General features: G+C 71.3%; 52 protein-coding genes and 1 pseudogene. 24 read left to right on the top strand and 29 right to left on the bottom strand.

Annotation, left to right across the window (positions count from 1 at the left end):
* Both H0H10_RS08635 and H0H10_RS08640 read left to right on the top strand, forming a co-directional pair.
* Positions 1–287, top strand: a pseudogene (locus H0H10_RS08635) (DEAD/DEAH box helicase); the annotation flags it as partial.
* A gap of 151 nt (positions 288–438) precedes the next feature.
* Positions 439–1326: an alpha/beta fold hydrolase gene (locus H0H10_RS08640; RefSeq protein ID WP_188180272.1), complete on the top strand. Its 888-nt coding sequence runs from the start codon at positions 439–441 to the stop codon at positions 1324–1326.
* Here the strand turns inward: H0H10_RS08640 and H0H10_RS08645 are convergent.
* Entirely contained in the window at positions 1323–2219 is an 897-nt protein-coding gene (locus H0H10_RS08645) for an NYN domain-containing protein (RefSeq protein WP_188180273.1), read from the bottom strand. The two genes, H0H10_RS08640 and H0H10_RS08645, sit on opposite strands and share 4 nt — an antisense overlap.
* A 237-nt stretch (positions 2220–2456) precedes the next feature.
* Between H0H10_RS08645 and H0H10_RS08650 the strand changes: the two genes are divergently transcribed.
* Positions 2457–2609: a DUF8834 family protein gene (locus tag H0H10_RS08650; RefSeq protein ID WP_129801357.1), complete on the top strand. Its 153-nt coding sequence runs from the start codon at positions 2457–2459 to the stop codon at positions 2607–2609.
* Positions 2610–2683: 74 nt separating this feature from the next.
* On the opposite strand, the gene H0H10_RS08655 is transcribed toward H0H10_RS08650, so the two are convergent.
* From H0H10_RS08655 to H0H10_RS08665, 3 genes are all read right to left on the bottom strand, one after another.
* Entirely contained in the window at positions 2684–3289 is a 606-nt protein-coding gene (locus H0H10_RS08655; RefSeq protein ID WP_188180274.1) for a MarC family protein, read from the bottom strand.
* Positions 3290–3388: 99 nt separating this feature from the next.
* Positions 3389–4246, bottom strand: coding sequence for a PHP domain-containing protein (locus H0H10_RS08660; RefSeq protein ID WP_188180314.1), 858 nt, complete (start codon positions 4244–4246; stop codon positions 3389–3391).
* Between the two features lie 197 nt (positions 4247–4443).
* Entirely contained in the window at positions 4444–5085 is a 642-nt protein-coding gene (locus H0H10_RS08665; RefSeq protein ID WP_188180275.1) for a DUF6758 family protein, read from the bottom strand.
* A 170-nt stretch (positions 5086–5255) separates the two neighbouring features.
* On the opposite strand from H0H10_RS08665, the gene H0H10_RS08670 reads away from it, so the two are divergent.
* Positions 5256–6479 (top strand): MFS transporter, encoded by a 1224-nt coding sequence (locus tag H0H10_RS08670; RefSeq protein WP_188180276.1) that lies wholly within the window; start codon positions 5256–5258, stop codon positions 6477–6479.
* A gap of 43 nt (positions 6480–6522) precedes the next feature.
* Here H0H10_RS08670 and H0H10_RS08675 read toward each other — a convergent pair whose 3' ends face one another.
* Entirely contained in the window at positions 6523–7119 is a 597-nt protein-coding gene (locus tag H0H10_RS08675; protein ID WP_188180277.1) for a suppressor of fused domain protein, read from the bottom strand.
* Positions 7120–7636: 517 nt separating this feature from the next.
* Between H0H10_RS08675 and H0H10_RS08680 the strand changes: the two genes are divergently transcribed.
* Both H0H10_RS08680 and H0H10_RS08685 read left to right on the top strand, forming a co-directional pair.
* Complete coding sequence (locus tag H0H10_RS08680; RefSeq protein WP_188180278.1) at positions 7637–8752, top strand: magnesium and cobalt transport protein CorA; 1116 nt, start codon at positions 7637–7639, stop codon at positions 8750–8752.
* A gap of 23 nt (positions 8753–8775) precedes the next feature.
* Positions 8776–9288 (top strand): hypothetical protein, encoded by a 513-nt coding sequence (locus tag H0H10_RS08685; protein WP_188180279.1) that lies wholly within the window; start codon positions 8776–8778, stop codon positions 9286–9288.
* A 10-nt stretch (positions 9289–9298) separates the two neighbouring features.
* Here H0H10_RS08685 and H0H10_RS08690 read toward each other — a convergent pair whose 3' ends face one another.
* Positions 9299–10036, bottom strand: coding sequence for a hypothetical protein (locus H0H10_RS08690; protein ID WP_188180280.1), 738 nt, complete (start codon positions 10034–10036; stop codon positions 9299–9301).
* Positions 10037–10247: 211 nt separating this feature from the next.
* On the opposite strand from H0H10_RS08690, the gene H0H10_RS08695 reads away from it, so the two are divergent.
* From H0H10_RS08695 to H0H10_RS08705, 3 genes are read left to right on the top strand one after another with little or no spacing between them, the layout of a single operon-like run.
* Positions 10248–11549, top strand: a complete 1302-nt coding sequence (locus H0H10_RS08695) for a magnesium transporter MgtE N-terminal domain-containing protein (RefSeq protein ID WP_188180281.1) — start codon at positions 10248–10250, stop codon at positions 11547–11549.
* Positions 11539–12141, top strand: a complete 603-nt coding sequence (locus H0H10_RS08700; RefSeq protein ID WP_188180282.1) for a DUF1003 domain-containing protein — start codon at positions 11539–11541, stop codon at positions 12139–12141. Before H0H10_RS08695 ends, H0H10_RS08700 begins: the two co-directional genes overlap by 11 nt.
* 44 nt (positions 12142–12185) lie before the next feature.
* Entirely contained in the window at positions 12186–13319 is a 1134-nt protein-coding gene (locus H0H10_RS08705) for an Mrp/NBP35 family ATP-binding protein (RefSeq protein WP_188180283.1), read from the top strand.
* A gap of 81 nt (positions 13320–13400) precedes the next feature.
* Here H0H10_RS08705 and H0H10_RS08710 read toward each other — a convergent pair whose 3' ends face one another.
* The 5 genes from H0H10_RS08710 to sigE all read right to left on the bottom strand — a co-directional run bounded on the left by H0H10_RS08710 (position 13401) and on the right by sigE (position 18711).
* Positions 13401–14072: a hypothetical protein gene (locus H0H10_RS08710; RefSeq protein WP_188180284.1), complete on the bottom strand. Its 672-nt coding sequence runs from the start codon at positions 14070–14072 to the stop codon at positions 13401–13403.
* Positions 14073–14314: 242 nt separating this feature from the next.
* Entirely contained in the window at positions 14315–14788 is a 474-nt protein-coding gene (locus H0H10_RS08715) for a sec-independent translocase (protein WP_188180285.1), read from the bottom strand.
* Positions 14789–14936: 148 nt separating this feature from the next.
* Positions 14937–16904 (bottom strand): S1C family serine protease, encoded by a 1968-nt coding sequence (locus H0H10_RS08720; protein WP_188180286.1) that lies wholly within the window; start codon positions 16902–16904, stop codon positions 14937–14939.
* Between the two features lie 134 nt (positions 16905–17038).
* Positions 17039–18043 carry an anti-sigma factor family protein gene (locus H0H10_RS08725; RefSeq protein WP_188180287.1) on the bottom strand — a complete coding sequence of 335 codons (1005 nt, stop codon included), beginning with the start codon at positions 18041–18043 and terminating at the stop codon, positions 17039–17041.
* Entirely contained in the window at positions 18040–18711 is a 672-nt protein-coding gene (sigE, locus tag H0H10_RS08730) for an RNA polymerase sigma factor SigE (protein ID WP_188180288.1), read from the bottom strand. Before sigE ends, H0H10_RS08725 begins: the two co-directional genes overlap by 4 nt.
* A gap of 266 nt (positions 18712–18977) precedes the next feature.
* Here sigE and H0H10_RS08735 point away from each other — a divergent pair, with 266 nt between their 5' ends.
* Positions 18978–19676 (top strand): O-methyltransferase, encoded by a 699-nt coding sequence (locus H0H10_RS08735; RefSeq protein ID WP_309141752.1) that lies wholly within the window; start codon positions 18978–18980, stop codon positions 19674–19676.
* Positions 19677–19748: 72 nt separating this feature from the next.
* Here the strand turns inward: H0H10_RS08735 and H0H10_RS08740 are convergent, their stop codons facing one another.
* Positions 19749–19916 (bottom strand): DUF3117 domain-containing protein, encoded by a 168-nt coding sequence (locus tag H0H10_RS08740; RefSeq protein ID WP_003966491.1) that lies wholly within the window; start codon positions 19914–19916, stop codon positions 19749–19751.
* Between the two features lie 369 nt (positions 19917–20285).
* Here H0H10_RS08740 and chcB point away from each other — a divergent pair, with 369 nt between their 5' ends.
* Positions 20286–21095, top strand: a complete 810-nt coding sequence (gene chcB, locus H0H10_RS08745; protein WP_507227368.1) for a 2-cyclohexenylcarbonyl CoA isomerase — start codon at positions 20286–20288, stop codon at positions 21093–21095.
* A 485-nt stretch (positions 21096–21580) separates the two neighbouring features.
* On the opposite strand, the gene H0H10_RS08750 is transcribed toward chcB, so the two are convergent.
* Both H0H10_RS08750 and H0H10_RS08755 read right to left on the bottom strand, forming a co-directional pair.
* A complete protein-coding gene (locus tag H0H10_RS08750) occupies positions 21581–22171 on the bottom strand; it encodes a DNA-3-methyladenine glycosylase I (RefSeq protein ID WP_188180290.1) in 591 nt (196 codons plus the stop codon).
* On the bottom strand, positions 22168–22524 hold the full coding sequence (locus H0H10_RS08755; RefSeq protein ID WP_188180316.1) for a DivIVA domain-containing protein: 357 nt from the start codon (positions 22522–22524) through the stop codon (positions 22168–22170). Before H0H10_RS08755 ends, H0H10_RS08750 begins: the two co-directional genes overlap by 4 nt.
* Before the next feature lie 126 nt (positions 22525–22650).
* On the opposite strand from H0H10_RS08755, the gene folP reads away from it, so the two are divergent.
* Positions 22651–23511, top strand: a complete 861-nt coding sequence (gene folP, locus H0H10_RS08760; RefSeq protein ID WP_188180317.1) for a dihydropteroate synthase — start codon at positions 22651–22653, stop codon at positions 23509–23511.
* Between the two features lie 612 nt (positions 23512–24123).
* Here folP and H0H10_RS08765 read toward each other — a convergent pair.
* Positions 24124–24882, bottom strand: a complete 759-nt coding sequence (locus H0H10_RS08765; protein WP_188180291.1) for an LOG family protein — start codon at positions 24880–24882, stop codon at positions 24124–24126.
* 130 nt (positions 24883–25012) lie between these two features.
* Positions 25013–26092, bottom strand: coding sequence for a succinyl-diaminopimelate desuccinylase (gene dapE, locus H0H10_RS08770; RefSeq protein WP_188180292.1), 1080 nt, complete (start codon positions 26090–26092; stop codon positions 25013–25015).
* 83 nt (positions 26093–26175) lie between these two features.
* On the opposite strand from dapE, the gene H0H10_RS08775 reads away from it, so the two are divergent.
* Positions 26176–27171, top strand: a complete 996-nt coding sequence (locus H0H10_RS08775) for a VldE C-terminal domain-containing protein (protein ID WP_188180293.1) — start codon at positions 26176–26178, stop codon at positions 27169–27171.
* A gap of 337 nt (positions 27172–27508) precedes the next feature.
* Positions 27509–27928, top strand: coding sequence for an ATP-binding protein (locus tag H0H10_RS08780; protein WP_188180294.1), 420 nt, complete (start codon positions 27509–27511; stop codon positions 27926–27928).
* 183 nt (positions 27929–28111) lie between these two features.
* Here the strand turns inward: H0H10_RS08780 and H0H10_RS08785 are convergent, their stop codons facing one another.
* Complete coding sequence (locus H0H10_RS08785) at positions 28112–29206, bottom strand: bifunctional succinyldiaminopimelate transaminase/glutamate-prephenate aminotransferase (protein WP_188180295.1); 1095 nt, start codon at positions 29204–29206, stop codon at positions 28112–28114.
* 152 nt (positions 29207–29358) lie between these two features.
* Entirely contained in the window at positions 29359–29676 is a 318-nt protein-coding gene (gene fdxA / locus H0H10_RS08790) for a ferredoxin (RefSeq protein WP_004926152.1), read from the bottom strand.
* A 140-nt stretch (positions 29677–29816) separates the two neighbouring features.
* Between fdxA and H0H10_RS08795 the strand changes: the two genes are divergently transcribed.
* Complete coding sequence (locus H0H10_RS08795) at positions 29817–30824, top strand: GNAT family N-acetyltransferase (protein ID WP_188180296.1); 1008 nt, start codon at positions 29817–29819, stop codon at positions 30822–30824.
* Positions 30825–30853: 29 nt separating this feature from the next.
* Positions 30854–31705, top strand: a complete 852-nt coding sequence (locus H0H10_RS08800) for a transglutaminase family protein (protein WP_188180297.1) — start codon at positions 30854–30856, stop codon at positions 31703–31705.
* A gap of 367 nt (positions 31706–32072) precedes the next feature.
* On the opposite strand, the gene H0H10_RS08805 is transcribed toward H0H10_RS08800, so the two are convergent.
* The 5 genes from H0H10_RS08805 to mshB form a co-directional block, all read right to left on the bottom strand.
* Positions 32073–33017, bottom strand: a complete 945-nt coding sequence (locus tag H0H10_RS08805) for a hypothetical protein (RefSeq protein ID WP_188180298.1) — start codon at positions 33015–33017, stop codon at positions 32073–32075.
* 54 nt (positions 33018–33071) lie between these two features.
* A complete protein-coding gene (locus H0H10_RS08810; protein WP_188180299.1) occupies positions 33072–33476 on the bottom strand; it encodes a peptidase inhibitor family I36 protein in 405 nt (134 codons plus the stop codon).
* Between the two features lie 239 nt (positions 33477–33715).
* Entirely contained in the window at positions 33716–36052 is a 2337-nt protein-coding gene (locus tag H0H10_RS08815; protein ID WP_188180300.1) for a hypothetical protein, read from the bottom strand.
* A 162-nt stretch (positions 36053–36214) separates the two neighbouring features.
* Positions 36215–36607: a DUF6113 family protein gene (locus H0H10_RS08820; protein WP_188180318.1), complete on the bottom strand. Its 393-nt coding sequence runs from the start codon at positions 36605–36607 to the stop codon at positions 36215–36217.
* Positions 36608–36639: 32 nt separating this feature from the next.
* Complete coding sequence (mshB, locus tag H0H10_RS08825) at positions 36640–37509, bottom strand: N-acetyl-1-D-myo-inositol-2-amino-2-deoxy-alpha-D-glucopyranoside deacetylase (RefSeq protein ID WP_188180301.1); 870 nt, start codon at positions 37507–37509, stop codon at positions 36640–36642.
* Between the two features lie 113 nt (positions 37510–37622).
* On the opposite strand from mshB, the gene H0H10_RS08830 reads away from it, so the two are divergent.
* Positions 37623–38498, top strand: a complete 876-nt coding sequence (locus H0H10_RS08830; RefSeq protein ID WP_188180302.1) for a helix-turn-helix domain-containing protein — start codon at positions 37623–37625, stop codon at positions 38496–38498.
* Positions 38495–38704, top strand: a complete 210-nt coding sequence (locus H0H10_RS08835; protein ID WP_188180303.1) for a DUF397 domain-containing protein — start codon at positions 38495–38497, stop codon at positions 38702–38704. Before H0H10_RS08830 ends, H0H10_RS08835 begins: the two co-directional genes overlap by 4 nt.
* 426 nt (positions 38705–39130) lie before the next feature.
* Here H0H10_RS08835 and H0H10_RS08840 read toward each other — a convergent pair whose 3' ends face one another.
* Complete coding sequence (locus H0H10_RS08840) at positions 39131–39325, bottom strand: hypothetical protein (RefSeq protein ID WP_030860044.1); 195 nt, start codon at positions 39323–39325, stop codon at positions 39131–39133.
* 189 nt (positions 39326–39514) lie between these two features.
* On the opposite strand from H0H10_RS08840, the gene H0H10_RS08845 reads away from it, so the two are divergent.
* Positions 39515–41629, top strand: coding sequence for a S9 family peptidase (locus tag H0H10_RS08845; protein ID WP_188180304.1), 2115 nt, complete (start codon positions 39515–39517; stop codon positions 41627–41629).
* A gap of 128 nt (positions 41630–41757) precedes the next feature.
* Here H0H10_RS08845 and H0H10_RS08850 read toward each other — a convergent pair whose 3' ends face one another.
* Genes H0H10_RS08850 through H0H10_RS08870 form a run of 5 tightly spaced genes read right to left on the bottom strand, consistent with a single transcriptional unit; the run spans position 41758 to position 47360 of the window.
* A complete protein-coding gene (locus tag H0H10_RS08850; RefSeq protein WP_188180305.1) occupies positions 41758–42816 on the bottom strand; it encodes an ABC transporter ATP-binding protein in 1059 nt (352 codons plus the stop codon).
* Positions 42809–43792 (bottom strand): ABC transporter ATP-binding protein, encoded by a 984-nt coding sequence (locus H0H10_RS08855; protein WP_188180306.1) that lies wholly within the window; start codon positions 43790–43792, stop codon positions 42809–42811. The genes H0H10_RS08850 and H0H10_RS08855 overlap by 8 nt, the downstream gene beginning before the upstream one ends.
* A 9-nt stretch (positions 43793–43801) precedes the next feature.
* Positions 43802–44806 (bottom strand): ABC transporter permease, encoded by a 1005-nt coding sequence (locus tag H0H10_RS08860; RefSeq protein WP_188180307.1) that lies wholly within the window; start codon positions 44804–44806, stop codon positions 43802–43804.
* Positions 44799–45722 carry an ABC transporter permease gene (locus tag H0H10_RS08865; RefSeq protein ID WP_188180308.1) on the bottom strand — a complete coding sequence of 308 codons (924 nt, stop codon included), beginning with the start codon at positions 45720–45722 and terminating at the stop codon, positions 44799–44801. Before H0H10_RS08865 ends, H0H10_RS08860 begins: the two co-directional genes overlap by 8 nt.
* Positions 45723–45731: 9 nt before the next feature.
* Entirely contained in the window at positions 45732–47360 is a 1629-nt protein-coding gene (locus H0H10_RS08870; protein WP_188180309.1) for a peptide ABC transporter substrate-binding protein, read from the bottom strand.
* Positions 47361–47854: 494 nt separating this feature from the next.
* On the opposite strand from H0H10_RS08870, the gene H0H10_RS08875 reads away from it, so the two are divergent.
* From H0H10_RS08875 to H0H10_RS08895, 5 genes are all read left to right on the top strand, one after another.
* On the top strand, positions 47855–48880 hold the full coding sequence (locus H0H10_RS08875; protein WP_223179583.1) for an ABC transporter permease: 1026 nt from the start codon (positions 47855–47857) through the stop codon (positions 48878–48880).
* A 79-nt stretch (positions 48881–48959) separates the two neighbouring features.
* Positions 48960–50720 (top strand): ABC transporter substrate-binding protein, encoded by a 1761-nt coding sequence (locus tag H0H10_RS08880; RefSeq protein WP_188180310.1) that lies wholly within the window; start codon positions 48960–48962, stop codon positions 50718–50720.
* Positions 50721–50822: 102 nt separating this feature from the next.
* Positions 50823–51803 carry an ABC transporter permease gene (locus tag H0H10_RS08885; RefSeq protein WP_188180311.1) on the top strand — a complete coding sequence of 327 codons (981 nt, stop codon included), beginning with the start codon at positions 50823–50825 and terminating at the stop codon, positions 51801–51803.
* A gap of 47 nt (positions 51804–51850) precedes the next feature.
* On the top strand, positions 51851–52888 hold the full coding sequence (locus tag H0H10_RS08890) for an ABC transporter ATP-binding protein (protein WP_188180312.1): 1038 nt from the start codon (positions 51851–51853) through the stop codon (positions 52886–52888).
* Positions 52889–52914: 26 nt separating this feature from the next.
* The coding region (locus H0H10_RS08895; protein WP_188180313.1) for an ATP-binding cassette domain-containing protein at positions 52915–53370 on the top strand (456 nt) is incomplete at its 3' end.

Below are 53370 nucleotides of genomic sequence, written 5' to 3' on the forward strand. Positions count from 1 at the left end.
CCGTCGCCAAGGCCGAGACGGCCGCCGACACCGCCGAAGGCACCGAGGCCAAGCCCCGCCGCCGCACCCGCAAGGCCGCCGAGCCCACCGAGGCCACCGCCGACATCCCGGCGCAGGCCACGCAGGAGCCGGAGGCCGCGCCCAGGCGACGGACCCGTAAGGCCACGGCGGCCGCCGAGGTGACCGGGGAGGCCGCCGACGCGGCCGAGGCGAAGCCCAGGGCTCGCCGCACCCGCAAGGCCGCGGCCGCCGCGCCGCAGTCCGCGGCGGAGTCCGCCGAGGGCTGATCCCGGCCTGCTCCGACCGGCACCGACCGGCACCTTGAGGTGCCGCCGACCCGCCCGCCGGCCCGGTCCCACCCCGTGTGGGACCGGGCCGGCGGCGTTGTCACGGGCCCGGCCGCCCGGCGGATCCCGCCGCGCCCGATAGCCTCTGCCCGTGAGCACGAACGCCTCCTTCACCCCGCCCCCCGACGCACGCGCGTACCGGCTGCGCACCGCGCGCGGCGAGTTCGCCGTCGTGGACTCGCCCGCGGCCGACGGTGCCGAGCCGAAGGGGGTCGCGCTGCTGCTGCCCGGGTTCACGGGGAGCAAGGAGGACTTCACGCTGCTGCATGAGCCGCTCGCGGCGCGCGGGTACCGGACCGTCGCCGTGGACGGCCGGGGGCAGTACGAGTCCGACGGCCCGCAGGACGACGAGTCCGTCTACGCGCAGGCGGAGCTGGCCCGGGACGTGCTCGCGCAGACGGCGGCCCTCGGTGAGCCCGTGCACCTGCTCGGACACTCGCTCGGCGGTCAGATCGCCCGCGCCGCCGTGCTGCTGGACAGCTCCCCCTTCGTCTCCCTCACGCTGATGTCCTCGGGCCCGGCGCAGATCTCCGTCTCCCAGCAGCAGCGCGTGAAACTGCTGCGGGAGGCACTCGACACGATGACGATGGCGGAGGTCTGGGAGGTCATGCAGACCATGGGCCCGCCCGAGGAGGTCGGCGGCCCCACGCGCGGCCTCGGCGACCAGGAGCGGCTGCGGCAGCGCTGGCTGGGCACCACGCCCGCCCAACTGCGGGCCACCGGCTGTCAGTTGTGCACGGAGCCGGACCGGGTCACCGAACTCGCCGCCGTGCCGCTGCCGTTCCACGTGGTCTCCGGCGCCTACGACGACACCTGGCCCGTGCCCCTCCTGGACGAGATGGCCGTACGGCTGGGCGCGCACCGTACGGTCGTCATGGGCGCCGAGCACTCCCCCAACACGGACCGGCCGCTGCCGACCGCCCGTGCCCTCGCCGACTTCTGGGACGGCGTCCCCGGCCGGCCCGACGCGGCCGGCTAGTACTGCGCCTGCAGGTGCTCCCAGAAGCCGTCCCGCAGCGCCCGCCGCAGGTCGGCCTGGCCGCGCAGCGAGTACTGCAGCAGGCCCTCGGCCTCCACGAGCAGGTCCTGGTCCACCGAGCCGGGAAGGTAGGGGTGGCCGGGAAGCAGTTCCACCAGCGACTGCCGGCCCCGGGAGGCCAGCCACTTCGCCGCGATCTGGGCACCGACGAAACGGACGTCCTCGCGGCCCGGCCGGGCCACGCCGGTCGTCTCGTGGGCGTGAGCCGTGCGCCGGGAGACGTACGGCTTGAAGAATTCCAGGTCGAAGGTGCGCTGGCTGTCGACCTCCCAGAGCAGCGGGTCGGCCTGGTTGCGGCCCTCCGGTGCCTCTACGCCCCACAGGTGGACGCGGGCGCCGTAGCCCTGGGCCGCCTCGACCGCCGACACCAGGTCCTCGTCACCGCCGAGCAGCGCGGCGTCGCTGATGGCGCGGTGCCGGGCCAGTGACTCCAGGTCGGTCCTGATCAGGGAGTCGACGCCCTTCTGCTGGTTGTTGGCGTTGAGGTTGCCGAGGCGGACCTTGACGTCCGGCAGCTCGGCGATGGACTGCTGCTCCGCGGTGTGGATGCGGCGCCGGGCGCCGTCGTACCAGTAGACCCGCAGCAGCCGGCTGTCCGCGAAGATGGAGCGGGCCCTGTCGATGAGCGCCTCGATCAGCCCCTCGGCGTCCAGGTCGAAGGCCCGGCGGTCCTCGGTCCCGGCGACCAGCCGGCCCGCCGCCGCGTAGAGGTACCCGGCGTCCACGAAGATCGCATGGGTCGAGGGCGTCTTCGCCACCTCGGCGAGCATGCGCTGCAGGAGTTCGTTGACGCGGTCGATGCGGGCGTTCACGGACGCGAGGTCGTCGTTCATCACCTCCATTGTCCCGGCGGTCACGCTGTGAACACAACCGGTCCCGTTCAGTCCTGTATGGATACACCAGAGGAAACTTACCGGTTAGTAATTAGTCGTTCGAAAAATTTCTTTAGCGTAGGGAATGTTTGTAACACGCAGGTCGTTGACTACTCATGGAACACGGGACACCGACGGCCCGTGGCCATCCATCAAGTAGTTCTCCTCAGGAGGATGACCAGACGAAGGGAGAAGCCCATGCGCTTCGAAATCATGCGACTCGACGACGTCGACGGCACGCCCGTGGACACCACCGTCGTGGACGCCGCCTCCGTCAACCGTATCGTTCAGCAGGCCGCCGCCATCGGGCAGCGGCTGTGGATCCGCCCGGCCGACACCTCGGCCTCGTAACCGCGGAGCCCTCTACATACGCTTGAGAGCCCCCGTACGCAACCGGAGAAACCGGTGACGTACGGGGGCTCTGCTCATGCGCCCTGGATCACCTGGGTGACGCCGTTGATGATCTGCTGAACGGCGATCGCGGAGAGCATCATGCCCGCGAGCCGGGTCACCAGGACCACGCCGCCGTCCTTGATGACCCGGATGATCAGCAGCGAGTACCGCATCACGAGCCACAGCACCACGTGGATGGCGAGGATCGCCGACCACACGGACACCTGTGTGGTCACGCTGTCGGCCTTCTGCACGGCCAGGATGACCGAGACGATCGCGCCCGGGCCGGCGAGCAGCGGCATGCCCAGCGGGACGAGCGCGACGTTGACGTCCTTGGTCTGCTTCGGCTCGTCGGTCTTGCCGGTGAGCAGGTCCAGTGCGATCAGCAGGAGCAGCAGACCACCCGCGATCATCAGCGCGGGCACGGACACGTGCAGGTAGTTCAGGATCTGGTGGCCGAGCACACCGAAAACGGTGATCACACCGCCGGCGACGCAGACCGCCTGGAAGGCCATCCGGCGCTGCACCTTGGCGGGCCGGCCGGCGGTCAGGGCGAGGAAGATCGGAGTGATCCCAGGGGGATCCATGATGACAAAAAGGGTCAGAAACAGAGAGCCGAAGACGGCGATGTCGAACATGGGTGAGCTACTGGCCTTGCGGGAGGTACGAAAGTGAACGGGCGGGGAGCCGCCCCCGGGCAGGGAGCCGCGCCCCAGGCGGGGCGGAGCGGGGGCGCCTCAGGCTCCGCCGGCCCCCGGCACGGGGAAGGCCCCGAACGCGCGACGCGTGATCTCCCCGTACACCTCGGGGTCCGTCGTGTACTCGCCGAGCACACAGGTCTTCCGGCTGCCGTGGTAGTCGCTGGAACCGGTCACCAGGAGGTCCAGCTCCCCGGCGATCCCCCGCAGCCGCGTCCGCGTGTCCGCGTCGTGGTCCATGTGGTCGACCTCGATGCCGTCGAGTCCGGCGGCGGCCAGCTCGGCGATCGTGGACTCCGGCACCGTACGGCCCCGCTTGACGGCGGCCGGATGCGCGAACACCGCGACTCCGCCGGCGCCCTTGATCAGCCGGATGGCCTCGAAGGGGTCGGTCTCGTGCTTCTCCACGTAGGCCCGGCCGCCGTCGGCCAGCCAGTCCTTGGTGAAGGCGTCACCCACGGTGGGCACGACGTCGAGTTCGACGAGGGCCGAGGCCACGTGCGGACGCCCGACCGATCCGTCGCCCGCGATCCGCGCGACCTGCTCCCAGGTGACGGGCACGCCCAGCGCGTTGAGCTTCTCGATCATCCCCCTGGCCCGCGGCACGCGGTCGTCGCGGACCAGCTCCCGCTCGGCGAGCAACGCCGGCTCCTCGGGATCGAAGAGGTAGGCCAGCATGTGCATGCTGACACCGTCGATCCGGCAGGACAGCTCGGCGCCGGTGACCAGCGTGAGTCCCTCGGGCAGCGCGGCGACGGCCTCGGCGTGCCCGCGGGTGGTGTCGTGGTCGGTCAGCGCGACGACGTCCAGTCCGGCCGCGGCGGCCTTGCGCACCAGCTCGGCCGGGGTGTCCGTGCCGTCGGACGCGGTGGAGTGGGTGTGCAGATCGATGCGCACGACGCTGACTCCAGGCATGACGGGACGGACGGGGACGCTCAAGGATAACCGGAATCCCGGCCCTGCCTGTCACACCCGCACAGGCCCTGCGCCCCCTACGCCCGCCCAGACCCCGGCCGACGGACCGCCTCGCACCGGCCCGGACCCCGGCCGGCGAACCACCTCGCGCCCGCCGCAGCCCCCGGCCGGCGGACGCCCTACGGCTGGATCAGCCGCGGCGACAGCGCCCCGCACGGCACGAGGTCCACCTCGGCGCCCGCGTCCCGCAGGTCGGTCAGCACCAGCTCGTCGTACATGAGCATCCCCGTCTGCTCGGGCCAGACGACGGCCCACAGCCACATCCCGAACGCCTCCCCCGCGAAGACCGCGCGGTCGACGGGGGCGCCGGAGACGTGCCAGAGCGGGGTGGGCCGGCCGGCGGCCAGGACCTTGGCCTGGGGCGGCTTCTCGACGTCCATGTACGGCCCCGGGTCGGGGGCGTCGATGCCCGCGTACCGCGCGCCGAGGCCCACGCCGAGCTCCTCGGCCACCAGGATCAGCTCGCCGACACCGCCGAGCGGGCCGGGCCCGGAGCACGCCACGGCCGTGGCCCGGCCGCCGCTGCGGTCGTCACCCGCGCAGGCCACGCCGGTGAACAGCCAGCCCACCGGCAGCGGCCACGGCATCCAGACCGGCACCTGCGTCCGGTGCACCACGACACCGAGCGCCTCGACGCTGGGCGGTATCACAGGCTGCAGCGGATACACGGTGCCGTGCACATCGCACTGCCAGGAATCGGCGAAGAGGCCGGGAGCCCTGACCCGGCCACCACACTTCGGGCAACTGGGTTCGCCCCTCATAGGGCCCCACGGTCCTACCCCTTCTGCGCCACGTCAAGGACGATCACCCATCCGGGCGGAGCGGCTGACCAGCGGGAACTAGATGTATGTTGCAGTAATTAGCTCAGCTAACTTACTATGTGCATATACCAACCATCTGTCAGCCATCTCCGCCGGGATTGGAGAAACGCATGGACCCCTTCGATGCGGGGGCGGGCGGCATCCTGCGACAGCCCAAGGCCGTGTGGGCGACCGCCGGCGCGTCCGTGGTCGCCTTCATGGGCATCGGGCTCGTCGACCCGATCCTGCCGTCCATCGCCAAGGGCCTGGACGCGAGCGCGAGCCAGGTCTCCCTGCTCTTCACCTCGTACTTCCTCATCACCGCGGTGGCGATGCTGGTCACCGGCTTCGTCTCCAGCCGCATCGGCGGGCGCAAGACCCTGCTGCTCGGTCTCGCCTTCGTCGTGGTCTTCGCGGGCCTGGCGGGCACCTCCGGCACCGTCGGCCAGCTCGTCGGCTACCGGGCCGGCTGGGGCCTGGGCAACGCGCTGTTCGTCTCCACGGCGCTGGCGGTCATCGTCGGCGCGGCGGCCGGCGGCAGCGCCGCGGCCATCCTGCTGTACGAGTCCGCCCTCGGCCTCGGCATGGCCTGCGGACCGCTGCTGGGCGCACTGCTCGGCGACGCCAGCTGGCGCTACCCGTTCTTCGGCACCGCCTTCCTGATGGCGGTCGGCTTCCTGTGCATCACGGCGTTCCTCAAGGAGCAGCCGAAGCCGGCCCGCAAGACCTCGCTGCTGGACCCGGTCAGGGCGCTCGGCCACGGTGGCCTGGCCTCGGCGGCGGTCTCGGCGTTCTTCTACAACTACACGTTCTTCACCGTGCTGGCCTTCACGCCGTTCGTGCTGAACATGACCCCGTACAAGTCGGGCGCCGTGTTCTTCGCCTGGGGCGTGCTGCTCGCCGTCTTCTCGGTGATCGTGGCACCGCGGATGCAGGCGCGGTTCGGCTCCCTGAAGGTGCTCGGCGGTTCGCTGGTGCTGCTCGCGGCCGACGTGCTGGTGCTCGGCTACGGCGACCACACCACCGCGATCGTCTGCACGATCCTGTCCGGTGCCTTCATCGGCGTGAACAACACCGTCTACACGGAGCTGGCGCTCGGGGTCTCCGACGCGCCCCGTCCGGTGGCGAGCGCGGGCTACAACTTCGTGCGCTGGTTCGCGGCGGCGGCCGCCCCCTACTTCGCGCCGAAGATCGAGGAGTGGACCGACATCCACATCCCCTTCGTCGTCGCCGCGGTCACCGCGGTGCTGGGCGCGGCGGTGGTCGTCGTACGGCGCCGGGCGCTCACGCACGAGGCGGAGGAGCTGGAGCCGAGGCACGCCACCGAGGACGGGGTGTCGGCGTTCGCCAACTGACACCCCGGAGGCCGACGTTGGTGATATCCGTCACGTCCGGGGCTCAGTCGAGCGGCACGGACCTGCGGGACGGGTCCCGCAGGTCCGTGCCGTGCGTCAGCCAGCGCTCCTGGAGCGCCGGGGCGCCGTGCACCCGCTTCCAGGCGGCCTCGTTCGCCGTCATGGGAAGCAGCGGCAGGAACCGTACGGGGTCCAGCGGCGCGTCGAGTTCAAGGTCCTCGACCAGCCCGCCCGGCTCGGCGACCAGGACCGAGGTGAACGGGGCGCCGGGCCACAGCGGTTCACCGACGTCCAGGGACGCCCCGGGGGCCACGACGACACCCTCCACCTGCGGGGACGCGGCGAGCACGGCGAGCGGACGGAGCACCTTGTCGGTGTCGGCGAGGCCGGCGCGGACGGAGAGGACCAGCTCGGCGCGGGGGCCCTTGACCGGGTCGGCCAGTACCGCCGTCGGGTCCGCCATGGGCTGCGCGGACATGCCGAGCGTGGCGTAGCGGACGATGTCGCCCTCCGGGCCGCCGCCGCGGAAGCGCAGCACCTCGATGCGGTCGGTGCCGAGGAAGGTGACCGCGGCGCGCGCGTCCGGTTCGCCCAGCGCGCTGCGCAACCGGGCCTCGACGAGAGGGAGAACATCAGCCATGCGGCGAGCATAGAACTCGTCAGTACCCGGCAAAGCGGCACCTTGACACGCCGGTCGGCTGATACTCTGGATCGGCGGTTCGGGGCAGCACGCAGAAGCGTCTGGATCAGGCCCCGACGCTACGAACACTCCCCTACGGGGAACCCCTGTAAACAGGGGAATGGATCGTCCCTCACGAGGGACCGGCCGGAGGAGGTGGGGCTGTCATGGACCGAAGTCGACCGTGCAGTATTACCCGCTCTTCCGGCCGCTGATGCAGCTGCTCCGGCTCTGCCTGCTGCCGCCTCCCATCGCCTGCGCGCCTTCACACGGAAGAGCACTTCGTTCTCGTACTGCCTGATCTGCCTGATCGCCTCGTCCGCATCAGCAGCTGAATCAGCAGCGAAACCCGCCACCGCGACGGTGCGGTGCTCCCCGCTTTGTGGACGCGCCAAACACGCGTAGCCAGGACGTCCTCATTCCGGGTAGTTCCACCCGTCGCCGGCGCCGTTCGCTGCACGTCGCGAAGGAGCCTGCCATGTCGATGATCCGTGACCTGCGCGCCGCGGTCCGCCCGTCCCGCGTCTCACTGCGCAAGGACGGGGGCACCTACGACACCACCCGCGACCCGGCGACCGCCTCCGCCGTCGTCGACTGCGCCGTCTACCGGGACGGCCGCCGCATCGAGACCGACGCCCCGCTGAGCCCGCACGAGGCCATGCGTCAGGTGCGCCGTGACGGCGGCTTCGTGTGGATCGGACTGCACGAACCCACCGAGGGCGAATTCGCCGGTATCGCCCGCGAGTTCGGGCTGCACCCGCTGGCCGTGGAGGACGCCGTCCAGGCCCACCAGCGGCCCAAGCTGGAGCGCTACGACGACTCCCTGTTCACGGTCTTCAAGACCGTCCACTACGTCGAGCACGCCGAGCTGACCGCCAACAGCGAGGTCGTCGAGACCGGCGAGGTCATGTGCTTCACCGGGCGGGACTTCTTCATCACCGTCCGGCACGGCGGGCAGGGCTCGCTGCGCGCGCTGCGCCACCGCCTCCAGGACGACCCCGAACTGCTGGTCAAGGGCCCCTCGGCGGTGCTGCACGCCATCGCGGACCACGTGGTGGACGGCTACATCGCGGTCGCCGACGCCGTGCAGGACGACATCGACGAGGTCGAGACGGAGGTGTTCTCGCCGGGCCGCAAGGGCACCCCGCGGGGCACGGACGCCGGCCGCATCTACCAACTCAAGCGCGAGGTCCTGGAGTTCAAGCGGGCGGTGTCGCCGCTGCTGCGGCCCATGCAGCTGCTCAGCGAGCGGCCGATGCGGCTGATCGACCCGGAGATCCAGAAGTACTTCCGGGACGTCGCCGACCACGTGGCCCGGGTCCAGGAGCAGGTCATCGGCTTCGACGAGCTGCTGAACTCCATCCTCCAGGCCAACCTCGCCCAGGCGTCCGTCGCGCAGAACGAGGACATGCGCAAGATCACCTCGTGGGCCGCCATCATCGCCGTGCCGACGATGGTGTGCGGGGTGTACGGCATGAACTTCGACCACATGCCCGAACTGCGCTGGAAGTACGGGTACCCGCTGGTCATCGGCGTCACCGTGGCCATCTGCCTGGGCATCCACCGCACGCTCAAGCGCAACGGCTGGCTGTGAGCCGGCCTGGATAGGCTGGCCGTATGACACGCGAGCTGCTCGACCAGGCCCTCGTCGAGGAGGCCACGAAGAAGTCCGGCCTCATCTGGGTCAAGGGGCCCGGGGTCCCGGCGCGTGCCCTGTGGCACGTCTGGCACGAGGGCGCCGCCTGCGTCGTCGGCGACGGGCCGGGCGAGCAGCCGCTGCCGGGCCTGGCCGACGGGACCACGGCCGAGGTGACGGTGCGCAGCAAGGACAAGGGGGGCCGGCTGGTCTCCTGGACGGCGCGGGTCGTGGAGCTGCCGTCCGGATCGGAGGCGTGGCAGGCCGCGGTCGCCGACCTCAAGGGCAAGCGGCTGAACGCCCCGGACGGCGAGGCGATGACCGAGCGCTGGGCCCGCGAGTGCCGGGTGCTGCGCCTGGAGCCGACGGGGGCGACGGCGCCGCTGCCGGACGGTTCGCTGGCCGAGGCACCGCTGCCGACCCCGGCGACCACGCGCGAGCCGGTCCCGGCGGGGCTGCCGCGCCTGCTGCTCAAGCGGCGCCGGCGCCGGTAGCCGGGGCGCCCTACGACGTCGGCAGCTGCTTGCCGTAGTCCAGGGTCTCGCCCTTCGCCGGCTCCTTCAGCGGGAAGTCCTTGTTCCAGTCGGAGAAGCTGAGCGTGCCCGCGCTGCCCGCCCGCACCAGGCGCAGCGGGTACGCCGTGCCCTCCAGGGAGACGTCCAGCGAGCCGCCGGCGCCCTTGTCGCCGGTGATGCGGACGGTGCGGACGCCCGCCTGCTCGTGCCGGCCGTCGGCCTCCACCGTGCCGTGCAGGGTCAGCAGTCCGTCGAGCAGGACGTCCTTGTCGGTGAAGCCGCTGAACTTCTTGTACGCCGGGTCGCCCGGCGGCACCTTCACGTACTTGCCGGCGAGCTTGCCGGCGGCGGCCGCGTCGCCGCCGTCGTGGCTCCAGAACCCGGCGTCGGCCTTGAGGAAGAGCTGTTCGCCGACCCTGAGCAGCCGGAACGTCGTCCCCTCGGCGTCGACCGACCCGGTGCCGCCGTCGGCCTTGAGCTGCATGTCGAGTGTGTACGTGCTCCCGCCGGCGGCCACGGTCCCGTGCAGGCGCACCGCCTGCGCGGACTCGGCGGCCGTCCGGGCCTTGGCCTGGATCTTGTCCGGCGGGAGTTTCCCGACCCCGTTGGTGCCCGCGTCCGGGTCCTCGCCACCGCATCCCGTCAGCCCCGTCCCCGCCACGGCCAGGGCGCACACCGCGCCCACCAGAGCGGCCCTGCGGGTTCGGCGCCGGGGAGTCGCAGTCACAGGTGGGGCTGCCTTTCTGACGGAGGTCCAAAGCGGCGTACCGCAGCGTACCGGGGCCGTGGACGGCGGGCGGAGCCAGTCCGTCCGGACCGGCCGTCCGGGCGGACGCCTTCGGGACGGGCTAGCCTGAAGGCCATCCGAGCGGGCAATTCGGAAAAGAGACACCGTACGAAACACGCCTTCCGAACCATGACGAAAAGGAGCCGCGGCCATGGCAGCGGGCGCCCCCCGGATCTTCGTCTCGCACCTCGCCGGCATCGCCGTCTTCGACCCGGCCGGCGACCAGGTGGGGCGTGTCCGCGATCTGGTCGTCATGCTCCGTGTCGGCAGCAAGCCCCCGCGGCTGCTCGGCCTGGTCGTCGAGCTGGCCACCCGCCGCCGGATCTTCCTGCCCATGACGCGGGTCACCGGCATCGAGTCCGGGCAGGTCATCACCACCGGCGTGCTCAACGTCCGGCGGTTCCAGCAGCGGCCCACCGAGCGTCTCGTCTTCGGCGAGCTGCTCGACCGGCGGGTCAGGCTGGTCGAGACGGGCGAGGAGGTCACCGTCCTCGATCTGGCCGTGCAGCAGTTGCCGGCCCGCCGGGACTGGGAGATCGACCGCGTGTTCGTCCGCAAGGGCCGCAAGGGCGGCGCCTTCCGCCGCAGCAAGGGCGAGACACTGACCGTGGAGTGGTCCGGCGTCACCGGCTTCTCGCTGGAGGAGCAGGGACAGGGCGCCGAGACCCTGCTCGCCACCTTCGAGCAGCTGAGGCCCGTCGACCTCGCCAACGTCCTGCACCACCTGACCGCCAAGCGCCGCGCCGAGGTCGCCGCCGCCCTCGACGACGACCGCCTCGCCGACGTACTGGAGGAGCTGCCCGAGGACGACCAGATCGAGATCCTCGGCAAGCTGGCCGAGGAGCGCGCCGCCGACGTCCTGGAGGCCATGGACCCCGACGACGCCGCCGACCTGCTCGGCGAGCTGCCGGAGGCGGACAAGGAACGGCTGCTGAGCCTGATGAAGCCGTCCGACGCGGCCGACATGCGGCGGCTGATGGCGTACGAGGAGCACACGGCGGGCGGTCTGATGACGACCGAGCCGATCGTGCTGCGGCCCGACGCGACCGTCGCGGACGCCCTCGCCCGCATCCGGAACCCCGACCTGTCGCCGGCCCACGCGGCCCAGATCTACGTCTGCCGCCCGCCGGAGGAGACCCCGACCGGCAAGTACCTGGGCACGGTCCACTTCCAGCGCCTGCTGCGCGACCCCCCGTACACCCTGGTCGGCTCGATCCTCGACGACGCCCTGCAGCCCCTGGACCCGGACGCCGCCCTGCCCGTGGTCGCCGGGTTCTTCGCCGCCTACGACATGGTCGCGGCGCCCGTCGTCGACGAGTCCGGGTCGCTGCTGGGCGCGATCACCGTGGACGACGTACTGGACCACATGCTGCCCGACGACTGGCGGGAGACCGAATACCACCTCGACGAGACGGCCGGGACGGCCGAGGAGGTGCGTGCCGATGGCACCTGAGCGTGACACGGCGACCCGCGAGCGGGTGGCGTCCGGGGCCACGGCGGCCACCCGTCTCCGCGGTGCCCGCCTGGACCAGCCCCGCCCGCCGCGCCGCCGGTTCCTGCCCGAGTGGGACCCGGACGCCTTCGGACGGCTGTCGGAGCGGATCGCCCGCTTCATCGGCACCGGGCGCTTCCTCGTCTGGATGACGGTCGTCATCATCGTCTGGGTGCTGTGGAACGTGTCCGTCCCCCGTGACCTGCGGTTCGACGAGTACCCGTTCATCTTCCTGACGCTGGCACTGTCCCTCCAGGCCTCCTACGCGGCCCCGCTGATCCTGCTCGCGCAGAACCGGCAGGACGACCGCGACCGGGTCAACCTGGAGCAGGACCGCAAGCAGAACGAGCGGTCGATCGCCGACACCGAGTACCTGACCCGCGAGATCGCCGCCCTGCGCATCGGGCTCGGGGAGGTCGCGACGAGGGACTGGATCCGCTCCGAACTGCAGGACGCGATCAAGGAGCTGGAGGAGCGGCAGAACGGCCACCGTCCCGTCCACGGTGTATTCCCAGCAGATCGTTCCGCGGGGCGTGACGTACACGACCGCTGACGGGGCTTTCCGAGCCCGGTGGGCGGCGCCGTACCATCGTCTCTATGGCTACGGAAGACGCGGTGCGCGAAGCACTGGCGACGGTGAACGACCCCGAGATCAACCGGCCCATCACCGAGCTCGGGATGGTCAAATCGGTGGAGATCGGCGCGGACGGAGCGGTCGCGGTCACCGTCTACCTGACGGTCTCGGGCTGCCCCATGCGGGACACCATCACGCAGCGCGTGACCGAGGCGGTCTCCCGGGTCGACGGCGTCACCCGCGTCGACGTCACGCTGGACGTCATGAGCGACGAGCAGCGCCGCGAGCTGGCCTCCGCCCTGCGCGGCGGCCAGGCCGAGCGCGAGGTCCCCTTCGCCAAGCCGGGCAACCTCACCCGCGTCTACGCGGTCGCCTCCGGCAAGGGCGGCGTCGGCAAGTCCTCGGTGACGGTCAACCTGGCGGCGGCGATGGCGGCCGACGGCCTGAAGGTCGGTGTCGTCGACGCCGACATCTACGGCCACTCCGTGCCGCGCATGCTGGGCGCCGACGGGCGTCCCACCCAGGTCGAGAACATGATCATGCCGCCTTCCGCCAACGGGGTGAAGGTCATCTCCATCGGCATGTTCACCCCGGGCAACGCCCCGGTCGTCTGGCGCGGCCCGATGCTGCACCGCGCCCTCCAGCAGTTCCTGGCGGACGTGTACTGGGGCGACCTGGACGTCCTGCTGCTCGACCTGCCGCCCGGCACGGGCGACATCGCCATCTCCGTGGCCCAGTTGGTCCCGAACGCCGAGATCCTGGTCGTGACGACGCCTCAGCAGGCGGCGGCCGAGGTGGCCGAGCGGGCGGGTGCCATCGCCGTCCAGACCCACCAGAAGATCGTCGGCGTGGTCGAGAACATGTCCGGCCTGCCCTGCCCGCACTGCGGCGAGATGGTCGACGTCTTCGGCACGGGCGGCGGCCAGTTGGTCGCCGACGGCCTCACCCGCACGACCGGTGCCTCGGTCCCGGTCCTCGGCTCCATCCCGATCGACGTCCGCCTGCGCGAGGGCGGCGACGAGGGCAAGCCGGTCGTCCTGACCGACCCGGACTCCCCGGCGGGCGCGGCCCTGCGGTCCATCGCGGGCAAGCTGGGCGGGCGCCAGCGCGGCCTGTCGGGCCTGTCGCTGGGCATCACGCCGCGCAACAAGTTCTGAGCCGCCGCACGGAACCGGGGCGCTGTCCCAGCGGACGGCGCCCCGCGTCGTACGACGGCCGGACATCGAGGCGTACGACGGCTAGTCGTACGCCTCGATGTCCTTGACCACGGCGAAGCCCAGTCCGTACGCGCTCATGCCCCGGCCGTACGCGCCCAGATGGACGCCCTGCTCGGTGGAGCCGGCGAGCACCCAGCCGAACTCGGACTCCCGGTAGTGGAAGGACGTCGGCACGCCGTCCACGGGGAGCGACAGCGTCGACCAGTCCTCCCCGTCGAGGTCGTCGGCGAGGACCCACGCGGTCTCGGTCTGCTGCTCCAGCCAGTCGTCGCGCAGGGAGTGGTCCATCTGGCCGGGCCAGGTGAAGGACAGCAGCCCCACCCCGGCGAGCCAGGCCGCCGACGACACCGACGTCGCCTCCAGCACGCCCGTGCCGTCCGCGCTGCGCCGTACGGGATTGGCCGCGACGGTCACGACGACGGCGAACTTCTCCTTGGCGTCCTGCTCGTCGCCCGCCACGTGCTCGTTGCGCACGGACGGTTCGTCACCGTGCCCCACCGAGCCGTGTTCCACGGCCCCGTCGGCCGCCGTGCCGACCTGCATCAGCCAGCGCCGTCCCGTGAACGCCTCGTCGAGGCCGTACCACGGGAAGGGCGCACGCAGGTAGCCGTCGACCGCGCGCCGTGCGGAGAGGGCCTGTTGTCCGCCCTCCGCGGCCGACGCCTGCGCGACTGCCCGACTCGTCGTCTCCATGTGCCCGGACGCCTCCTCGCTCTCGTCGGACCGGAACGGCCCGCCCCCCTTCGGGCGTACTCGTCCGGTCCGCGCAACAACTCGGCAGCATAGCCACCCCGCTACGGGCAGCACGGAAAGCGCCCGGCGCGTGGGTCGCACCGGCGTCGCGTTCGGGCCGTGCGCGACCGGGCCGGAGTATGAAACGCGTCACGTACGACGACGGGGCGGCCGCCCCGTCGCGACGGCACCCCGGGCCGGGCTCAGGTGGCGTCCGCGTCGAAGGGCGGACGGTCGTCGTGAGCGGCGTTCTCGGACTTCTTGGACATGTCGGGCTTCTTGGACATGTCGACGCGACCGCCGGAGGAACCCGCCGAAGCCGTGGAACCGGAGGACGACGACGCCGACTCGGAGTCACGGCCGTGCACCGCGTCGGTGACCTCGGCCATCTCCTTCTTCAGGTCGAAGCCGTTGCGGATCTCCTTCAGCCCCAGCTCGTCGTTGTCCAGCTGCTTGCGGATGAAGGTCTTGGGGTTGAGGTCCTCGAACTCGAAGTCCTTGAACTCGGGTCCCAGCTCCTCCCGGATGTCCTGCTTGGCGCTCTCCGAGAACTCCCGGATCTTCCGGACCGTCCGCATCACGTCCTGGATGACCTTGGGGAGCTTGTCCGGACCGAAGACGAGCACGGCGAGAACGACGAGAGTCACCAGCTCGAGTGGTCCTATGTCATTGAACACCTGAAGCTCCTTGGGATGTCCGGGCCGGATCCACGGTACCCGCCGATCCCGGCAGACCGGTACCGTCCCGTGACCTCCGAATGCGTGTATGCGGTCGCTTTCCGGACTGTTTGCCTTCCTGGTGCCTTGCGGGGGCCTGTACGTGCGGTCAGTCGCCGTCGGAGGAGCCCAGCACCAGTGAGACCTTCGTCTCCCGGCCGTCGCGCCGGAGTGTCAGTTCCAGCCGGTCGCCGGGGCGGTGGGAGCGGGTCTTGACGATGAGTTCCTCGCCGGAGTGCACGCGCTGCCCGTCGACCTCGGTGATCACGTCGCCCGCCCGGATGCCGGCCTGGTCGCCGGGGCCGCCCGCGGTGACCGCGGGGCCGCCGTCGCTGCCCTTGGTGCCGACGCGGGCGCCGTCTCCGGTGTAGTTCATGTCGAGCGTGATGCCGATGACCGGGTGGGTGGCCTTGCCCGTGCTGATCAGCTCCTCGGCGACGCGCTTGCCCTGGTTGATCGGGATGGCGAAGCCGAGGCCTATCGAGCCGGACTGGCCGCCCTCCGGCTCGGCGCCGCCGCCGTCGGCGGACCGGATCGCGGAGTTGATGCCGATGACCCGGCCACGGGAGTCGAGGAGCGGCCCGCCGGAGTTGCCGGGGTTGATGGGCGCGTCGGTCTGCAGCGCGTCGACGTAGCTCACGTCGCTGCCGTCGCCCTCCTCGCCGCCCGCCGTGATGGGCCGTTCCTTGGCGCTGATGATGCCGGAGGTGACCGTGCCCGCCAGGTCGAAGGGGGCGCCGATGGCGACGACGGGGTCGCCCACCTGCACGTTGTCGGAGTTGCCGAGGGGCATGGGGGTGAGGCCCCGCACGCCGCTCACCTTCACCACGGCGAGGTCGTACCCGCTGTCCCGGCCGACGACCGTGGCCTCGGCGGTGTCGCCGCTGTTGAAGGTGACGGATATCTCGCCGCCGCTTCCGGCGGGCTCCACGACGTGGTTGTTCGTCAGGATGTGGCCGCGGTCGTCGAGTACGAACCCGGTGCCGGTGCCGGCGGCGTCGCTGCCGCTGACGTGCAGTGTCACCACGCCGGGCAGGGCCCTGGCGGCGATCCCGGCGACGCTGTCCGGGGCCCGGCCGGCGGGCTCTTCGCCGGCCTGCGGCAGTTCGACCGTGCCCACGCCGCCGTTGCGCTCCAGGTACGCACCGACGGCGCCGCCGATGCCTCCGGAGACCAGGGCGATCAGCAGGGCGCCGCCGACGAGCACCTTCTTGGCCCGTCTGCGCCGCTGCTCCCGGGTGGCGACGGCCGCCCCGTTCTGCTGGAGGGGTTCGGCGGGGGCCGAAGCCGCCCAGGGGTCGTAGCGCCGCCAGGGGTCGGCGGGGGCGGGGGACGGTACGGCGTCGGCCGGAGGGGCGGCCACGGGGGCGCCGGGCTCCGATGGCATGGGCGCCGCCGCTGCCGGAGCGACGGGCGCGCCGGGTGCCGTCGCCGCGGGGGCTGCGGGGGCCGGGGGCATCGGGGGCACCTGAGCCGCCGGCGCGACCGTGCCGTGGGCCGGGGTCGCCGCCGGGTGCTGGACCGGCGGCGCGGGGGCCCAGGGGCCCGGCTCGCCGTAGGGCGGGGTGCCGTACGGGTCGGGGTCGTGCAGGGGCCGGGGACGCTCGTCGGCGGGAGCGGTGGGAGCGGCGGGCGGCTGGACGGACGCCGTCGCCGCGTCACCGGCAGCGGCACCGGCCGCCCCGGCGCCGTGGGCCACCCCTTCGGCACCGGTCTCGGCGCGCGTAACGGTCTCCGCGGGCGCAGCCGCCTCGGCGGGCGCAGCCGCCTCCACAGGCGGAGCCACCTCCGCAGGCGCAGCCACCTCCGCAGGCGCAGCGGTCTCCGCGGGCGCGGCCGTCTCCGCGGGTACAGCCGTCTGCGGTGCCGGGCGGTGCAGTTCGTAGTCGCCTTGGTGGTCGCTCTCGTCGGTTCCTCGGGCCGGTGCGGGGCGCTCCAGCTCGAAGTCGCCGTCGCCGTCGGCGGCGGACCGGGGGCGTTCCAACTCGAAGTCGCCGTCGGGCGCGTCCGCGTCCGCCGGTGCCGCTCCGCGCGGGCGACCCCACCACTTCGCCTTCGTGGGCTTCCCCTCGTTCATGTTCTCCCCACAGCTGGCCGCGGCACGGCTCGTCGGCGGTGACCGCAGATCGTCGACTCGAAAGGCTCCGGACGCGGGCCGGATTCAATCAGGGCGGATTCAATCAGGTTCGCGGGCCGACGCGCAGATCCCGGTCAGGATGCCGGGCGGGAGGAGGCGGTGGGAGACGCCGAGGTGGACGAAGCCGGGTCGGGGACGGGCACGGGTAGCAGGCCCGGCAGCCCGACCTCGGGGACCGACGACCAGGCGGTCAGGGCGAGCGGCGGCACGGCGTCGAGCGGACGTATCAGCGGGGACATGGCCGCGGCACCGGCCATCACGGGCGTCGTCAGCGCGCTCAGGGCGTGCTGCTCCCCGCTGCCCGCCCCGGAGGACTGCACCCCCGGCAGCAGCGGCGCCGAGACCACCGTCGGGGCCACCGGTGTGTCACCGAGCGACCGCTGGCCCTGGGCCTGTCCGAGGAGGGGCCCCGCCGAGCGGCGGCGCTGGGACTCGGGGACCGTGGTCGCTCCCGTGCCCTGGCTGCGCATCGGCGTGACGTTGCTGCCGGACCCGGAACCGCCGCGGGCCTCCGTGCTGGTGTCCGGAGCGCCAACGGTGACGCCGCCCAGTGCGATGGCGGCCAGCGACACCGCTCCGGCGGCGGCGAACGCGAACCTCAGTCCGCGCGAGGCCGACCGCTCCGAGTCGTGCCGCCCCACGTCATGGATCCGGAAGCCCCGGTTGGGTGAGGAGGGCTGGAGTACGGCGGAGTGCGGCCGGGCGGGGACGTAGCCGAACTCGAAGCGCTCGTCCCGCTTCGTCCCGAAGACTCCGGAGGCCCCGAACCGGCCGGGGAGTCCGTCGGAGAATGCCCCGCCGCCCAGCGGCGGGGCACCGTCGGTGTCACCTCCCCCGGGAAGCCCCTGGAGGCGGGCCAGGAAGCTCTCGGAGGGGGCGGGCGGGGCGGCTTCCGCGAAGACGCTCTTCAGCCGGCGCTGTGCGTCCACCTCCGCCTTGCACTTCGGACAGGTGGCCAGGTGCGCCAGTACGCGCTCCCGCGCGTCATGACCGAGCTCTCCGTCCACCAGGGCGGAGAGTCGGTCTCCCAGGTGCTGCTCTGCGAGGTGTCCCTCGGATTTCGGCCGTGACTCGCTCACGCGCTCGCGCCCCCTCCTCCCAGTGCGGGAACACGAGCCGCGAAGGAGCGGCGCTCGGCGCGCGCCTGGGGCGAGCGGTGCGCGAGGGCCTTGCGCAGCTGGGAGCGGCCGCGGTGGATGCGGGAGCGGACCGTGCCGAGCTTGACGCCGAGGGTCGCGGCGATCTCCTCGTACGACAGCCCCTCGATGTCGCACAGGACGACGGCGGCGCGGAACTCGGGCGCGAGGGTGTCCAGCGCCTGCTGGACGTCGGCGTCGAAGTGCGCGTCGTGGAAGACCTGCTGCGGGGTGGGCTCCTTGCTGGGCAGCCGCTCGGCCGCGTCCTCGCCGAGTGCGTCGAACCGGATGCGCTGCTTGCGGCGCACCATGTCCAGGAAGAGGTTGGTGGTGATGCGGTGCAGCCAGCCCTCGAAGGTCCCCGGCGTGTAGGTCGACAGGGAGCGGAAGACGCGGACGAAGACCTCCTGGGTGAGGTCCTCGGCGTCGTGCTGGTTGCCCGTGAGGCGGTAGGCGAGCCGGTACACCCGGCCGCTGTGCGTGCTGACGATCTCCTCCCAGGTGGGCGGAGTCCACGCCTGCCCGTCCGCGTCGGTGGAGAAGGTCGCGGTCTGGGCGCGGCCCGCGGCGGGGCCGTCGGCGGGGCTGTGGTCAGCAGCGGTGTCGTTCACGGATTTCGGCCTGGCCGCCGATCCGAGGAAGCGCCGGAGCACTCCTCCCCGATCCACGGGTGCGGCCGCACCTCCCCTGTCGGCTCTGGTGGTGTCCAGTGGAGCCCCTACCATAGCCACCTCGCCCGTTAGCTCCGGATAAGCGGTTTTACGAGAATTTGATCTGAGCTCGTACGACTGCGTCAGCAGTTGCTCGGCGTTCCTGTCCATCCGCTGCCCCCGTCGCAGCCACGGCCTCTCCATCACCTCTCCAAACGACCGGTCCCATCAGCGGGTTCCCGACGCCAACGGATACAGTCACGCCGAGGCAACGACGGGGACAGGAGAGGGTCATTACCGGCAACCGGCAGACGAGCTGGGCGTTCGCCGACGCCTATGTCGCCGAGGACGACGCGCTGCGCTGGGCGCGCGACCGGGCCCGTGAGGCGGGCCTGCGCTCGGTGACGCCCGGCACGGGCTCCGCGCTGGGACTGCTCGCCGCCGCCGTGGACGCCAAGGCGGTCGCGGAGATCGGCACCGGCTGCGGGGTCTCCGGGATCCATCTGCTGCAGGGCATGCGCCCGGACGGCGTGCTGACCACGGTCGACCCCGAGCCGGAGCACCAGCAGTTCGCCCGCCAGGCCTTCCGGGCCGCGGGCTTCGCCAGCAACCGGGCCCGCTTCATCCCGGGCCGCGCCCTGGACGTGCTGCCCCGGCTGGCGGACGCCGGCTACGACCTCGTCTTCTGCGACGGCGACCGGCTGGAGTACCCGGACTACCTCGCCGAATCGTTGCGCCTGCTGCGCCCCGGAGGGCTGGTCGTCTTCGAGGGCGTCTTCGCCGCCGGCCGGACGGTCGACTCCGGACCGCAGCCCACCGAGGTGCTGCGACTGCGGGAGCTGCTGCGGGCGGTGCGGGAGAGTCAGGAGCTGGTGCCGTCGCTGCTGCCGGCGGGCGACGGCCTGCTGTGCGCGGTGAAGCGGTAGCGCCCGTACAGCACAGTCGCCCCGGCACCGCGTGGGCACCGGGGCGACTGAACGGGTATGGTCGCTTGCGCGTCAGCCGACGACCTTCTTGAGGGCGTCGCCGAGCGCGTCGGCCTCGTCAGGGGTCAGCTCGACGACGAGTCGACCGCCGCCTTCGAGCGGAACGCGCATGACGATGCCCCGCCCCTCCTTGGTCACCTCGAGCGGGCCATCGCCCGTCCGCGGCTTCATGGCCGCCATGCTCGTTCCCCTTCCTGATACCAGCTCACCGTCAAAGCCGACGGCCCTTGAGGGCACGCGCGGTCCGGCATGGACGCACGACACCGGCATCGAACACATTGCTTCCCAGCCATTATCCCGCATGGCAGGACCCGATGACCAACATCGGTCGGCATCGCTTGGGCAACGCGCGCGAGCAAAACCACTCAATTCGGCGACGGAGCTGCGATACTTCGCGCCCGCACTCACTTCCGCCGAATGGCTATGGACCGGAACTCTTTGACGCAGGTCACATCTCCCGAGCGGTCCGCTGTCGGTGATCTCCGTCATGCTGTGCTGCAGACACGGGGCGTACCGCCGGGTACGTCCCCCAGCCGCGACACGGAGGGGATACCCATGGCCGACACCGTGCTCTACGAGGTGAGCGACGGGCTCGCGACGATCACGCTGAACCGCCCGGAGGCGATGAACGCGCTGAACACCGAGACCAAGGTCGCGCTCCGGGACGCGGTGCGGTCCGCGGCGACGGACGACGCCGTCCGGGCGGTGCTGCTGACCGCCGCCGGGGAGCGGGCGTTCTGCGTCGGCCAGGACCTGAAGGAGCACATCGGTCTGCTCGCCGCCGACCGGGAGACGGGCGCGGGGCGGACCATGAGCACGGTGCGCGAGCACTACAACCCGATCGTCCGGGCGCTGGCCGAGGCGCCCAAGCCGGTGGTCGCCGCCGTGAACGGGGTGGCGGCCGGGGCGGGGTTCGGGTTCGCGCTCGCGGCGGACTACCGGATCGTCGCGGACACGGCGTCCTTCAACACGTCGTTCGCCGGCGTCGCGCTGACCGCCGACTCGGGCATCTCCTGGACGCTGCCCCGCGTCGTCGGCCCGGGCCGCGCGGCGGACCTGCTGCTCTTCCCGCGCAGCATCGGCGCGCAGGAGGCGTACGAGCTGGGCATCGCGGGCCGGGTCGTGCCGGCCGCCGATCTGCGGGGCGAGGCGGAGCAGACGGCGCGGGCGCTGGCCCAGGGGCCGACGGTGGCGTACGCGGCGATCAAGGAGTCCGTGGCGTACGGGCTGACGCACCCCCTGTCCGAGACGCTGGAGAAGGAGGACGAGCTGCAGTCACGTGCGGGCTCCTCCGAGGACCACGCGATCGCGGTGCGGGCGTTCGTCGAAAAGGAGAAGCCCCGGTATTTGGGCCGGTGAGCACCGGCGCGGGCGGGCCTGGGGCCGAGGCCGCCGGAACCGGAGCCGAGCCCGGAGCCGGGGCTCCGGGCCGGTGAGTGCCGGCGCGGGCGGGCCCGGCGCCGAGGCCGAGGCCGGAACCGGGCCCGGAGCCCGGGCTCTGGGCCGGTGAGTGCCGACGCGGGCGGGCCCGGCGCCGAGGCCGAGGCCGGAACCGGGCCCGGAGCCCGGGCTCTGGGCCGGTGAGTGCCGACGCGGGCGGGCCCGGCGCCGGGGCCGGGGCCGGAGCCCGGTCCGGGGCTAGGGCCGGGCTCGGAGCCGGGGCTGAGGCCGGAGCGGGAGCCGAGGCCGAAGCAGGAGCCGAGGCCGAAGCAGGAGCCGAGGCTAGGGCCGGGTCCGGAGCCCGAGTCGGGGCCCAGGCCGGGGTCGGGGCCCGGGTCGGGCCCGGGTCGGGGCCGGAGCCCGGGTCGGGGTCGGGGTCGGAGCCCGGGTCGGGGTCGGGCGGGTCAGGTTTGGGGGCGTCGTGCCGCGCAGCCTGCCAGGTGGTCGTCGACCAGGCCGCACGCCTGCATCAGGGCGTATGCCGTCGTGGGGCCCACGAAGCGCAGGCCGCGCTTCTTCAGGGCCTTCGACAGAGCCGTGGACTCGGGAGTGACGGCCGGGACGTCGGCGAGGGTCTTGGGGACCGGACGTCCGGCCGGGTCCGGAGCGTGGGACCAGATCAGCTCGTCCAGCTCACCCGGGTCCCAGCCGGCCAGCACGCGCGCGTTGGCGAGGGTGGCGTCGATCTTGGCGCGGTTGCGGATGATGCCGGCGTCGGCGAGCAGGCGCTCGCGGTCCTCGTCGGTGAAGGCCGCCACCGAGGCGATCTTGAAGTCCGCGAAGGCGGCGCGGAAGCCGGGGCGGCGGCGCAGGATGGTGATCCAGGACAGCCCCGACTGGAAGGCCTCCAGGCTGAGGCGTTCGTACAGGGCGTCGTCGCCGTGGACCGGGCGGCCCCACTCCTCGTCGTGGTACGTCACGTAGTCGGCGGTGGACACGGCCCAGGGGCAGCGGAGCACGCCGTCCGGACCGGCCACGGGCTCTCCGGCGCTCACTTCTCCTCCTCCCGCTGCTCGGGCTTCTCCGTGGAGACGTGGCGGGCGGCGGAACGGGCGCCCGCCAGCGCGGACTCCAGGTCGGCGATGCGCGCGTCGCGCTCGGCGAGTTCGGCGCCGAGCCGGCCGAGGGCGTCGTCGACGTCCGCCATGCGGTAACCGCGGACGGTGAGCGGGAAGCGGAGGTTCTCCACGTCCGCGCGGCCCACCGGGCGGTCCGGGGGCAGGAAGTCCTGCAGCCGCTCCGGGGCGGCCTCGGGCAGCGGGGTGCTGTCGCCGCCGCCGACCACGGCGAGGGTCACCGCGGCGACCACGACGGCGAGCGCGACGACGAGGAACAGGAACATGACCATCGCTGGGGCCCCCATGGTCGGAGTCGGGTGTGTCGGTCCGATCGTGCCATGCGAGTCTGACAGTTAGGGTCGCAGGCGCCCGAAGAGCGGGACGTGAGCGGTACGTACGAGGAGAGGTCACAGGGGATGCTCAGGCTGGGCAGGCGCGAATTCGGGGCGCACGAGCCGGTGATCATGGCGATCGTGAACCGGACCCCGGACTCCTTCTACGACCAGGGGGCCACCTTCCGCGACGAACCGGCGCTCGCGCGCGTGGAGCAGGCGGTGGCGGAGGGGGCCGCGATCATCGACATCGGCGGGGTGAAGGCCGGGCCCGGCGAGGAGGTGACGGCCGAGGAGGAGGCGCGGCGGACGGTGGGGTTCGTCGCGGAGGTGCGGCGGCGGTTCCCGGACGTCGTGATCAGTGTGGACACCTGGCGCAGTGAGGTCGGCGAGGCCGTGTGCGAGGCCGGGGCGGACCTGCTGAACGACGCGTGGGGTGGCGTCGACCCCGGTCTCGCCGAGGTCGCGGGGCGGTACGGGGTGGGGCTGGTGTGCACGCACGCGGGCGGCGCGGAGCCGCGGACGCGGCCGCACCGGGTGACGTACGACGACGTCATGGCCGACATCCTGGGGGTGACGCTGGGGCTGGCCGAGCGGGCGGTGGCGCTGGGGGTGCCGCGGGAGTCGGTGCTGATCGATCCCGGGCACGACTTCGGGAAGAACACGCGGCACAGTCTGGAGGCGACACGGCGGCTCGGGGAGATGGTGGAGACCGGGTGGCCGGTGCTGGTGTCGCTGTCCAACAAGGACTTCGTCGGGGAGACGCTGGACAAGCCCGTGAAGGAGCGGGTGCTCGGGACGCTGGCGACGACGGCTGTGTCGGCGTGGCTGGGGGCTCAGGTGTACCGCGTGCACGAGGTGGCGGAGACGCGGCAGGTACTGGACATGGTGGCGTCGATCGCCGGCCACCGGGCGCCGGCGGTGGCGCGGCGGGGGTTGGCGTAGCCCCGGTGGGGCGGTGGGCGTTCCCCGGCGGGGCGAGCCGGTCGTAGCCCCGGCGGGGTGGGCAGGGTTTCCTCGCCCCCGCCGCCCCTACCCATTCCCTTCCCCAGGGGCTGCGCCCCTTCGACCCCACCAGGGGCGCAGCCCCTGGACCCCGGCGGGGACTGCGTCCCCTGCACCCCGCGGGGGCCGGCTCCCCTGACCGGGACTGCGTCCCTGCACCCCGCAGGGACCGGCTCCCCTGGCCCGGCGGCAACTGCGCCCCCTGTCCCGGTGGCATCGGCCCTCCTGCCCCCGCGGGCACTGGACACCCGGCACCCAGCAGGGTCGGCACCACCTGCACCCCAGTGGGGACGGCGTCACCCTACGGAGACTGGTCCCTGCGCCACAGCAGGGACGGCATCACCCTGCGGGGACCGGTCCCCCGAGCCCACCGACCGCAGGGCGCGTTGGCGGACCCTGTGAGGGCGCTGAGTACGCGGTTCCTGCGGGGCGCAGGGCGCCAGTACCCGGGGGAGGGGCCTCACCGCCCGGGGGGCAGGGGGCTTCAGTGCCCGCGAGGGTTCGGGGGCTCGCTGCCCGCAGGTGCAGGGGACGCCGTCCCTGCTGAGGCGGTCAGCGGCCTGCTTCCTTGGAGACCAGGGCCACCGCCTCGTCGATGTCGTCCGTGACGTGGAAGAGGAGGAGGTCCTTCTCCGCGGCCTTGCCCTGGGCGACGAGGGTGTTGCGGAGCCAGTCGACCAGGCCGCCCCAGTAGTCGGAGCCGAACAGGACGATGGGGAAGCGGGTCACCTTCTGGGTCTGCACCAGGGTGAGGGCCTCGAAGAGCTCGTCGAGGGTGCCGAGGCCGCCGGGCAGGACCACGAAGCCCTGCGCGTACTTCACGAACATCATCTTGCGGACGAAGAAGTAACGGAAGTTCAGGCCGATGTCGACATAGGGGTTGAGCCCCTGCTCGAAGGGCAGCTCGATGCCGAGCCCGACCGAGATGCCGTTCGCCTCGCAGGCACCCTTGTTGGCCGCCTCCATCGCGCCGGGCCCGCCGCCCGTGATGACGGCGAAGCCCGCCTCCACCAGGCCGCGGCCGAGGCGGACGCCGGCCTCGTACTCCGCCGAGTCCACCGGCGTGCGGGCGGAGCCGAAGACGCTGATGGCGGGCGGGAGTTCGGCGAGCGTGCCGAAGCCCTCGATGAACTCCGACTGGATGCGCAGCACCCGCCAGGGATCGGTGTGGACCCAGTCCGTGGGGGCGCGCTCGTCCAGCAGGCGCTGGTCCGTGGTGCTCGCCTGGACCTGGCCCCGTCGCCGGAGGACGGGTCCCAGGCGCTGCTCCTCCGGTGGCTGCTTCTTCCCCTCGGGGTTGCCGGTAGGCATGTGCGCTCCCTCCGTCGTGCCAGTACTTCCGCCTCAGCGTAGATCTACGCGGGTTACGTGAGGGGGACCTGAGCATGTCCGCCATGAAGCGCCGTAAACACGATCAGGCAGGTCAGGCGCGTCCGGCGGCTCAGCTCGTCAGCCAGGAGCGCAGGCGCTCCTCCCCCGCCAGGATCTTGGCCACCTCCACCCGTTCGTCACGCTTGTGCGCCAAGTGCGGGTTGCCCGGCCCGTAGTTGACCGCCGGGACGCCGAGCGCCGAGAACCGGGACACGTCCGTCCAGCCGTACTTGGGCTGGGGCGTGCCACCGACCGCCTCGATGAAGGCGGCCGCCGCCGGGTGGGACAGCCCGGGCAGGGCCCCGCCGCTGTGGTCGTCCACCACGAACTCCGCCACCCCGCAGTCCGCGAACACCTCCCGGACGTGGGCCAGGGCCTCCTCCGGCGTGCGGTCCGGGGCGTAACGGAAGTTGACGGTCACCACGCACTCGTCGGGAATGACGTTGCCGGCCACGCCGCCCGAGATGCCGACCGCGTTCAGGCCCTCCCGGTACTCCAGGCCGTCGATGACCGGGTAGCGGGGCTCGTAGGAGGCCAGGCGGGCCAGGATCGGCGCCGCCGCGTGGATCGCGTTGGCGCCCATCCAGCTGCGCGCCGAGTGCGCCCGCTCCCCCGTCGTCCTCAGCAGCACCCGCAGCGTGCCCTGGCAGCCGCCCTCCACCTGGCCGTCGGAGGGCTCCAGGAGCACCGCGAAGTCGCCCTCCAGCCACTCGGGGTGCGCCTCGGCCACGTGCTTCAGACCGTTCAGCTCGGCGGCGACCTCCTCGTTGTCGTAGAAGACGAAGGTCAGGTCGCGGTTGGGGGACGGGACCGTCGCCGCGATGCGCAGCTGCACCGCGACGCCCGCCTTCATGTCGCAGGTGCCGCAGCCCCACAGGACCCCGTCCTCGTCCAGCCGGGAGGGGACGTTGCCGGCGATGGGGACCGTGTCGATGTGGCCGGCCAGGATCACGCGCTCGGCGCGGCCCAGGTCCGTGCGGGCCACGACGTTGTTGCCGAACCGGTCGACCGTGAGATGGGGCAGCGCGCGCAGCGCGCCCTCGATCGCGTCCGCCAGCGCCTTCTCGGAGCCGCTGACGGAGGGGAAGTCGACGAGCCGGGCGGTGAGCTCCGCGGCGTCCAGCGTGAGGTCAAGCGGGGTATCGGCCATGGATCCGACCCTAACGCCCCGCCCGTTCGGGCACTGTCCGCACCCGGCGCCAAACCCACCGTACTCTCCAGTACCTTGTACGCGTGCTTCAGCCGTCCCCTCCCCGCAAACGCCGCGGCCGCCTCCTCCGTTCCGGGGCGGCCTTCGTGGTCCTGCTCGCGGTCGCCGGTTATGTCACGGTGCAGTACGTCACCGGCGGCACGGGCGCGCCGGGCTGCAAGGTCGTCTCGGACGAGGGCGACGGGGCGGCGTACGAGTTCACGCCGGAGCAGGCGGTGAACGCGGCGACGATCACCGCCGTGGGCACCGCGCGCGATCTGCCCGAGCGGGCGGTGACGATCGCGCTCGCGACCGCGCTCCAGGAGTCGGCGCTGCGCAACATCGACTACGGCGACCGCGACTCGCTCGGCCTCTTCCAGCAGCGGCCCTCGCAGGGCTGGGGGACGCCGGAGGAGATCATGGACCCGGCGTACGCGGCGGGGAAGTTCTACGACCATCTGGTCGAGGTCCCCGGCTACACGCGGCTGCCCCTGACCGTCGCGGCGCAGCGCGTGCAGCGCAGCGGCTTCCCGCAGGCGTACGCCAAGCACGAGCCGGACGCCACCCTGCTCGCCGCCGCCCTGACCGGGCGGTCCGCGGCCACGCTGACCTGTGCGGGACGCCCGGGCGCGAGCCGGGCCGAGGGACCGGACGCGGTGCGTGACGCCCTCGTACGGGACTTCGGGCGCGATGTGCTCCAGCCGGTGGGCGCGACGGAGGGCGGCCCGGCGAAGGCGGCGCCCACGGCCACGCCGTCGCCGGGCGCGGGGGCCTCGGGCGGCTCCGACGGGCGGACCGTGACGCTGCCGGTGACCGCCGGCTCGGACCCGGACGCGGCACCGGACACGCGGCGGCGCGGCTGGCAGCTGGCGCACTGGGCGGTGGCCAACGCCTCCGCGCTGCGCATCGAGCGGGTTTCCTACGCCGGCCGGGAGTGGACCGCCGGGAACACCGACAGCCGGTGGCGCCCGACGGGCGCGGACGGCGCCGCGGGGGCGGAGCGGGCCGCGGGACCGGTCCGGATCACGACCGCACGGTAGTACCGCACGGCAGTACCGCACGGTCGTACGGCCGCTCACCCGCGCGAGTCATGCGCAGAGCATCCGGTCGGCGGGGCGCGCAGGTTTTCGCGCCGTCACCCTCACATGGCCCGACCCCATGGGGGCCAAGGGGTGTAAGGATTCGGCACCGCTTGGCACACGCGGCCCTTTTGTCTGTTTTTCTGCGCAATCGATAATGCGACGCATTACCAACTCTTTACCTTGCGCCGCCGCAACCTTCGCGGCCTTCGAGCGGTAGTCACTGCGTCCGAGCCCGGTCGATCACGTGCCCGGGACGGTCGGACAGCCCATCGTTCACTCCCGTCGAAGGAGCATCATGTCCCTCCCCCTGACCCGCCGGATCGCCCGTGCCGCGCTGCTCGTCGCAGCGGGAGCGGCCGCCGGGGTCGGTGCGGCCGGCTCCGCCAGCGCGGCTCCCGAGCTGCCGGCCAACCCCAACCTCGGCGGCGTGACCGCCCTGGACGGGGCGAACGCCGGCAACACCGTCGACAGCGCCGCCCAGAACGTCACCGGGACCGCGGGCGACACCGGCGGCAAGGCCGTCAAGAAGGCCGTGCCGGCGGTCGGCAAGACCGGTGGCTCGGTCGTCAAGAAGGCCACGCCCGCCGCGCAGAAGACCGCCGGGGACGCGGCGGGCTCCGCCGGGGACCTCGTCGGTGACACGACGAAGACGGCGACGAAGGGCGGGCTGCCGGGGGCCAAGACGCTGCCTGCCAAGGGGCTGCCGCTCGGCTGACGGTTGGCTGCCGCCGGCTTGTACTGCGACGGGGCCCGGGGTTCTTCCCCGGGCCCCGTCGTTGTGGGTGTCTACGCCGGTGCAGTGGACGTTTCGCTGACCGGTACCAGGCGTCGGTGGCTGTGCCCACCCGTTCCGCCCTGCGGAACGACTGCCCACAGCCACGCCGTCAGGCCCACGCCGTCAGACCAGGCGTTCCACCGCCGCCTGGACTCGTTCGTCCGTTGCTGTGAAGGCCACGCGGACGAAGTGGGCGCCCGCCGGGCCGTAGAAGTCGCCCGGCGCGACCAGGATGCCGCGTTCGGCCAGACGGGCCACCGTGTCCCAGCAGGACTCGTCGCGGGTCGCCCAGAGGTAGAGGCTGGCCTCGCTGTGCTCGATGCGGAAGCCGTGGCCGACGAGCGCCTCGCGCAGGGCCGTGCGGCGGGCCGCGTAGCGCTCGCGCTGGACGCGGACGTGCTCGTCGTCGCCGAGGGCCGCCACCACGGCCGCCTGCGTCGGCGCGGACGTCATCATGCCGCCGTGCTTGCGGATCTCCAGCAGGGGGCCGAGGACCGCCGGGTCGCCCACGAGGAAGGCCGCGCGGTAGCCCGCGAGGTTGGAGCGCTTGGACAGGGAGTGGACGGCGACCAGGCCGTCGTACGAGCCCCCGTTGACGTCCGGGTGCAGGACCGAGACCGGGTCGGCCTCCCAGCCCAGCTCCAGGTAGCACTCGTCGGAGACGACCAGGACGCCGTGCTCGCGGGCCCAGGCGACGATCCGGGTCAGCTCCGCCTTCGACAGGACCCTGCCCGTGGGGTTGGACGGGGAATTGAGCCACAGGAGCTTCAGGCCCGCCGGGTCCAGCTCGGTCGGATCGTCGTACGCCTCGTACTCGGCGCGGGCCAGGCGCGCGCCGACCTCGTACGTCGGGTAGGCCAGGCGCGGGAAGGCCACCCGGTCGCCGGGGCCGAGGCCCAGCTGGGTCGGAAGCCAGGCGACGAGTTCCTTGGAGCCGACGATCGGCAGGACGTGGCGGTGGGTGACCTCGCGGGCGCCGAGGCGGCGCTCGGCCCAGCCGGTGATCGCGTCGCGCAGTGCCGGGGTGCCCCAGACGGTCGGATAGCCCGGAGAGTCCGCCGCGTCGATCAGGGCCTTCTGGATCATCTCGGGGACCGGGTCCACCGGGGTGCCGACGGACAGGTCGACGATGCCGTCCGGGTGGGCGGCGGCCGTCGCCTTGTACGGCGCCAGCTTGTCCCAGGGGAAGGTGGGGAGTCGGTCGGAGACTGCGGACACGGTTGTGGCTCACTTTCTGCTGCGGACGAGCGGTCGTACAGCCGTCCCACGGCAAACGCCTCGGTCCCGTACGGCGACCGACCAGGGGTCGGTTCGGGCCGTACGGGACCGAGGCGGCACGGGTACGGGCCGCTTCCGGGCCGCCCGGGTACTTACGCCTGCGGCGGCAGCGCGGCGATGAAGGGGTGGTCGCGCTCGATCAGCCCCAGCTTGCTGGCACCACCCGGCGAGCCGAGCTCGTCGAAGAACTCGACGTTAGCCTTGTAGTAGTCCTTCCACTCCTCCGGAGTGTCGTCCTCGTAGAAGATCGCCTCGACCGGGCAGACCGGCTCACAGGCACCACAGTCGACGCATTCGTCCGGGTGGATGTACAAGGACCGCTGGCCCTCGTAGATGCAGTCGACCGGGCACTCCTCGATGCACGCCTTGTCCTTCACGTCGACACAAGGCTGCGCGATGACGTAGGTCACGCTGTCGTTCCTCCTCGATAGGGCGCTGGCGGGCCTCCTCAGGCTCCGCCGCCTGGCGCGCGGGAGCGCGGCGTCGTCGATGCCCGCCCCTAGTATCTCCGTTCTTGGGCATGATCCGAACAGGAGGGGTGAACCGACCCGTGGAAATCTCTGCCGCCGGGCGTCTTGAGGTCCGTATCACCGCTGCTGACGTGGGCAAACGAGTCTCCGTACGACGCTTGAGCCAAGCTGGTGTCACGGATGAGAAGTTCACCGACACGGTCGGTGTTCTCACATCATGGGACAACGGTGTGCTGCTGATCACACGGAAGAGTGGCGAAACCGTCCGCATCGCGGAATCCACGCTGGTCGCGGGGAAGGTCGTGCCGTCCGCGCCGGCGCGCCGGCGCGGCCCCGCCGCCTCGTACGAGGAACTGGCGCGGGTCGCCTCGCGGGCCTGGCGGCCGGTGGAGAGCGAACGGCTCGGCGAGTGGGAGCTGCGGGCGGCCTCCGGGTTCACGCGGCGGGCCAACTCGGTGCTCCCCCTGGGCGATCCGGGGCTGCCGCTCGACGAGGCGCTGGCCGCCGTACGGCGCTGGTACGGCGAGCGCGGGCTGCCCGCCTACATCCAGACCGCCACCGGCGCCGAGGGCACCCAGGAGCTGCTGTGCGCCGAGCTGGAGCGGCGGGGCTGGGTCCGGGAGGTGACGGCCGAACTGTGGATCGGGGCGCTCGCACCGGTCGCCGACCTGGCGGAGGGGACCGGCGTGGTCCTCTCGCGGGAGGCGGACGAGGCGTGGCTCGCGCGGTACCAGCGCAAGGGCGTGAGCGAGGTGGCGCTCCGGGTACTGGGCAGCGGGCCGTCGGTGTGGTTCGCGTCGGTGCCCGGGGAGGACGCGCCGGCCGCGATCGGGCGGTGCGTCGTGGACGGGCGGTGGGCCTCCTTCTCGGCCGTCGAGGTCGACCCGGCGCAGCGGCGCAGAGGGCTGGCCACCGCCGTGATGGCCGCCCTCGCCCGGCGGGCGCTCGATGAGGGCGCGTCGGCCGCATGGCTCCAGGTCGAGACGGACAACGCGGGCGCGCGGGCGCTGTACGCCGGGATGGGTTTCGCGGCGCACCACGCGTACCACCACTACCGCGAGCCCGAAAGTGCCGGTACGGACCGGTAGCGATCGCCGTGAGAGGGCACGAGCCAGCTATGCGTCACCCCCATCCCCCACCGCCCGAACGCTCCGCCGAGCTGCGCCGCCGGTTCGCCGAGGAGGCGCGCTCCGAGCGCCCCGATCTGTCCGAGCTGTGCCTGCTGGTGGGCGCCGAGGCGGACGGGACGCTGGACGAGGCGGGCCTGGACGCCGCGCAGATGGAGCTCGACCGGCTGGCCGGACAGCTGCCGTTCCGGCCGGGCAGCCCCCGAGCCTGGGCCGTCGCGCTGCGGGATCTGCTGGGCGAGCGGTACGGGTTCCACGGCGTCGCCGCGGACTACCGGCGCCTGGAGTCGTCGCTGCTGCACGAGGTGCTGCGGCGCCGGCGCGGCCTGCCGATCCTGCTGTCGGTGGTGTGGCTGGAGGTGGCCCGGCGGGCGGGGGCCCCGGTGTACGGGGTGGCGCTGCCGGGGCACTTCGTGGTCGGCTTCGGCCCGCCGGAGCAGCAGGTGCTCGCCGATCCGTTCGACGGCGGGCGGGTGCTCACCGGGAACGACGCGGAGATGCTGGTGGCCGGGGCGACGGGTGCGCCCCTGCATCCGTCGATGCTCGAACCGGCGCAGCCGCTGGAGGTCGTGTCCCGCATCCTGAACAACATCCGGGCCTGGGCCGCGGCTCGCCCCGAGCGGTCCGACGTGGGGCTGTGGGCGGTCGACCTGTCGCTGCTGCTGCCCTCGCATCCGGCGCGACTGCGGTACGAGCGGGCGCGGCTGCTGGTGCAGCGGGGGGAGTTCGTGGCGGGGGCCGCCGAGCTGGAGGCGTACGCGGAGGTGGTGGGGGCGGTGGACGAGGTGGCCGCCGAGCGGGTGCGGGGGGAGGCCCTGGCGGCCCGGGCGATGCTGAACTGAACGTTCGCCGGTGCGGGCGCCGGTGCGGGCGGGGTCGGAGGCGCTGCTCGGCGCTACGAGGTGCCTCCCTCCAGAGGGGGTACCCCCAGCGCCCACCCGTGCCGCCCCAGCGGCACGCCCCGGACACGTGGAGAGAGGTCAGGTGCAGTGCGCGCAGCGACGGCTCGTCGATCGTCCGTCCAGGTCGCCGTACAGGTGAGCGTCAGGCCATCGACAGCGCGGACGGATCGAAGGCGACCACTGTCGCTGTCGTAGCCATACTGGCCAGCGTGGCCGAAGGCAAGGTGCGCCGGGCAGCGTCGGCGGTCCTGACTCCCGTATGACAGATGTCTGGCGACCCACGGCGGCGGCTGGCCGCTGGCTCAGCTCAGCGGAGCACCTGGGCCGCCTTTCGCAGAGCGTTCCGCCACATCTGCCGAACGTCTTCGAGCTCCTGCTTGTTGGCCCTGATGATCTCGTTCTGGTAGGTGGTCTCGACGGACTGCCAGACCGTCACGTACTCCACCCGCTGCTTGCACTTCACATCGGCCACCGCAGTGGCGATCTCGCGAGCACGGGTCTTCGTCCGGGCGGCTGAGTCCCCCTCGCCTTTCGTCCACCAGGCCGGGTCACCGGCGGCAGCATGGGGATCGGCGTAGGTGTGGCCAGCCTTCTTCATACAGGCACTCCACTTGGCGTTCACGGCCTTGGCCCGGCGGTCCGCCTCCGTACGTTTCCAGCCTTGCTGCTGCGCCCGGTCGACGGCGGTCAATGCCTCTGCCCGGAGCAGGCCAAGCTGCTTCAGTGCCTCACCGCGGCAGCCGCCCGTGAGGCTCGTTCCGGTCGTCGCCCCGTCACGGCCGGTGTAGGCCTTGGTGACCGCATCCGTCATGAGAGCCTTGCGCTTCTTCTCCTGACGCGCCTCCTCGGCCAGCTGCTCGGCGGTCACGCCGACTGGCGGAGCCAGGTGATAGCCGTACACGCGCACGGCTTCGGGGTCGGTGACCCCGTAGCGCCGCTCATTGGCCGAGCGCGCCACTCCGAGCCGCTTCAGACGAGCGGGCCAGCTATATCCCTTCGCCTTCATGCATGTCCCGGCCAGCTTGTCGATGGCCTGGTCGAGAACGGCTCGCTGCTCCGCGCTGACGCCATAGGAATCAAGAGGGAGGACCGGTACCGGAACACCGGCAACGACCTTCGTGGCCGGGGAGGAAGAGGTCGCGGGTTCGCTCCCCGTCCGGCCGCCCGCTTGACATGCCGACAGCACCACGATGGAAAGGGCCGCAACACCGACGGCCACTGAGCTCTTGCACATCAGGTCAGACGCTTTCATCGATGGAGAAGCCCCAAACGGGATGCGCCCCGGGAAAGGGGCGCATCGCCGCGTTCAGTTCGGGCAGGCGGAGTTCGAGCCGAAGCAGTGCGAGCTTGCCGTGTTCTCGTTGGGCACCTGATTGATGTGCTCGCCCGGAGGAATAGCGGTGAGCGCACCGGTGTAACCGGAGTACTGGTAGAAGTACACCAAGGTGTCGGGGTCCATGTTCTTCACCGAGGACATGGTGTTGTCGATGAGGGTGCTGGTGCCGTAGTAGGTGCTGCCGCTGTAGTTGGACTTGCTGTAGAGCGTGTCGTACAGGCCGCCGCTGTAGTTCGCGAGTCTGTACAGACACACCTCGCCGCCACCCGAGGACTCACACACACCGTTGTAGCTGCCGGCGGACGCGGTGCCGCTGAACCCCAAAAACAGCGCCGCGCTCGCCATGCCCACGAGCGCTTTCTTCCTGGCACTCATCCAGTCACCAATCCTTTACTCGGACCCGCTGGAGTCGGCAGGGCGCTGGAATGAGCGCACGACGATCCCCGACCCCATGGGGTGAACTTGGTTCGACCCATGCGCCGGAGTGATCTTAGAAGGTCATACGACTACCGAATCGATCACTTTCGGTCATTCTCAAGCAGCATCTAGGCACCCTCCGAACGTGAGGGGGCACCCCGGCCCTGGACCGCGACGCCCCCTCGGAGTGCTCGCCACTAACTCGGGTCGGTCTCGATCACACCGACGCGGTCCGCCGCCGTCTTGCCGAGCAGCGCCTTGCGCATGGCGCCGATGACGTCCTCGGGCGTCACGGGGGTCTTCTTGCCGTTGCCCCGGGTGATCAGCACGCCGTCGTAGGCGCCGCCGTACAACTCCTTCAGCGCGGCCTTGTCGTAGGACTCGACCAGCTTGTTGCCGACCGGCTTGACGGCGAGGAACCTCCACAGGGAGTTCTGGGGGCTGAACTTGACCTCCACCCCGCCCGCCTTGACCGTGACAATGCCCGACATCGCCGGCTCGGCGAACTCCTTCATCATCCGGTCGACCTCGGCCTTGGAGACCGTGGGCTGCTTGGTGGTCGTCGGGACGCTCACCGAGGTGGAGGCGCCGGTCTCCACCTGGGTGCGGTACGCCTCCTTCACCGCCTCGGTGGACCGGGCGACGTCGATGCCCTTGCCGGCCTTGCCGTACACGGGGACGGCCTTGCCGGACTCGAACTTGATCGTGCCCTCGGTGGCCGAGCCGGCGCCGCCGGCCGCGTCCTCCAGGGCGGCGTGCAGCTTCTCCTCGTCGACGGGCATGACCGGGTCGACGACCCGGTGGTTGCCGAAGAGCGAGCCGATCACGGAGACCGGGTTGTAGTCGCTCTGGGCCGCCGCGCCGACCGTGGCCTGCGCGTCGAACTGCAGTCCCGCCTGGTCCGGCTTCAGCGAGACGGTCTCGCCGTCCACCGTGAGCTTCAGCGGCTTGTTCACCCGGCCGGCGAGGGCGTCGTCCAGCTTCTCGACGGCGTCGTCACGGGTGCCGCCGCCGATGTCGACGCCGAGCACGGTGGTGCCCTTGGGCACGTCGGAGTGGTTCATCAGCAGCCCGGCGCCATAGGCGACACCGGCGATGGCGATCACGCCGCCGCCGAGCAGCACGAGCTTGTTCCGCCCCTTCTTCTTCGGCGGCTTGGCGGAGCTCGCCGGGGGCGGCGAGGCCGGCTCGGGCCGCTTCGGGGGCGTGTGCGGCCGCGGCCCGTCGGCGGGCGCACCGCCCTGGAAGGGCACGTTCCGGTCGCTCGGTACGACGGGGATGCCGCTGGTGAGGGTGTTCCCGGAGACGTTGTCCGCCCGGCCGTGGCCGAGGCCGCCGCCCGGCGGCTGGGGGATCGGCCGCTGCGGGGTGAGGATCGCCGTGTCGTCGCTCAGTCCGCCGCCGGGACCGAGACGGGCGGCGTCGGCACCGGCACCGGCGCCGGCGCCGGGAGCCGTGCCCGGGCCGGCCGGCGAACCGGGGCCGGCCATGGTCCGGGGCCCGCCCGGGCCGCCGGGACCGGCCGGGCCGCCGGGACCGCGCTGCCCCTTGGGGCCGCCGGGGCCCTGCGACATCCCGGGCAGGCCGGGTACGTCGGGTACGGCCGGCGCGCCCGTGCCGCGGGGCCGTCCGCCGGCGGGCCGCGGGATCGACGGGCCGTCACCGGTGACCGGACCGCTGGTCGGGCCCGTGGGTCCCTGACCGTTCTGCCCGGCGGGGGCGTTGCGGTCGCCGCGTCCGGCCTCGGAGAAGTAGGCAAGGTCGTCGCGCCGCGGCTGGTCACCGGCGTCGGTCCCCGGGCGGGTTCCGTTGCCCAGCGGGCCCGACGACAGGGCCTCGGTCACGTCGAAGGAGCCGGTGCCGCCGCCGTGCCCCGGCGCCACCGGGCCGCCGGTCGCGCCGGGGAGACCGGCGCCGCCCGCGGCACCGGAGCGGGAACCGCCCGGCACGTTCATGGAGCCGACCACGCCGCCGGGGCGTCCGCCACCGCCGCCCGGCCGCGCACCGGCGCCGGGCGCCTGCGCTCCCGGGCCCGAAGCGCCGGCACCGGCGCCCGGGTCGGCCGGACCGCCACCGGGCACACCGGAACCACCGGCCGGACCGGGGCCCTTGGCGGGGCCGCCGCCCTGACCGCCCTTGCCGGCCGAGGACTTGCGGGGCGCGAACCAGTCGCTGGTCGGCTTCTCCTCGACGGGCTGGGGGTGCTCGGCGGGAGACTCGGCGGCGCCCGGGGCCAGGTCGGCACTCGGAGCGGGCGCCTCGGCCGGCTCCGGCTCGCCCTCGCCGCCGTCGGTCTCCCCGACGGGCTTGCGCACGACGACCGGCGGAATCGGCCTCGATCCGGGGATGTTGATCCGGATCCGGGTCGTCAGCGTCGTCTCGGTCTTGCGTTCATCCGGCCGCGAGGCCGAACGGCCCGCGTCCGTACCGTCGCCGGAAGCCGTCGGGGTCCCGTACGGCGGCGTGCCGGAGGGGTATGCGGCTCCGCCGCGCCCATGGGGCCCGGAGGACGGACTGTCAGTTTCACGACTCAAGGCAGGTTCTCCCGGTTGGCTCCGCCGCCCGGTCACGTCACGATTTCAAGCGGGCGGCTCGGCGGCGCGCACCACCATACTGGCCGCTTCTCGCCTCCATCCCATGACCGCTGAGGAAACCCACACCGGACTCGCACGCCCACGGCACGGCGAAGTGGTACGTCACTTGCCAAGTCGGACGGGGTCGTCGTCCGGTTGCCGCACCGGCGTGAGGGTGGCGCACATCACAGCGACGGCGATGCCACCGAGCAGGAAGAGATAGGAGCCGCTGCCCGCGGCGAAGACGAAGTCGCCCTCCGGGCGGCTGGTGGTCAGCAGCACCACGGCCAGCGCCCAGCCGGCGGCGGGCGCGACGGACCCGCCCCGGCGCCCCACGGCACGGCCCGCGCCGACGCAGAGGCCGGCCTCGGCGGCCAGGGCCAGCAGCAGGCCGCCGGGGAACCACGCGGGCTGCACCAGCGCCCCGGCCGCGCCGATCACGGCACCCAGGACGAAGAGGCCGACGTAGAGGACAGCCCGGCCGAAGGAAGGCGGACGCAGCGGCTGGGCGAGCATCGAGCCACTCCGCGCAGGCGCGGTCCGGTCGCTCACGACGCCTCTCCGATCCCGGCGAACAGGTCGCTCTCGCGCCCGCCTTCGAACCCTCGCTCACCGCGCACCAGTTCGTAGTACTCGGTGGTGAAGACCGGCTGCGCCAGGTCGTTCGAGAGCGCGAAGTACGGTTCGGCGACGGTGATCTGCGTGGCGTGCGCGCGCATCGCGGCGGCCTTGGCGTCGGCGTGCGCCGTGCCGTCGCCGCGGATCTCGGCGGTGATCCGCTCGCCGTCCACGACACCGGGGACGTCCTCGATGCCGGCCGCCTTGGCGAAGGGGAGGCCGGGCAGGTCCTCGTCGAGGCGGGCGAAGGCCTCCTCGGCGACAGAGCGCGGGACGCGGTTCCAGTAGACCTTGGCGATCGGGCACCCGGCCTCGGCGGCCAGCTCGGCGGCCCGCATGGCGATGCGGTGCGCCTGGATGTGGTCGGGGTGGCCGTATCCGCCGTCGGGGTCGTAGGTGACGAGGACCTGCGGACGCACCTCGCGGATCACCTCGACGAGGAGGGCGGCGGCCCGGTCGACGTCCGCCTGCCAGAGGCAGCCGGGGTCGTCGTTGTCGGGCAGGCCCATCATCCCCGAGTCGCAGAACCGGCCCGCTCCGCCGAGCAGCCGGAAGTCCTCGACGCCGAGCGAGCGCATGGCGGCGGTCAGCTCACGGAGCCGGTGCTCGCCCAGTGCGGCTCCGGTCAGGTGTGCGAGGCCGGGCGGGATGACCTCGCCCCGCTCGCCGAGGGTGCAGGTCACCAGCGTCACGTGGGCGCCCTCGGCCGCGTACCTGGCCATCGTGACGCCGTTGTTGATCGACTCGTCGTCCGGGTGCGCGTGCACCAGCAGCAGACGCCGGGCGGGCAGTTCCGTCATGGGCTCCACCCTACGAGGCGTTTTCCGGTTTCCCCTCACCTGGCGTGGCCACCGACCGTACCGTGAGCTGTGACGACTCCGATACGGACAGTGGCAGTGACCGGAGGGTGCGGATGTCGGTGAACGGCGAGGCGGTACGCCCCGAGGCCGAGGCGGACGAGCCCGGCTGGACGGTGGACCCGGACGACGAGTGGGGCGTCGCCGTGATCACCACCGTCGGGCGGCAGCTCAGGCTGCGGCGCGAGGCGGCGGGGATGCGGGCGGCCGAGTTCGGGGCGGCGGTGGGGTACGGGGAGGACCTCGTCTACAAGATCGAGGGCGGGAAGCGGATTCCCCGGCCCGAGTACCTGGAGAAGGCGGACGAGGTACTGGGGGCGGGCGGGCTGCTCGCGGCGATGCGGGAAGACGTGGCGAAGGTCCGGTACCCGAAGAAGGTGCGGGACCTGGCCCACCTGGAGGCGCGGGCGGTTGAGCTTCAGTTGTACGACCCGCTAAACGTCCACGGGCTGCTGCAGACTCCGGAGTATGCGCGTGCGCTGCTGCTCATGCGCCGCCCCGCGTACACGAGCGACGAGGTCGACCGTTTCATCGCCGCACGCGTGGCCCGCAAGGCCGTCTTCGAGCGGGAACCGGCCCCTGAAGTCAGCTTCGTCCTGGAGGAGTGGACACTACGACGCCCCCTTGGCGGCAAGGCGGTGCTGCGTCAGCAGCTTGAGCATCTGCGCGAGGTGTCGCAGTTGCGCAACGTCGAACTCCAGGTGATGCCCATGGATCGCGAGGAGCACGCGGGACTGGCCGGCGGCATCGAGGTGCTGAAGTTCGACGACGGCTCGGCAGTGGGACGTTCGCCTGCGGTCGGCAACGGCCGCCCCCTCTCGGAACCGAAGCAGCTCCGTATCCTTGAGCTGCGGTATGGCATCATCCGCGCTCAGGCTCTCACGCCACGGGAGTCCGGGATCTTCATCGAGCGACTGCTGGGGGAAACGTGAACCGCAACATCTCATCCGGTGACGCCTCCGGACTGGCTTGGTTCAAGAGCAGTTACAGCAGCAGCAGCGAGGGCGACTCCTGCGTCGAGATCGCGACCGCGCCCGACACGGTGCACGTCCGCGACTCCAAGCACTCCGACGCCGGCCCCCGGCTCGCCCTCACCCCGGGCGCCTGGGCCGACTTCGTGGCCGGCATACGCAACTGACCGTCGGGTCAGCCGGCCCCACCGGGGCGTACCGCTGAAACCGTGAACACTTTCGGCAGAAGTGTTCACGGTCTTCGCAGAGGGCCCCACCCCCGCCCACCGCAAGCCGCTGAACCCACCCGGCGTGCTGGCGAGGCGCGAGCGCGTATCCGTCACGCCGGGTCACCGGACGGCCGGCCGAAGGGAATACAGGGCTGGGCCACCCGCTTCCCGGGCCGCTCGCTCGCTTCTGACCCGTGCTGGAACGGCCCGAGTCAAGGGGCGGCCGCAGGCCGATCGGCGCAGCCGACGCGGAGCGACAGCAGAGCGCCCTTTACTCGGGTCGTGGAAGCACGACACTGGCAAAGAAGCGGGCGGCCTCGACGTCCACTGGGAAGCCGGGGGTTGGCGAGCCGACCATTCAGCCCGGCGCCGACACCGGCGCCGTCAGAAGTTGATGCTGCCGATCATGCCTGCGATGTTCGTCGTCAGTTCGCTGATCGTGGGCGCGATGGTCGAGGAGGCGAGGTAGAAGCCGAGCAGCATGCAGACGACGGCATGCCCCGCCTTCAGTCCTGACTTCTTGATCAGCAAGAAGACGATGATCGCCAGCAGCACCACCGCCGAAATCGAGAGTGCCACGGCGGCTCACCTCCAAAGGAACCCAGGGACATGGGGGGTCGGACGCAGTCGGAACCATGGGGGCAGATAAATCCACACAGCGGGCACCTGGTTGATACCCACTATGCGCTAGTGATCATAACTATCCGTACGCGCGCATCGATCGGCGCACAGCCGCACAAGGGGGCGCATGGCCAATATGGTCAGGGCATGACGATCGAGTCCGACTCCTTCCCCAAACGGCAAGCCCGCACCCAGCGGTTCACGCTCGGCGCGCCGCGTTCGTTCACCGTGGCACCCGACGGTTCCCGTGTCGCCTTCCTGCGCTCCTCTTCCGGTACGGACCGGGCGAATTCGCTGTGGGTCCTGGACCTCCCGGACGGCGGGGAGCGCGTGGCGGCCGACCCGCGCGCCCTCCTGGGCGGCGCGGAGGAGCACCTGTCACCCGAGGAGCGTGCGCGCCGCGAGCGCAGCCGTGAGGGTGGCGCCGGCATCGTGGGATACGCCACCGACGCGGCCGTCGAGTTGGCCTCTTTCGCCTTGTCAGGGCGGCTGTTCGCGGCCGAGCTGCGGGCCGGGACGGCACGGGAGCTCGCCGTTCCCGGCCCCGTGATCGACCCGCGCCCCTCCCCCGACGGGCGGCACATCGCGTACGTCGCGCAGGGCGCCCTGCGGGTCGTGGGCGCCGAGGGCGAGCACGACCGGGCGCTGGCCGGGCCCGACGCGGAGGGCGTCTCGTACGGGCTGGCGGAGTTCATCGCCGCCGAGGAGATGGGGCGCAACCGGGGCTTCTGGTGGTCGCCCGAGTCGGACCGGCTGCTGGTGGCGCGGGTGGACGACACGCCGGTCAAGCGGTGGTGGATCTCCGACCCGGCCCACCCGGAGCGTGATCCACAACACGTGCCGTACCCGGCGGCGGGCACCCCCAACGCGGACGTACGGCTGTTCGCGATCGGGTTGGACGGGGGGCGCACGGAGGTCGTCTGGGACCGGGCGCGGTACCCGTATCTGGCGCGAGTGCACTGGTCAGCGGCGGGTGCACCCCTGCTCCTGGTACAGGCACGCGACCAGCGCAGTCAGTTGTTCCTGGCCGTGGACACGGAGTCGGGGGCCACTCGGATGGTGCACGCCGACGAAGATCCAACTTGGCTGGAACTGTTCCCCGGGGTGCCCTGCTGGAGCCCTTCCGGACAGCTCGTGCGGATCGCCGACGAGGGCGGCGCGCGGGTGCTGGCGGTCGGTGAACGACCGCTCACGGGAGCGCAGTTGCACCTGCGGGCGGTGCTGGACGTCTCCGACGACGACGTGCTGGTCTCGGCGTCGGCGGGCGAGGAGGCGGCCGAGCCGGAGACGGGCGAAGTGCACGTGTACCGGGTGAACGAACTCGGCGTGGAGCGCGTTTCGCAGGAGCCCGGCGTGCATTCCGCCGTGCGCGCCGGAGGCGTGTCCGTTCTGGTCTCCGCGACCCTGGGCCGGCCGGGCGCCCGGGCGCAGGTTCTGCGGGACGGAAAGCCGGCGGCGGTCATCACCTCTCACGCCGAAGATCCCGGTTTGTCCCCGCGCGTGACGCTCACCCAGGGGGGCGCACGCCGTGTCCCGTGCGCCGTGCTTATGCCAACGGACTACCACGGTGACACCTCCCTGCCGGTCCTCCTCGACCCCTACGGAGGTCCGCACGGCCAGCGTGTGGTGGCCGCACACAACGCGCACCTCACCTCGCAGTGGTTCGCCGACCAGGGCTTCGCGGTGGTCGTCGCCGACGGACGCGGCACCCCGGGGCGGTCGCCCGCCTGGGAGAAGGCGATCAAGGACGACGTGGCCGCGGTCGTCCTCCAGGACCAGGTGGACGCGCTCCACGCGCTGGCCGCCGACTTCCCGCTCGACCTGAACCGCGTGGCCATCCGGGGCTGGTCCTTCGGCGGCTATCTGGCGGCCCTCGCGGCACTGCGCCGTCCGGACGTCTTCCACGCGGCGATCGTGGGCGCCCCGGTCACCGATCTGCGGCTGTACGACACCCACTACCAGGAGCGCTACGCCGGCCATCCGGACGAGCAGCCGGACGTCTACCGCCGCAACTCGGTGATCGACGACGCGGGCCTGGTCGACGCCGCCGAGCCGCACCGCCCCATGATGATCATCCACGGACTGGCGGACGACAACGTGGTGGTCGCCCACTCCCTGCGCCTGTCCTCGGCCCTGCTGGCGGCCGGCCGCCCGCACGAGGTGCTGCCGCTGTCCGGGGTCACGCACATGACCCCGCAGGAGTCCGTCGCCGAGAACCTGCTCCTGCTCCAGGTGGACTTCCTCAAGCGCGCCCTGGCATAGCGGCGCAAACACGCACCAACGTCGTTAACACGGAGGCAACTTCACCGAAGCGGTACCGATATACGGACGCGGAATGCTCAGCAGCGTACGGCCGTGCGGGTGCCGTAAGCGGGCCGGGGTGCGCCATGTCACTCCGGCCCGCTGCCGTGCTCGCCGGCCTCCTCGGGCGGCACGACCTGTTTCTCCTCCGCGAAGTGGCACGCCGAGTCGTGGGCCGCGGGGCCGGACGTGTCCCGGAACTGCTCCGGCACCGCGAGCGCCGGCACCTCCAGGGCGCAACGCTCCCGCGCCTTCCAGCAGCGGGTGCGGAAGCGGCAGCCGGAGGGGATGTGGGTCGGGGACGGGACGTCGCCGGACAGGATGATCCGCTCGCGGTGCTCACGGGCCTCCGGGTCCGGGACGGGCACCGCGGACAGCAGCGCCTGGGTGTAGGGGTGCGTGGGGTGGTCGTAGATCTCGGCGTCCCGGCCGGTCTCCACGATGCGGCCGAGGTACATCACCCCGACCCGGTCGGAGATGTGCCGGACGATCGACAGGTCGTGGGCGATGAAGATGTACGAGAGGTCGAACTCGTCCTGGAGCCGCGCCAGCAGGTTGATCACCTGGGCCTGCACGGAGACGTCGAGGGCGGAGACCGGCTCGTCGGCGACGATGATCTCCGGGCGCAGCGCCAGGCCGCGGGCGATGCCGATGCGCTGGCGCTGGCCGCCGGAGAACTGGTGGGGGTAGCGGTTGATGTACTCGGGGTTGAGGCCGACGACGTCCAGCAGGTGCTGGACCCGCCGTCGCCGTTCGCCCTTCGGGGCCACCTCCGGATGGATGTCGTACGCCTCCCCGATGATGTCGCCGACCGTCATCCGGGGGTTGAGGGAGGTGTAGGGGTCCTGGAAGACCATCTGGATGTTGCGCCGGACCGCTTTGAGGGCCTTGCCGGAGAGCCTGGTGATGTCCTCGCCCTTGTAGCGGATCTCCCCCGCCGTCGGCCGCTCCAGGTGGACGAGCATCCTGGCGACCGTCGACTTGCCGCAGCCGGACTCGCCGACGATGCCGAGGGTCTCGCCGCGGTCGAGGTGGAAGTCGACGCCGTCGACCGCCTTGACCGAGCCGACCTGCTTCTTGAACAGGATGCCGCGGGTGAGCGGGTAGTGCTTGACGAGGCCGCGGACCTCCAGGATGGGCTCAGCCATGCAGGCACTCCCTCCAGAAGTGGCAGGCGCTGCCGCGTTCCGCGTCCGACTCGGTGACGTCGTAGAGCGGGGGTACGTCGGTGCGGCACACCTCCTGGGCCATCGGGCAGCGGGGGTGGAAGGCGCAGCCGGGCGGGATGCGGGTGAGGCTGGGCGGCAGGCCCTTGATGGCGTAGAGCTCCCGGCCCTTCTGGTCCAGGCGCGGGATGGAGTCCAGCAGGCCGCGGGTGTACGGGTGCGCGGGGGCCTTGTAGAGGTCGTGGACGGGTGCCGTCTCCACGATGCGGCCCGCGTACATCACGGCGATCCTGTCGGCCACGTCGGCGACCACGCCGAGGTCGTGGGTGATGAGGATCAGGCCCATGCGGAACTCGCGCTGGAGTTCCGCGAGCAGATCCATGACCTGGGCCTGGACGGTGACGTCGAGGGCGGTGGTGGGTTCGTCGGCGATGATCAGCTTGGGCTCCAGGGCCATCGCCATGGCGATCATGATGCGCTGGCGCATGCCGCCGGAGAACTGGTGCGGGTACTGCTTCACGCGTTCCCCCGCGGCGGGGATCCGTACCCGGTCCATCAGCTCGACGGCCTTGGCGCGGGCGTCCTTCCTGGACATGCCGCGGTGCACGGTGAACATCTCGCCGAGCTGGTCGCCGACGGTGAGGACGGGGTTGAGGGACGACAGCGCGTCCTGGAAGATCATCGCCATCTCGGCGCCGCGGACCTTCCGGCGTTCCTCCTCCTTCAGCTTCAGCAGGTCCCGGCCCTCGAAGAGGACCTCGCCCGCGGTGATCCGGCCCGGCGGCACGTCGAGGATGCCCATGACCGTCTGGGCGGTCACGGACTTGCCGGAGCCGGACTCGCCGAGCACCGCCAGGGTCTCGCCGGCGTCCACCGCGTAGCTGACGCCGTTGACGGCCTTGGCGACGCCGTCCCGGGTGTGGAACTCCACGTGCAGGTCGCGCACTTCGAGCAGCATGGCGGCGGCTCACCTCAGCTTCGGGTCGAGGGCGTCGCGCACCGCGTCGCCGAGCATGATGAACGCGAGGACGGTGATGGCGAGGGCCCCGGAGGGCCACAGCAGCGCGTGCGGGGCGTTGCGGATGTACGGGGCGGCGGCGGAGATATCGATCCCCCAGGACACGCTGGGCGGCTTCAGACCGACCCCGAGGAACGACAGGGTGGCCTCCAGCGCGATGTAGGTGCCGAGCGCGATGGTCGCCACGACGATGACCGGGGCGACGGCGTTGGGCGCGATGTGCCGCAGCAGCAGCCGGGAGCTGGAGGCGCCGAGGGCGCGGGCGGCCTGGACGTAGTCGTTCTGTTTGACGGTGATGACGGAGCCGCGGGCGATGCGGGAGATCTGGGGCCAGCCGAGCAGCACGATGAAGCCGATGACCGGCCAGACGGTGTTGCTGGTGATGACGGACAGCAGCACCAGGCCGCCGAGGACGACGGGGATGGCGAAGAAGACGTCGGTGATCCGGGACAGGATGGAGTCCGGCACACCGCCGAAGAACCCGGCGAGCCCGCCGAGCACGCTGCCGAGGACCGCGACGCCGAGGGTGGCGAGGACGCCCACGAGCACCGAGGTGCGGGCGCCGTAGACGGTGCGGGTGTAGACGTCGCAGCCCTGGCCGTCGAACCCGAAGGGGTGGCCGGGCCGGGAGCCCTCCTGGGCCCTGGACAGGTCGCACTTGAGCGGGTTGCCGGAAGCGATCAGGGACGGCCAGACGGAGATGAGGACCAGGAAGAGGATCACCAGGCCCGCGATGATGAAGACCGGGTTGCGGCGCAGGTCGTGCCAGGCGTCGGACCACAGGCTCCGCGGCCGTTCGCCGGAGGCGGCCGATGCCTCGTGGCCGCTCTCCCCGGGTCCGCCCGGGGGCGGCTGCTCCAGGGTCGTCGCCTCGCTCGCGGCGAGGTCCATCTGACCGCCCATACCGGTGCCGGCAATGGCGCGCTCGGGCTCGTAGGGCGGCTGCTCAGGCATAGCGGATCCTCGGGTCGAGTACGGCGTACAGGAGGTCGACGAGGAGGTTGGCGACCAGGAAGACCAGGACGAGGACGGTGACGAAGCCGACGACGGTCTGCGTGTTCTGCCGGAGGATGCCCTGGTAGAGCTGGTAGCCGACGCCGTGGATGTTGAAGATCCGCTCGGTGACGATGGCTCCGCCCATCAGGGCGCCGATGTCGGTGCCGATGAAGGTGACGACCGGGATGAGGGAGTTGCGCAGCAGGTGCCGGGTGATGACCCGGTGGCGGGGCAGGCCCTTGGCGATGGCGGTGCGGACGTAGTCGGAGCGCCGGTTCTCCGCGATGGAGGTGCGGGTCAGCCGGGTGACGTACGCCAGCGAGACGGACGCCAGGACCAGGCCGGGGACGATCAGCTCGTCGAAGGGCGCCTCGGGCGAGACCGACGGCCTGATCCACTCCCACTTCACACCGAGCAGCAGCTGGAGCAGCAGGCCGGTGACGAAGGTGGGGACGGAGATGACGACGAGGGTGAGCACCAGCACCGAGGTGTCGACGGGGCGTCCGCGGCGCAGGCCGGTGACGACGCCGAGGGTGATGCCGATGACGACCTCGGCGACGATCGCCACGATCGTCAGCCGGACGGTGACCGGGAACGCCGTCCCCATCAGCTCGGTGACCGGCTGGCCGTTGAAGGCGGTGCCGAAGTCGCCGGTGAAGACGTTGCCCATGTACGTCAGGTATTGCTGCCACACGGGCTTGTCGAGGCCGAACTCCCTTCTGAGCTGGGCGGCCGTCGCGGGGTCGCACTCCCGGTCGCCGCACAGGCCCGCGATGGGGTCGCCCATCACGTTGACCATCAGGAAGATCAGCAGCGTGGCCCCGACGAACACCGGGATCATCTGGAGCAGCCGCCGGACGACGTACCGTCCCATGGCGCCCCCTCAGCCGACCTTGATCTCGTTGTAGACGGGGACGCTGAACGGGTTGAGCTTCACGCCGGAGAGCCGGTCCGAGTAGCCGGCGCTGCCGTTCTGGTACCAGAGCGGGATGGCGGCCATGTGGTCCCGGACGACCTCCTCGGCCTGCTGGAAGGTCCGGACGGCCTCGGCGGGGTCGGTCTCGGCGTTGGCCTTGTCGACGAGGTCGTCGAACTCCTGGTTGGACCACTTGCCGTCGTTGGAGGAGCCGCCCGTGTAGTAGAGCGGCTGGAGGAAGTTCTGGATGAGCGGGTAGTCCATCTGCCAGCCGGCGCGGAAGGGGCCGCTCATCTTCTTGCCGGTGATCTGGTTGCGGAAGTCGGCGAAGGTGCCGACCGGGTTGCCGACGCAGGCGCGGTCGTTGTCCAGGGCGTTGTTGATGGAGTTGCAGACCGCGTCGACCCACTGCTTGTGGGAGCCCGTGTCGGCGTTGTAGGTGATCTTGATCTGTCCGCCGGGCAGCCCGCCGCCCTCCTGGATCAGCTTCTTGGCCTCGTCGGGCCGGTACTCGCACGCCTCACCGCACAGGCCCTCCTTGAAGCCGCCGTCCTTGCCGAGCACGGGTGAGGTCCAGTCGGTGGCGGGGGTGCGGGTCTTCTGGAAGATCGTGTTCGTGATCTGCTCGCGGTCGATCGCCATGGACAGGCCCTTGCGGACCTTCTCCGACCCCTCCTTGTTCCACCGCTCGTCGTAGTACGGGAAGGCGAGCGTCTGGAGGATGCCGGCCGGGGTGTTGATGTAGCGGTCGCCGAGGTCGCTCTTGACGTTCTTCAGCTGGGCGGCCGGCACGTCGTCGGTCAGGTCGAGGTTGCCGGCCATCAGGTCGGTGTAGGCGGTGTTGGGGTCGGTGTAGACCTTCAGGTCGACCCCGCCGTTCTGCGCCTTGTCCGGACCGGGGTACTCCTCCCACTTGCGCAGGGACATCTGGGAGCCGCGGGTGTAGTTCTCCACCATGTAGGGGCCGTTGCCGACCGGCTTCTTCAGCCAGGCGTCGTGGTCGTCGAAGAAGGCGCGGGGCAGCGGGGCGAAGGCGTTGTAGCCGAGGGTCTCGGGGAACGAGGAGAACTTCTGGTTGAGCTTGACGGTGAAGGTGAGGGGTCCGGTGACCTTCAGTCCGGACAGGGTGTCGGCGCTCTGCTTGCTCCCGTCCGCGGGGTGGACCTTGTCGTAGCCGTCGATGTAGCCGAAGAAGTAGGCGTTGCGCTGGTTGTTCCTGAGGCTCGCGCCGTAGTTCCAGGCGTCCACGAAGGACTGGGCGGTGACCTTCTCGCCGTTGCTGAACGTCCAGCCGTCCTTCACGGTGATCGTGAAGTTCCGCGAGTCGGTGGTCTCGATCCTCTCGGCGAGCATGTCCCGCGCCTCGCCGGTGTCCGGGTCGTACTTCTTCAGCCCCCGGAAGATCATGTCGAGGACCTTGCCGCCCTGCACCTCGTTGGTGTTGGCGGGCTCCAGCGGGTTCTGCGGGTCACCCCAGGAGGAGCTGAGCACGGCACCGCGGTCGCCGCCGGCGCCTCCCCCGCCTCCGCAGGCCGTCACCGCGAGGGTTGCCGCCGCCGCGCATGCGGCCCGTACGGCGTGCGTGGCTGCGCGCATGGTGTGCCTCCTCGTGCCCTGACTCGTCCGCTGATCCCTTAACGGTCAATATCAACACACAGGGTGCATATCGCACACGCATACCTCCCTTTGGAGGAACCCTCCATGCGGCCGCCACCACCCTTCGGGCGGACGGGCCGCATGCGCATACCTGCCGTGAAAGATCTTGAACAGCCGACGCAACGGATCCCCACGAACCGATGCCGAACCGTTTGATTGCGACCCCAAGGTGTACACATTTCGACGACTTGGCATCCGCATATCGAACGCGTTGTCTGGTTCGCGTAATTGATCCGATGTAAGGCACGGATCGATCACGGCACGCTACCCGCGTAGCTACGAAATGATCAAGGGGACGCAAAGAAGGTAAAGAGAAAGCCAAGCCGCTCCAGGTTTTATTGACCTTGAACTAATTGCGTTGAAAAAGTCCGGCGTAGCCCGTAGGGGAGCGTGCCCTGCGGAGTCATCAGACCCTCCCTTGGGCCAGGAGCACCATGACCACCCCAACTCCAGCAGCGGCTGCCCCGCTCGAGGTGACCGACGAGAGCGTCGACACGTCGCCCGCGCCCACCCCCAAGGGCAGCGAGAGCCGCTCCCCCGGCCGCCTGGCCTGGAAGCGCTTCAAGCGGGACCGCACGGGTGTGGTTTCCGCCTGCATCGTGATCTTCTTCTTCGTGATCGCGCTCGCGGCCCCGCTCATCGCCAAGCTCTACGGCAAGGACCCGTACACCACGTACGCGAGCGAGCGGCCCGAGCTGCTCAACGCCTTCGCGTACCCGGCCGGCCCCAACGGCGGCATGAGCTCGGAGTTCTGGTTCGGCATCGAGCCGCAGCTCGGCCGTGACGTCTTCACCTTCCTGCTCTACGGCATCCGTACCTCACTGGGCATCGCCCTGGCCGCCACCCTGCTCACCTGTGCCGTGGGCGTCGTCGTCGGCGTCACGGCGGGCTACCTCGGCGGCAAGACGGACTACTTCGTCGGCCGGGTCATCGACATCCTGCTGTCGTTCCCGTCGACCCTGTTCTTCATCGCCTTCATGCCGGTCGTCTACGGCCTCTTCGTCGCCGACGACGAGAACATCCCGACCTCGCTGCGGGCGGTCTCGCTCATCCTGGTGCTCGCGGTGTTCGGCTGGGCCTCCCTCGCCCGGCTGCTGCGCGGTCAGGTACTCGGCCTGCGCGAGCGGGAGTTCGTCGAGGCGGCCAAGGTCACCGGCGCGTCGCCGTGGCGGATCGTCTTCAAGGAACTGCTGCCCAACCTGTGGACGCCGATCATCATCCAGTCCACGCTGATGCTCCCGGCGTTCGTGACCGCCGAGGCCGGCCTGGCCTTCCTCGGCGTCGGCATCATCGACCCGACCCCGGACTGGGGCGTCATGATCCAGCGCGGCGCCCAGTTCTACACCGAGGACATCACGTTCATGCTCTTCCCGGGCCTGTCGATGGTGATCTTCGTCCTCGCCTTCAATCTGCTCGGCGACTCGGTGCGCGACGCTCTCGACCCGAAGTCCAAGCGCTGAACCGTTCGTTCCACCCGGCTCGTTCGACGCCGTCCGGCCGGCCCAACCGTCCCGTTTGCCCTCTTCTGGCAGGTGTCCCATGTCCTTCTCCCGTAGAAACTTCCTCATCGCCACCGGCGTGGTCGCGGCCTCGTCCTCGGTCCTGACCGCGTGCGGCGGCGAGGGCGGCGGCGGTTCTGCCAAGAACGACGCCCCCAAGGTCAGCGGCAGCAAGACCATGGAGATCCCGGTCGGCACCAAGGCCGACTCCACCGGCCCGGCCCCCGAGGTCAAGGGCGCGGTGAAGGGCGGGACGGCGTACTCGCTGGACCAGTTCGACATGGACCACATGGACCCGGCGCAGATCTACAACTCCACCGAGGCCGCCATCACCGTGCCCCTGCTGCGCGGTCTGACCGGCTACAAGATCGACGACAAGGGCGGCTGCACCCTGGTCGGCGACGCCGCCACCGACGCCGGCACGATGAAGGACGGCGGCAAGACCTGGTCCTTCACCCTGAAGGACGGCCTGAAGTGGGAGGACGGCTCGGACGTCACCATGGACGACGTCCGCCACACCTTCGAGCGCACCTTCGCCTCGTTCATCACCGAGGGCCCGATCTACGTCCAGTCGTGGCTGGAGGGCGGCGACAAGTACGAGGGCCCGTACGACGGCAAGCACCTCGACTCGATCGAGATCGACGGCAACACCGTCACCTTCCGCCTCAACGAGGCACGCGGTGACTTCAACTACACGCTCGCCATGCGCGGTTACGCGCTGGTGTCGAAGAAGAACGACACCAAGGAGAAGTACGACAAGCGTCCGTTCTCCTGCGGCCCGTACAAGATCGAGAGCCGCAGCGTCGGCAAGTCGATGACGTACGTGCGCAACGAGCACTGGGACCCGAAGACGGACCCGATCCGCAACGCCTACCCGGACAAGTTCCACTTCCAGTTCGGCTTCCAGGCGCTGGCCGCCACCGACCGCTTCATCGCGGACAAGGGCAACGACCAGTACGCGATGGTGATCTTCAACGAGGTCGCCCCCGAGCGCATCGCCCAGGTGCTGACCAACGCCGAGCTGAAGAAGCGCGTCCTCACCCAGGTCGACACCGTCACCTACTACTGGCCGATCAACACCACCCGCATCAAGGACGTCAAGGTCCGCCAGGCCATCAACTACGCCTGGCCGCACCAGCAGCTGCAGACCATCCGCGGCGGTGCCGCCAGCACCGAGATCGCGACCACGATCCTCAGCCCGGTGACCCCCGGCCACGAGAAGTTCGACCTGTACGGCACGACCAAGAAGCCCGGCGGCGACCCGGCCAAGGCAAAGGAGCTGCTGAAGGAGGCCGGCAAGGTCGGCCAGAAGCTGGTCATCGCCTACCAGCAGTCGGACAACGCGGTGAAGCAGGCCGTCGCGATCAAGAACGCCCTGGAGGCCGCCGGCTTCAAGGTCGTCAACAAGCAGGTCGACAAGTCGACCTTCTACACGCAGATCGGCAAGATCGACAACGGGTACGACCTGTTCGCCGCGGGCTGGAGCCCGGACTGGCCGAACGGCTACTCGGTCTTCTACCCCTGCTGGCACGGCGAGAACATCGGCGACGGCCGCAACAACTACGCCCAGCTCAACGACACGGGCGTGAACAAGGCCATCGACGCCGCCTCCAAGATCACGAACCCGGAGGAGGCCAACAAGGCCTGGGGCGCCATCGACCGCCAGATCATGGAGCTGGCGCCGGTCGTCCCGGACTACCACTCCATCCGCAACTGGATGTACGGATCGAAGATCGGCAACGTCGTGTACGACGCCGGCAACACGTGCATCGCCCTCTGCAAGATGTACGTCAAGAAGTAAGCGCGCACGATCCCTCGGGGCGGCCACCACCCGTACGGCCGCCCCGAGGGACCCACCCCCTCCACCCCCGGCGACGGCGCCCCGTCCGGAAAGTCACGCCCCATGCTCCGCTTCCTAGTCCGCCGAGTCTCCGGCGCGATGGTCATCCTGCTGATCATCAGTGCCGTCACCTTCTGGCTCTTCTACGCAGTTCCGCGTGACCCCGCGATGATGTCCTGCGGCAAGAACTGCACGCCGGAGGCGCTGGAGCAGATCCGGCAGAACCTGGGCATCGACGAGTCGATCATCATGCAGTACTGGCACTGGCTCGTGGGCGTCTTCGCCGGCCGCGACTACGGCGGGTACGGCTACTGCGACGCGCCCTGCCTCGGCTACTCCTTCGCCAACAGCGAGCCCGTCTTCGGCACGATCATGGACCGGCTGCCGCTGACCCTCTCGCTCGCCTTCGGGTCGGCCGTCGTCTTCCTGATCGTCGGCGTCGGCGCGGGCATGCTCGCCGCCGTCAAGCAGGGCAAGTTCCTGGACAAGTTCGCCAGCTCCGTGTCGCTGCTCGGCTCCTCGCTGCAGATCTACTTCGTCGGCTACATCGCGATGTACTTCCTGGTCGCGCAGCTCGGCATCCTCAGCCAGCCGTCGTACACGCCGCTCACCGAGAACCCGGCCGCGTGGTTCTCCGGACTGCTGCTGCCCTGGCTGGTGCTGTCGATCATCTTCACCGCCAACTACACCCGCATGACGCGCTCCCAGTTGGTGGAGCAGCTCAACGAGGACTACGTCCGCACCGCCCGGGCCAAGGGCCTGTCCCGGAAGAACGTCTTCTTCCGGTTCGCCTGGCGTGGCGCCATGGGCCCCATCGTCACCATCTTCGGCATCGACCTCGGTGTCCTGATCGGCGGCGCGATCATCACCGAGTCGGTCTTCTCCCTGCAGGGCGTCGGCCGGCTCGCGATCCAGGCCGTGGACCAGAGCGACCTGCCCATGCAGCTCGGTGTCACCGTGCTGGCGGCCGGCGCGATCGTGTTCTTCAACATCATCGTCGACGCCGTCTACGCCCTCATCGACCCGCGGATCCGGCTCGCCTGACCTCCGCCGCTGCCCCTACCCCCGCATCACCTCCTGGAGCGTCCCCCGTGACGAGCACCGATCAGCAGCCCTTCCTCTCCGTCAAGGACCTGAAGGTCCACTTCTCCACCGAGGACGGCATCGTCAAGGCCGTCGACGGGCTCTCCTTCGATCTCGCCAAGGGCAAGACGCTCGGCATCGTGGGTGAATCGGGCTCGGGCAAGTCGGTCACCAACCTGACGATCCTGGGCCTGCACGACCGGGACCGCACCGCCATCGAGGGCGAGATCCTCCTCGACGGCAAGGACCTGCTCACCGCCTCCGAGCGGGAGCTGGAGCGGCTGCGCGGCAACAAGATGTCCATGATCTTCCAGGACGCGCTGGCCTCGCTGTCGCCGTACCACACCATCGGCAAGCAGATCGGCGAGACGTACCGCAAGCACACCGGCGCCTCCAAGAAGGAGGCCCGGGAGCGGGCGATCGAGATGCTGCGCCGGGTGGGCATCCCGCAGCCGGACGTGCGGGTGGACGACTACCCGCACCAGTTCTCCGGTGGTATGCGCCAGCGCGCGATGATCGCGATGGCCCTGGTCTGCGACCCCGAGCTGCTGATCGCCGACGAGCCGACCACGGCCCTCGACGTGACGGTCCAGGCCCAGATCATGGACCTGCTCAAGGACCTCCAGCAGGAGTTCGGCACCGCCATCATCTTCATCACCCACGACCTCGGGGTCATCGCCGACATCGCGGACGACGTACTGGTGATGTACGGCGGCCGGTGTGTGGAGCGCGGCACCAAGCACGAGGTCCTCCGCACTCCGCAGCACCCCTACACGCTGGGCCTCATGAGCTCCATGCCTAGCCTGGACGGACCGGTGGACGTACCCCTGTCGCCGATCCCGGGCTCGCCGCCCTCGCTGCTCAACCCGCCCTCCGGCTGCCGCTTCCACCCCCGGTGCGCCTTCGTCGAGAAGGTGCCGGGCGGACGCTGCTCCGCGGAGCGGCCGCTGCTGGACGTGGTCGACGGCCGGGGCTCGGCCTGTCACCTGCCGCCGGAGCAGCGTAGGGAACTCTTCGCCGACTTCGCCGGTACGCGGCACAACTGACGTACAAGAGACGGGACTTCACCATCATGAGCAACGCGGAACCGCTCCTGGACGTCAGCGGTCTGACCAAGCACTTCCCCATCAAGGGCGGCTTCCCGATCGCGCGCACGGTCGGCGCCGTCCAGGCCGTCGACGGGCTCGACTTCCAGGTCGCCGAGGGCGAGAGCCTGGGGCTGGTCGGTGAGTCGGGCTGCGGCAAGTCGACGACCGGCCGGCTGATCACGCGCCTGCTGGAGCCGACCGGCGGCAGGATCTCCTACCGCGGCCAGGACATCACCCACGCCAAGCGCAAGCAGCTGGCGCCCATCCGGTCCGAGATCCAGATGATCTTCCAGGACCCGTATGCGTCCCTCAACCCGCGCCAGACCGTGGGTAAGATCATCTCCGGACCCATGGAGATCAACGACATCAACCCGGCCGGCGGACGCGAGAAGCGCGTCCGCGAGCTGCTGGAGATCGTCGGTCTGAACCCGGAGCACTAC

This window comes from Streptomyces griseicoloratus, from assembly GCF_014534645.1.
Classification (GTDB): domain Bacteria; phylum Actinomycetota; class Actinomycetes; order Streptomycetales; family Streptomycetaceae; genus Streptomyces; species Streptomyces griseicoloratus.

Bases quoted from the DNA above. Each gene is read 5' to 3' on its own strand.
- H0H10_RS08855 (WP_188180306.1), bottom strand. From the start codon at position 43,792: ATGCTGCTCGAAGTGCGCGACCTGCACGTGGAGTTCCACACCCGGGAC.
- H0H10_RS08675 (WP_188180277.1), bottom strand. From the start codon at position 7,119: ATGGCTGATGTTCTCCCTCTCGTCGAGGCCCGGTTGCGCAGCGCGCTG.
- H0H10_RS08765 (WP_188180291.1), bottom strand. From the start codon at position 24,882: ATGCCTACCGGCAACCCCGAGGGGAAGAAGCAGCCACCGGAGGAGCAG.
- H0H10_RS08865 (WP_188180308.1), bottom strand. From the start codon at position 45,722: ATGGGACGGTACGTCGTCCGGCGGCTGCTCCAGATGATCCCGGTGTTC.
- H0H10_RS08695 (WP_188180281.1), top strand. From the start codon at position 10,248: ATGGCAGCGGGCGCCCCCCGGATCTTCGTCTCGCACCTCGCCGGCATC.
- H0H10_RS08880 (WP_188180310.1), top strand. From the start codon at position 48,960: ATGTCCTTCTCCCGTAGAAACTTCCTCATCGCCACCGGCGTGGTCGCG.
- mshB (WP_188180301.1), bottom strand. From the start codon at position 37,509: ATGACGGAACTGCCCGCCCGGCGTCTGCTGCTGGTGCACGCGCACCCG.
- H0H10_RS08655 (WP_188180274.1), bottom strand. From the start codon at position 3,289: ATGTTCGACATCGCCGTCTTCGGCTCTCTGTTTCTGACCCTTTTTGTC.
- H0H10_RS08805 (WP_188180298.1), bottom strand. From the start codon at position 33,017: ATGAAAGCGTCTGACCTGATGTGCAAGAGCTCAGTGGCCGTCGGTGTT.
- H0H10_RS08810 (WP_188180299.1), bottom strand. From the start codon at position 33,476: ATGAGTGCCAGGAAGAAAGCGCTCGTGGGCATGGCGAGCGCGGCGCTG.
- H0H10_RS08850 (WP_188180305.1), bottom strand. From the start codon at position 42,816: ATGGCTGAGCCCATCCTGGAGGTCCGCGGCCTCGTCAAGCACTACCCG.
- H0H10_RS08705 (WP_188180283.1), top strand. From the start codon at position 12,186: ATGGCTACGGAAGACGCGGTGCGCGAAGCACTGGCGACGGTGAACGAC.
- H0H10_RS08860 (WP_188180307.1), bottom strand. From the start codon at position 44,806: ATGCCTGAGCAGCCGCCCTACGAGCCCGAGCGCGCCATTGCCGGCACC.
- H0H10_RS08875 (WP_223179583.1), top strand. From the start codon at position 47,855: ATGACCACCCCAACTCCAGCAGCGGCTGCCCCGCTCGAGGTGACCGAC.
- H0H10_RS08830 (WP_188180302.1), top strand. From the start codon at position 37,623: ATGTCGGTGAACGGCGAGGCGGTACGCCCCGAGGCCGAGGCGGACGAG.
- H0H10_RS08870 (WP_188180309.1), bottom strand. From the start codon at position 47,360: ATGCGCGCAGCCACGCACGCCGTACGGGCCGCATGCGCGGCGGCGGCA.
- H0H10_RS08780 (WP_188180294.1), top strand. From the start codon at position 27,509: ATGTCCCTCCCCCTGACCCGCCGGATCGCCCGTGCCGCGCTGCTCGTC.
- H0H10_RS08845 (WP_188180304.1), top strand. From the start codon at position 39,515: ATGACGATCGAGTCCGACTCCTTCCCCAAACGGCAAGCCCGCACCCAG.
- H0H10_RS08720 (WP_188180286.1), bottom strand. From the start codon at position 16,904: ATGAACGAGGGGAAGCCCACGAAGGCGAAGTGGTGGGGTCGCCCGCGC.
- dapE (WP_188180292.1), bottom strand. From the start codon at position 26,092: ATGGCCGATACCCCGCTTGACCTCACGCTGGACGCCGCGGAGCTCACC.
- H0H10_RS08670 (WP_188180276.1), top strand. From the start codon at position 5,256: ATGGACCCCTTCGATGCGGGGGCGGGCGGCATCCTGCGACAGCCCAAG.
- H0H10_RS08680 (WP_188180278.1), top strand. From the start codon at position 7,637: ATGTCGATGATCCGTGACCTGCGCGCCGCGGTCCGCCCGTCCCGCGTC.
- H0H10_RS08710 (WP_188180284.1), bottom strand. From the start codon at position 14,072: ATGGAGACGACGAGTCGGGCAGTCGCGCAGGCGTCGGCCGCGGAGGGC.
- H0H10_RS08650 (WP_129801357.1), top strand. From the start codon at position 2,457: ATGCGCTTCGAAATCATGCGACTCGACGACGTCGACGGCACGCCCGTG.
- H0H10_RS08755 (WP_188180316.1), bottom strand. From the start codon at position 22,524: ATGGTCATGTTCCTGTTCCTCGTCGTCGCGCTCGCCGTCGTGGTCGCC.
- H0H10_RS08740 (WP_003966491.1), bottom strand. From the start codon at position 19,916: ATGGCGGCCATGAAGCCGCGGACGGGCGATGGCCCGCTCGAGGTGACC.
- H0H10_RS08885 (WP_188180311.1), top strand. From the start codon at position 50,823: ATGCTCCGCTTCCTAGTCCGCCGAGTCTCCGGCGCGATGGTCATCCTG.
- H0H10_RS08665 (WP_188180275.1), bottom strand. From the start codon at position 5,085: ATGAGGGGCGAACCCAGTTGCCCGAAGTGTGGTGGCCGGGTCAGGGCT.
- folP (WP_188180317.1), top strand. From the start codon at position 22,651: ATGCTCAGGCTGGGCAGGCGCGAATTCGGGGCGCACGAGCCGGTGATC.
- H0H10_RS08645 (WP_188180273.1), bottom strand. From the start codon at position 2,219: ATGAACGACGACCTCGCGTCCGTGAACGCCCGCATCGACCGCGTCAAC.
- H0H10_RS08685 (WP_188180279.1), top strand. From the start codon at position 8,776: ATGACACGCGAGCTGCTCGACCAGGCCCTCGTCGAGGAGGCCACGAAG.
- H0H10_RS08800 (WP_188180297.1), top strand. From the start codon at position 30,854: ATGCGTCACCCCCATCCCCCACCGCCCGAACGCTCCGCCGAGCTGCGC.
- H0H10_RS08700 (WP_188180282.1), top strand. From the start codon at position 11,539: ATGGCACCTGAGCGTGACACGGCGACCCGCGAGCGGGTGGCGTCCGGG.
- H0H10_RS08820 (WP_188180318.1), bottom strand. From the start codon at position 36,607: ATGCTCGCCCAGCCGCTGCGTCCGCCTTCCTTCGGCCGGGCTGTCCTC.